The organism is Methylobacterium gossipiicola (genome assembly GCF_900113485.1).
Lineage (GTDB): Bacteria > Pseudomonadota > Alphaproteobacteria > Rhizobiales > Beijerinckiaceae > Methylobacterium > Methylobacterium gossipiicola.
Genome location: NZ_FOPM01000006.1, coordinates 114,139 through 170,196, shown reverse-complemented (window position 1 = coordinate 170,196; position 56,058 = coordinate 114,139). Strand labels below are relative to the sequence as shown.

51 protein-coding genes and 1 riboswitch (2 of these 52 cut by a window edge) are annotated in these 56,058 nt (G+C 70.0%); of the genes, 32 read left to right on the top strand and 19 right to left on the bottom strand.

Translation table 11 applies throughout. The features are described from left to right. The 8 genes from BM249_RS21845 to BM249_RS07215 form a co-directional block, all read left to right on the top strand. Positions 1 to 614 carry the final stretch of a WecB/TagA/CpsF family glycosyltransferase gene (locus BM249_RS21845; protein WP_210186989.1) on the top strand. 1,432 nt of this gene lie to the left of the window's left edge, so 614 of the gene's 2,046 nt are visible here — the last part of the coding sequence; its start codon lies off the left edge, out of view; it ends in the stop codon at positions 612 to 614. Between the two features lie 6 nt (positions 615 to 620). Beyond that, positions 621 to 2,174, top strand: a complete 1,554-nt coding sequence (locus BM249_RS07245) for a glucosamine inositolphosphorylceramide transferase family protein (protein ID WP_091970389.1) — start codon at positions 621 to 623, stop codon at positions 2,172 to 2,174. Between the two features lie 313 nt (positions 2,175 to 2,487). Continuing rightward, positions 2,488 to 3,813 carry an MFS transporter gene (locus tag BM249_RS07240; protein WP_091970387.1) on the top strand — a complete coding sequence of 442 codons (1,326 nt, stop codon included), beginning with the start codon at positions 2,488 to 2,490 and terminating at the stop codon, positions 3,811 to 3,813. A gap of 9 nt (positions 3,814 to 3,822) precedes the next feature. After that, positions 3,823 to 5,115, top strand: coding sequence for a metallophosphoesterase family protein (locus tag BM249_RS07235; protein WP_091970385.1), 1,293 nt, complete (start codon positions 3,823 to 3,825; stop codon positions 5,113 to 5,115). Between the two features lie 370 nt (positions 5,116 to 5,485). Further along, a complete protein-coding gene (locus BM249_RS07230; protein WP_091970383.1) occupies positions 5,486 to 6,751 on the top strand; it encodes an arsenic transporter in 1,266 nt (421 codons plus the stop codon). Positions 6,752 to 6,783: 32 nt separating this feature from the next. Beyond that, the gene (locus BM249_RS07225) at positions 6,784 to 7,713 is read left to right on the top strand and encodes a DMT family transporter (protein ID WP_091970381.1); all 930 of its coding nucleotides are present in this window, start codon (positions 6,784 to 6,786) and stop codon (positions 7,711 to 7,713) included. A gap of 352 nt (positions 7,714 to 8,065) precedes the next feature. Beyond that, entirely contained in the window at positions 8,066 to 8,293 is a 228-nt protein-coding gene (locus BM249_RS07220; RefSeq protein WP_091970379.1) for a hypothetical protein, read from the top strand. 24 nt (positions 8,294 to 8,317) lie between these two features. After that, the gene (locus BM249_RS07215) at positions 8,318 to 8,572 is read left to right on the top strand and encodes a BrnA antitoxin family protein (protein ID WP_091970377.1); all 255 of its coding nucleotides are present in this window, start codon (positions 8,318 to 8,320) and stop codon (positions 8,570 to 8,572) included. An 85-nt stretch (positions 8,573 to 8,657) separates the two neighbouring features. On the opposite strand, the gene BM249_RS07210 is transcribed toward BM249_RS07215, so the two are convergent. Both BM249_RS07210 and BM249_RS07205 read right to left on the bottom strand, forming a co-directional pair. Further along, complete coding sequence (locus tag BM249_RS07210; RefSeq protein ID WP_091970376.1) at positions 8,658 to 9,131, bottom strand: YaiI/YqxD family protein; 474 nt, start codon at positions 9,129 to 9,131, stop codon at positions 8,658 to 8,660. Then, complete coding sequence (locus BM249_RS07205; RefSeq protein WP_091970374.1) at positions 9,128 to 10,192, bottom strand: adenylate/guanylate cyclase domain-containing protein; 1,065 nt, start codon at positions 10,190 to 10,192, stop codon at positions 9,128 to 9,130. The genes BM249_RS07210 and BM249_RS07205 overlap by 4 nt, the downstream gene beginning before the upstream one ends. 444 nt (positions 10,193 to 10,636) lie before the next feature. Here BM249_RS07205 and BM249_RS07200 point away from each other — a divergent pair, with 444 nt between their 5' ends. Further along, on the top strand, positions 10,637 to 11,476 hold the full coding sequence (locus BM249_RS07200; RefSeq protein WP_091970372.1) for an aldo/keto reductase: 840 nt from the start codon (positions 10,637 to 10,639) through the stop codon (positions 11,474 to 11,476). A gap of 276 nt (positions 11,477 to 11,752) precedes the next feature. Here BM249_RS07200 and BM249_RS07195 read toward each other — a convergent pair whose 3' ends face one another. The 4 genes from BM249_RS07195 to BM249_RS07180 all read right to left on the bottom strand — a co-directional run bounded on the left by BM249_RS07195 (position 11,753) and on the right by BM249_RS07180 (position 17,001). Then, entirely contained in the window at positions 11,753 to 12,298 is a 546-nt protein-coding gene (locus BM249_RS07195; protein ID WP_091970370.1) for a TadE/TadG family type IV pilus assembly protein, read from the bottom strand. Positions 12,299 to 12,489: 191 nt separating this feature from the next. Then, positions 12,490 to 13,056, bottom strand: coding sequence for a TadE/TadG family type IV pilus assembly protein (locus tag BM249_RS07190; protein ID WP_091970368.1), 567 nt, complete (start codon positions 13,054 to 13,056; stop codon positions 12,490 to 12,492). A gap of 9 nt (positions 13,057 to 13,065) precedes the next feature. After that, entirely contained in the window at positions 13,066 to 14,613 is a 1,548-nt protein-coding gene (locus BM249_RS07185) for a TadE/TadG family type IV pilus assembly protein (protein ID WP_091970366.1), read from the bottom strand. Between the two features lie 195 nt (positions 14,614 to 14,808). Next, a complete protein-coding gene (locus BM249_RS07180) occupies positions 14,809 to 17,001 on the bottom strand; it encodes a transglycosylase domain-containing protein (protein WP_091970364.1) in 2,193 nt (730 codons plus the stop codon). Positions 17,002 to 17,275: 274 nt separating this feature from the next. Between BM249_RS07180 and BM249_RS07175 the strand changes: the two genes are divergently transcribed. Then, positions 17,276 to 18,142 carry a type 1 glutamine amidotransferase gene (locus tag BM249_RS07175; protein WP_091970362.1) on the top strand — a complete coding sequence of 289 codons (867 nt, stop codon included), beginning with the start codon at positions 17,276 to 17,278 and terminating at the stop codon, positions 18,140 to 18,142. A gap of 40 nt (positions 18,143 to 18,182) precedes the next feature. Here BM249_RS07175 and BM249_RS07170 read toward each other — a convergent pair whose 3' ends face one another. The 4 genes from BM249_RS07170 to BM249_RS07155 form a co-directional block, all read right to left on the bottom strand. Next, the gene (locus BM249_RS07170; RefSeq protein ID WP_425284802.1) at positions 18,183 to 19,916 is read right to left on the bottom strand and encodes a putative bifunctional diguanylate cyclase/phosphodiesterase; all 1,734 of its coding nucleotides are present in this window, start codon (positions 19,914 to 19,916) and stop codon (positions 18,183 to 18,185) included. A gap of 299 nt (positions 19,917 to 20,215) precedes the next feature. Further along, on the bottom strand, positions 20,216 to 21,298 hold the full coding sequence (locus BM249_RS07165) for an acyltransferase family protein (protein WP_091970359.1): 1,083 nt from the start codon (positions 21,296 to 21,298) through the stop codon (positions 20,216 to 20,218). Positions 21,299 to 21,421: 123 nt separating this feature from the next. Further along, positions 21,422 to 21,796: a restriction endonuclease gene (locus tag BM249_RS07160; RefSeq protein WP_091970357.1), complete on the bottom strand. Its 375-nt coding sequence runs from the start codon at positions 21,794 to 21,796 to the stop codon at positions 21,422 to 21,424. 10 nt (positions 21,797 to 21,806) lie between these two features. Further along, a complete protein-coding gene (locus BM249_RS07155) occupies positions 21,807 to 22,634 on the bottom strand; it encodes an alpha/beta hydrolase (RefSeq protein WP_091970355.1) in 828 nt (275 codons plus the stop codon). A 197-nt stretch (positions 22,635 to 22,831) separates the two neighbouring features. Between BM249_RS07155 and BM249_RS07150 the strand changes: the two genes are divergently transcribed. Then, positions 22,832 to 23,596, top strand: coding sequence for a site-2 protease family protein (locus BM249_RS07150; protein WP_091970353.1), 765 nt, complete (start codon positions 22,832 to 22,834; stop codon positions 23,594 to 23,596). Between the two features lie 68 nt (positions 23,597 to 23,664). Beyond that, positions 23,665 to 23,919, top strand: a complete 255-nt coding sequence (locus BM249_RS07145) for a hypothetical protein (protein WP_091970351.1) — start codon at positions 23,665 to 23,667, stop codon at positions 23,917 to 23,919. 79 nt (positions 23,920 to 23,998) lie between these two features. Here the strand turns inward: BM249_RS07145 and BM249_RS07140 are convergent, their stop codons facing one another. After that, on the bottom strand, positions 23,999 to 24,676 hold the full coding sequence (locus tag BM249_RS07140) for a BA14K family protein (RefSeq protein ID WP_091970349.1): 678 nt from the start codon (positions 24,674 to 24,676) through the stop codon (positions 23,999 to 24,001). A gap of 206 nt (positions 24,677 to 24,882) precedes the next feature. Then, positions 24,883 to 24,991, top strand: a riboswitch (TPP riboswitch). A gap of 76 nt (positions 24,992 to 25,067) precedes the next feature. On the opposite strand from BM249_RS07140, the gene thiC reads away from it, so the two are divergent. The 5 genes from thiC (at position 25,068) to BM249_RS07115 (ending at position 30,408) form a co-directional block, all read left to right on the top strand. Next, positions 25,068 to 26,960, top strand: a complete 1,893-nt coding sequence (gene thiC / locus BM249_RS07135) for a phosphomethylpyrimidine synthase ThiC (RefSeq protein ID WP_091970347.1) — start codon at positions 25,068 to 25,070, stop codon at positions 26,958 to 26,960. Positions 26,961 to 27,090: 130 nt separating this feature from the next. Beyond that, positions 27,091 to 28,227, top strand: a complete 1,137-nt coding sequence (locus BM249_RS07130) for a GGDEF domain-containing protein (RefSeq protein WP_091970345.1) — start codon at positions 27,091 to 27,093, stop codon at positions 28,225 to 28,227. A 20-nt stretch (positions 28,228 to 28,247) separates the two neighbouring features. Further along, positions 28,248 to 29,009 (top strand): DUF429 domain-containing protein, encoded by a 762-nt coding sequence (locus BM249_RS07125; protein ID WP_244528631.1) that lies wholly within the window; start codon positions 28,248 to 28,250, stop codon positions 29,007 to 29,009. A 183-nt stretch (positions 29,010 to 29,192) separates the two neighbouring features. Then, positions 29,193 to 29,705: an NUDIX domain-containing protein gene (locus tag BM249_RS07120; protein ID WP_244528636.1), complete on the top strand. Its 513-nt coding sequence runs from the start codon at positions 29,193 to 29,195 to the stop codon at positions 29,703 to 29,705. A 7-nt stretch (positions 29,706 to 29,712) separates the two neighbouring features. Beyond that, positions 29,713 to 30,408 carry a carbonic anhydrase gene (locus BM249_RS07115; protein WP_244528630.1) on the top strand — a complete coding sequence of 232 codons (696 nt, stop codon included), beginning with the start codon at positions 29,713 to 29,715 and terminating at the stop codon, positions 30,406 to 30,408. Positions 30,409 to 30,761: 353 nt separating this feature from the next. Here BM249_RS07115 and BM249_RS07110 read toward each other — a convergent pair whose 3' ends face one another. After that, on the bottom strand, positions 30,762 to 31,457 hold the full coding sequence (locus tag BM249_RS07110) for a DUF4142 domain-containing protein (protein WP_091970341.1): 696 nt from the start codon (positions 31,455 to 31,457) through the stop codon (positions 30,762 to 30,764). 188 nt (positions 31,458 to 31,645) lie between these two features. Here BM249_RS07110 and BM249_RS07105 point away from each other — a divergent pair, with 188 nt between their 5' ends. The 6 genes from BM249_RS07105 to BM249_RS07080 all read left to right on the top strand — a co-directional run bounded on the left by BM249_RS07105 (position 31,646) and on the right by BM249_RS07080 (position 36,743). Then, on the top strand, positions 31,646 to 32,713 hold the full coding sequence (locus BM249_RS07105; RefSeq protein WP_244528629.1) for an acyltransferase family protein: 1,068 nt from the start codon (positions 31,646 to 31,648) through the stop codon (positions 32,711 to 32,713). A gap of 119 nt (positions 32,714 to 32,832) precedes the next feature. Further along, positions 32,833 to 33,693: a universal stress protein gene (locus BM249_RS07100; RefSeq protein WP_091970339.1), complete on the top strand. Its 861-nt coding sequence runs from the start codon at positions 32,833 to 32,835 to the stop codon at positions 33,691 to 33,693. A 196-nt stretch (positions 33,694 to 33,889) separates the two neighbouring features. Beyond that, positions 33,890 to 34,501 carry a hypothetical protein gene (locus BM249_RS07095; RefSeq protein WP_091970338.1) on the top strand — a complete coding sequence of 204 codons (612 nt, stop codon included), beginning with the start codon at positions 33,890 to 33,892 and terminating at the stop codon, positions 34,499 to 34,501. Between the two features lie 48 nt (positions 34,502 to 34,549). Then, on the top strand, positions 34,550 to 35,149 hold the full coding sequence (locus tag BM249_RS07090; RefSeq protein WP_091970337.1) for a hypothetical protein: 600 nt from the start codon (positions 34,550 to 34,552) through the stop codon (positions 35,147 to 35,149). A 177-nt stretch (positions 35,150 to 35,326) separates the two neighbouring features. Next, positions 35,327 to 35,962 (top strand): cytochrome b/b6 domain-containing protein, encoded by a 636-nt coding sequence (locus BM249_RS07085; RefSeq protein ID WP_177232346.1) that lies wholly within the window; start codon positions 35,327 to 35,329, stop codon positions 35,960 to 35,962. Between the two features lies 1 nt (position 35,963). Further along, positions 35,964 to 36,743 (top strand): molybdopterin-dependent oxidoreductase, encoded by a 780-nt coding sequence (locus BM249_RS07080; RefSeq protein ID WP_091970335.1) that lies wholly within the window; start codon positions 35,964 to 35,966, stop codon positions 36,741 to 36,743. 191 nt (positions 36,744 to 36,934) lie between these two features. On the opposite strand, the gene BM249_RS07075 is transcribed toward BM249_RS07080, so the two are convergent. Further along, positions 36,935 to 37,894 (bottom strand): DMT family transporter, encoded by a 960-nt coding sequence (locus tag BM249_RS07075; protein ID WP_091970523.1) that lies wholly within the window; start codon positions 37,892 to 37,894, stop codon positions 36,935 to 36,937. Positions 37,895 to 38,275: 381 nt separating this feature from the next. Here BM249_RS07075 and BM249_RS07070 point away from each other — a divergent pair, with 381 nt between their 5' ends. From BM249_RS07070 to BM249_RS07055, 4 genes are all read left to right on the top strand, one after another. After that, positions 38,276 to 38,698, top strand: a complete 423-nt coding sequence (locus BM249_RS07070) for an HIT domain-containing protein (RefSeq protein ID WP_091970333.1) — start codon at positions 38,276 to 38,278, stop codon at positions 38,696 to 38,698. A 1-nt stretch (position 38,699) separates the two neighbouring features. Then, a complete protein-coding gene (nudC, locus tag BM249_RS07065; protein WP_091970331.1) occupies positions 38,700 to 39,596 on the top strand; it encodes an NAD(+) diphosphatase in 897 nt (298 codons plus the stop codon). A gap of 163 nt (positions 39,597 to 39,759) precedes the next feature. After that, the gene (locus tag BM249_RS07060) at positions 39,760 to 40,158 is read left to right on the top strand and encodes a DUF3775 domain-containing protein (RefSeq protein WP_091970329.1); all 399 of its coding nucleotides are present in this window, start codon (positions 39,760 to 39,762) and stop codon (positions 40,156 to 40,158) included. 186 nt (positions 40,159 to 40,344) lie between these two features. Next, entirely contained in the window at positions 40,345 to 40,995 is a 651-nt protein-coding gene (locus BM249_RS07055; RefSeq protein WP_091970328.1) for a transglutaminase-like cysteine peptidase, read from the top strand. 12 nt (positions 40,996 to 41,007) lie between these two features. Here the strand turns inward: BM249_RS07055 and BM249_RS07050 are convergent, their stop codons facing one another. Then, on the bottom strand, positions 41,008 to 41,328 hold the full coding sequence (locus BM249_RS07050; RefSeq protein WP_091970326.1) for a DMT family transporter: 321 nt from the start codon (positions 41,326 to 41,328) through the stop codon (positions 41,008 to 41,010). 192 nt (positions 41,329 to 41,520) lie between these two features. Here BM249_RS07050 and BM249_RS07045 point away from each other — a divergent pair, with 192 nt between their 5' ends. Continuing rightward, the gene (locus tag BM249_RS07045; protein WP_091970324.1) at positions 41,521 to 41,847 is read left to right on the top strand and encodes a hypothetical protein; all 327 of its coding nucleotides are present in this window, start codon (positions 41,521 to 41,523) and stop codon (positions 41,845 to 41,847) included. A 299-nt stretch (positions 41,848 to 42,146) separates the two neighbouring features. Here the strand turns inward: BM249_RS07045 and BM249_RS07040 are convergent, their stop codons facing one another. The 4 genes from BM249_RS07040 to BM249_RS07025 form a co-directional block, all read right to left on the bottom strand. After that, on the bottom strand, positions 42,147 to 44,225 hold the full coding sequence (locus BM249_RS07040) for a putative bifunctional diguanylate cyclase/phosphodiesterase (protein ID WP_091970322.1): 2,079 nt from the start codon (positions 44,223 to 44,225) through the stop codon (positions 42,147 to 42,149). A gap of 245 nt (positions 44,226 to 44,470) precedes the next feature. Further along, positions 44,471 to 45,595: an ABC transporter permease gene (locus BM249_RS07035; protein ID WP_091970320.1), complete on the bottom strand. Its 1,125-nt coding sequence runs from the start codon at positions 45,593 to 45,595 to the stop codon at positions 44,471 to 44,473. A 427-nt stretch (positions 45,596 to 46,022) separates the two neighbouring features. Next, complete coding sequence (locus BM249_RS07030; RefSeq protein ID WP_244528628.1) at positions 46,023 to 46,463, bottom strand: DUF4112 domain-containing protein; 441 nt, start codon at positions 46,461 to 46,463, stop codon at positions 46,023 to 46,025. Between the two features lie 96 nt (positions 46,464 to 46,559). Next, entirely contained in the window at positions 46,560 to 47,714 is a 1,155-nt protein-coding gene (locus BM249_RS07025) for an aminotransferase (protein ID WP_091970316.1), read from the bottom strand. A gap of 316 nt (positions 47,715 to 48,030) precedes the next feature. Here BM249_RS07025 and BM249_RS21575 point away from each other — a divergent pair, with 316 nt between their 5' ends. From BM249_RS21575 to BM249_RS07015, 3 genes are all read left to right on the top strand, one after another. Beyond that, a complete protein-coding gene (locus BM249_RS21575) occupies positions 48,031 to 48,171 on the top strand; it encodes a hypothetical protein (RefSeq protein WP_177232345.1) in 141 nt (46 codons plus the stop codon). A gap of 228 nt (positions 48,172 to 48,399) precedes the next feature. Continuing rightward, positions 48,400 to 49,809, top strand: a complete 1,410-nt coding sequence (locus BM249_RS07020; protein WP_091970314.1) for an MdtA/MuxA family multidrug efflux RND transporter periplasmic adaptor subunit — start codon at positions 48,400 to 48,402, stop codon at positions 49,807 to 49,809. Between the two features lie 91 nt (positions 49,810 to 49,900). Further along, positions 49,901 to 53,020 carry an MdtB/MuxB family multidrug efflux RND transporter permease subunit gene (locus BM249_RS07015; RefSeq protein ID WP_091970312.1) on the top strand — a complete coding sequence of 1,040 codons (3,120 nt, stop codon included), beginning with the start codon at positions 49,901 to 49,903 and terminating at the stop codon, positions 53,018 to 53,020. 194 nt (positions 53,021 to 53,214) lie between these two features. On the opposite strand, the gene BM249_RS07010 is transcribed toward BM249_RS07015, so the two are convergent. Further along, entirely contained in the window at positions 53,215 to 53,556 is a 342-nt protein-coding gene (locus BM249_RS07010; RefSeq protein WP_091970311.1) for an endonuclease domain-containing protein, read from the bottom strand. 350 nt (positions 53,557 to 53,906) lie between these two features. Between BM249_RS07010 and BM249_RS07005 the strand changes: the two genes are divergently transcribed. After that, a protein-coding gene (locus BM249_RS07005) for an efflux RND transporter permease subunit (RefSeq protein ID WP_091970309.1) crosses the window boundary here: on the top strand, positions 53,907 to 56,058 show its 5' portion. The gene runs 1,166 nt beyond the window's last position; 2,152 of the gene's 3,318 nt are visible here — the first part of the coding sequence; it begins with the start codon at positions 53,907 to 53,909; its stop codon lies beyond the right edge, outside the window.

Genomic DNA, 56,058 nt, shown 5'->3' with positions numbered 1-56,058 from the left:
TCTCGGCCCGGCCCTTCGTCTGCGACGACGGCGTGTTCCGCCTCGTCTTCGCCGGGCGCCTCGACGCCTTCAAGGACCCGTCGCTGATGTTCGCGACGGTGGCGGCCCTGCGCGCCCGCCTCGGCGGCAAGGTCGCGTTCCACTATGTCGGGGCGAGCGACCCGACGCGGTTCCCCGAATTCGCCGCGATCGAAGACCTCACCGTGCGGCACGGTTTCCAGGACGCGGCCGGTGTCGCCCGGATCATGGCCTTGTGCCATGCCGGCATCCTCACCTCGTTCTTCGAGGGCATGCCGTGCTTCCTCCTCGAAGGGCTCGCCAGCGGGCGGCCGTTCGGCGCGATCCGCCTGCCGCAATTCGACGGGTTGATCGAGGCCGGCACCAGCGGCTTCCTGGTCGAGCGGGCCGACAGCCAGCACGCTTCGGCCGAGGCCCTGGCGGACGGCTTCGCGGCGTTGTGGGACGCGATCCGCCACGGCCGCCTCGATCCGCGGGCGATCCACGCCAAGACGGCGCCCTACGCGGTGACGGCCCAGATGAGCCGCCTGTTCGCGCATCACCGCACGGTCCAGGGCCACGCCATGGCGGTGATCCCCGTGGCGTCCCCGGCCTGACCCGGCATGCGGGATGGATCGACGCCGTCGCGGATCGGCCTACGCCTCGACGGACGTCGCCCGCGCCGCTGGCACCTGCGCCTCCTCGAGGCCCTGGCCCGGCAGCCCGGGCGCAGCCTCTCGGTCGGGCGCGCCCCCGGTCCGGGCGGGCTGCCGGCCAATGCTGACCTCCTGTTCGCCATGGAGGCCCGTCTGCGGCGCCTGCCCGGCGACGGCCCGGCCGCGTCCGTGCCCCCGTCGGCCCTGGCCGCCTATCCCGATCTCGCGCCCACGGGCCTCGTCCTCGACCTCTGCGGCGATGTCGCTCCCGCGCCGGGGCGCCGGGTCTGGCGGCTGACCTTCGACGGGGCCTGCGGCGAGGCCGGGCTGCTCGCCGCCTTGCTCGCCGGGCGCGCGCCCGTCGCCGCCCTGATGGAGGGGGATCGGGTCGTCGCCGCCGGGCGCCTGGGGACCGAATCCCTCACGGTGCGGCGGATGGCGTTCGAGGACGGTTTGATCCGCACCGTCGATCTGATCCGCGCGGCCCTGGCCGGCGATGAGGCCGGTGCGCCCCGCCTGTCCGCCGACGCGTGTCCGCCCCCCGCCGCCGCCGGCCTGTCCGTCGCCGCCGTCGGCGCCCGTGGGGTCCAGATGCTCGCCCGCATGGTGGCGGCGCGCCTGCATTGCCTGGGGTACCGGACGCCGCATTGGCGGGTCGGCTGGCGCCCCCTCGCGGGGCCGGACGTCGTCGATCTCCGTCGCCTGCCCCGGGGCTGGCGCGACCTGCCGGACGACGGCCTTCGGTTCTACGCCGATCCGTTCCCCATCGAACACGATGGACGCACGATCCTGTTCGTGGAGGAATATCCCCACGCCACCGGGCGGGGCCTCATCTCGGCCGTGGCCTTCGGGCCGGACGGCCCCGAGGGCGTGCCGGTGCCGGTGCTGGAGGCGCCCCACCACCTCTCCTACCCGTTCGTGTTCGAACGCGACGGCGCCCACTGGATGATCCCCGAGAGCGGCGGCGCCGGCACCGTCGATCTCTACCGCGCCACGGCGTTTCCGGGGGGCTGGGTCAAGGTCGCGACCCTCGTCGCGGGCGTGACCGCGAGCGACGCCACCCTCCTCGAACGGGACGGCCGCTGGTGGCTGTTCGCCACCGTGCGCGACCGCGACCCCGAGGCCCCCGAGCGGGCGGCGCAGGGCGCCTATTCCGATGCCCTGCACCTGTGGTCGGCCCCCGATTTCCGAGGGCCGTGGACGCCGCATCGGCGCAATCCCGTCCTCGTCGATTTCGCCGCCGCCCGCCCGGCCGGCCGCATCGTCGCCCGGGGCGGCGCCCTCATCCGCCCGGTCCAGGATTGCAGGCGGGGCTACGGCGAGGCCCTGTCGCTCGCCCGCATCGACCGCCTCGACGACGACGGCTACGCCCAGACCGTGGAGACCACCCTGCGGGCCGGCCCGACCTTTCCGGGCTCCCGCCTCCACACCCTGAACCGGACGGGTGCATTCGAGTTCATCGACGGATCGGGATCGGCGCCGCGCCATTGGCCGCGGAGGCGTCGCGCGCGGACCGGTTGATCTGTTCGCCTCGTTCGAGCGTGTCGGAGGGGCGATCGCCGTTGCGTCCCTCCCGCATGGGCCGTGAGCGGGGAGCTTGCCGACTGCCGCGTCGGCGTGGAGCGGGGCGGCGGCCCTCATGTCGTGAAACGCTCCGGCGGGACACGGCCGAACGGGTACCCACGAAGCACACGCGAATTTAATCCACGTTGTACGGAACCGGCCTGTCGACCCGGCGATTTCCGGTCGCTGAACGAACTCTGGTTGCGCGCCGGAGCGCGTTCACGATCCGCGATCATCTTGCGACGTCGGCGACGTCAGGAAGGGCTCATCCGTGTCCGAGGCGAACACCTCCGGCGGCGCCGTCGCGCGCGCGCCCTCCGCCCGCACCCTGCGCGGCCTCGACGCCCTCAACTTCTTCCTCGCTGACGTCCGCGACGGCCTGGGGCCTTATCTCGCCATCTACCTCATCGCCGTGCGCGGGCCGGACCAGGGTTGGAACGAGGCCACCACCGGCCTGATCATGACCATCGCGGGCATCGCCGGCCTCATCGCCCAAACGCCGGCCGGTGCCCTCATCGACCGCACGAACCGCAAGCGCGCCGTGGTGATCGCCGGCGCCATCGCGGTGACGCTGAGCTGCCTCGTGCTGCCGTTCATCTCGAACTTCTACCTCGTGGCCGCCACCCAGTCCGTGGCCGGCATCGCCGGGGCGATCTTCCCGCCGGCGCTCGCCGCCATCACGCTGGGCGTCGTCGGCCCGAAGATGTTCGCCAAGCGCATCGGCCGCAACGAGGGCTTCAACCACGCCGGAAACGCCGTCTCGGCGGCCATCGCCGGAGGCACGGCCTATTTCTTCGGCCCCATCGTGGTGTTCTGGCTCATGGCGATCCTCGCCGCGTGCAGCATCGGCGCCATGCTGATGGTGCCGGCCGACGCCATCGACGACGACCTCGCGCGCGGCCTCGACGAGACCGAGTCGCAGGCCAAGGCCAAGGGCGGCGAGGAGCCCTCGGGCTTCTCCGTGCTGCTGAAGAACAAGTACCTCGTGATCTTCGCCGTGCTGGCCGCCCTGTTCCACCTCTCCAACGCGGCGATGCTGACCTCCGTCGGCCAGCTCCTCACCAAGCTCTCGGGCAAGGACAACGCCACCTCGCTCATCGCCATCTGCATCGTGGCGGCCCAACTCGTGATGGTGCCGGTGGCGGTGTTCGTCGGCGCCAAGGCCGACGCCATCGGGCGCAAGCCCATCTTCCTCGCCGCCTTCGGGGTGCTCGCCGTACGCGGCGTGCTCTACACGCTCTCCGACAACCCGTTCTACCTCGTGGGCGTGCAACTCCTCGACGGCATCGGGGCGGGGATCTACGGCGCCCTGTTCCCCCTCGTGGTCGCCGACCTGACCCGCGGCACCGGCCGGTTCAACGTCGCGCAGGGGGCGGTGGCCACGGCGCAGGGGCTCGGGGCCGCCCTGTCGGCGACGCTCGCCGGCGTCATCATCGTCTCGGCGGGCTATTCCACCGCCTTCCTATCGCTGGCCGCCATCGCGGGCCTCGGATTCGCCCTCTACCTCTTCGTGATGCCGGAGACCTACGGCTACGAGCCCGGCCGCAACGACGCCACCGGCGGGGGCGCCGCGCCCCTGCCGGCCGCGGCGGTCTGAGGCCGGGCCATGGCACCGATGCCCGACCCCCTGGTGTTCCTGCATGTCGGCGACCTGCACCTGACGAAGCCGGAGGCGCGCAACGCCGGGGACTTTCGGGAAATCCTCCGGCAGATCGACGGCATCGCGCCGAAGACCGCCTTCGACTTCGTCTACCTGCCGGGCGACCTCGCGGAAGACGGCTGCGCCGCGCAGTACCGGATTCTCACGGATGCCCTCGCGGCGCATCCTCACCTGCCCGTGCGCCTGATTCCGGGCGACCACGACCGCCAGTTCGGACGGATGGATGACTTTCGGGCGTTCTATGCCGATCTCGCGGCCTCTCGGACGGTTCCGGCGCCCACGGAATGGGACCTCGACCGGCCGCCCGAGCACGTGGCGCCGGACGCCGAGGTTTGGCCCGTCGAGACGGTTCCGCACTATTGCGCCTGCGAGGACATCCGGGGCGTGCGCTGCCTGTTCGTCGATATCGTCAGCCCCGGCTACGGCCGGAAGGGCATCGGCCTCGATTTTCGCCTCGGACGCGAACAGACCCTCTGGCTGAACGAGCGCATCGGCGAAGCGGTGGACGAAAAGATCCCCGTCGCGGTGTTCATGCACGCCTATCCGGACGACCTGCGCGAGCCCGACGAACGCCTCGACATCGGCGGCCTGTTCTTCGAGGCGGGTGTGCGCCTCGTGGAGATGGGCCACACGCACTACAACGAACTCGCGCATGACGGACATACATTGTATGCCGCCGCCCGTTCCGTGGGCCAGAACGAGGACGGCTCCGTCGGCTATGCCGTGGCGGCCCTCGACGGCCCGGTGACGAGCTGGCGCTTCAAGGCCCTCGACCGGGCCTGGCCGTTCGTCCTCATCACCAGCCCGGCCGACCGGCGCGTGGCGACCCGCCCCGCCACGGCGGAGAACACCGGCCTGGAACGGGACGCGCAGGGCCGCATCCGGGTTCGTGCCGTGGTGCTGTCGGATGTCGATCCGCGCTACGTCCATGCCCGGGCCGGGACCGGCGCATGGCACCGCATGACCCGCGTATCCGACCGGGTCTACGAGGTGTGGCTGCCCTGGCCCAGGGAGGCCCGCACGATCCAGGTCGAGGCCGTGCATCCGGATTGGACCGGCCACGGCCCGGATTTCGTCGACACCGACGTCATCGCGCCCGTGACCGAATTCGACGGGCCGGATGTCGTGGCCCTGATCCCGGACAAGCCCGGCAGCGACGTACCGAATATCGGCGCCTGGACTCAGAAGGGCGTGCGCGGCGACCAGCTCGGACCCAATCGAAACGGGCGGAAATGGTGAGGGGTGGGTGGGCGCGGGGCTCGGTTGATCACCCCGGATCGACGAGGCGTGACAGGCTCCCTCTCCCCGAAGGAGAGGATTGGGGTGAGGTGTGCGATCTTTTCAGACATGGACCACACCTCACCCTGTCCAAGGGAGGGAACCCACGTTGCCTGCGAAACAGGGAATGCCGGGCGCCTTTCGGAGGCGAGGTCTTGGCGTGATCCTGACTGACGCGTCGGGACTTCCGCAGATCCATCAGGACAGAGTGTAACGCGCCGACTCTCCTTGTCGGAGGCGAAGGAGACCGGCCCACCCGTTCGATCCTGCGGGATTGGGCGCCGGGAAAGACCACACGACGCGCCCGCCGGGCGCTGGGGGAGATCGAGACGTGATCGCTGGACTGACACCCAACCTCGCCACCTGGGGGATCGCCGCGCTCGCGACCCTCGGGGTCATCACCCGGCCCTTCTCCTGGCCGGAGGCCGTGTGGGCGGTGCTGGGCGCCGTCGCCCTCGTGCTGTTCGGCCTGATGCCCGCCGGGACCGCTTGGGAAGGCGTCCTCAAGGGCACGGACGTCTACTTGTTCCTCGTCGGCATGATGCTGATGTCGGAGGTGGCCCGCAAGGAAGGGCTGTTCGACTGGTTGGCCGGCATCGCCGTGCGCGCCGCCAAGGGCTCGGCCACCCGGTTGTTCACCCTGATCTACGGGGTGGGCACCGTCGTCACGGTGTTCCTCTCGAACGACGCCTGCGCGGTGGTGCTGACGCCCGCCGTCTACGCCGCCACCAAGGCCGCCAAGGTCGAGAACCCGCTGCCGTACCTCTTCATCTGCGCCTTCATCGCCAACGCGGCGAGCTTCGTGCTGCCGATCTCGAATCCGGCCAACCTCGTGGTGTTCGCCGAGCACATGCCGCCCCTGACCCGGTGGCTCGCCATGTTCGCCCTGCCGTCGGTGCTGGCGATCCTCGCCACCTACGCGGTCCTGCGCCTGACCCAGAACGCCACCCTGCGCGGGCAGCAGGTCGCCACCGATGTCGAGGCGGTCTCCCTGTCGCGCACGGGCCTCATCGCCGGGCTGGGCATCGTCGCCACGGGCGGCGTCCTCATCGGCGCCTCGGCGCTCGGCCGCGACCTCGGCCTGCCGACCTTCGCGGCCGGCGGCCTCACCACCCTCGCGGTGCTGCTGATGAAGCGCGGCGGCCTCGTGGAGGTGGTCAAAGACGTGTCGTGGTCGGTGCTGCCCCTCGTGGCCGGCCTGTTCGTGCTGGTCGAGGCCCTGGAAACCACGGGGGTGCTCGCGATGATCGCCGACGCCCTAAAGCGCGCCGCCGCCGCGTCCCCCGTCGAGACCGCCTGGGGGGCCGGCACCCTGGTGGCTTTGTTGTGCAACCTCGTGAACAACCTGCCGGCCGGGCTCATCGCCGGGGCGGCCGTGCAGACCGCCCACGTGCCCGACACGGTCGCGGGCGCGGTGCTCATCGGCGTCGATATCGGCCCGAACCTCTCCGTCACGGGCTCCCTCGCCACCATCCTGTGGCTCAACGCCATCCGGCGCGAGGGCCAGGATGTCGGCTTCTGGCGCTTCCTCAAGCTCGGCCTCCTGGTGATGCCGCCGGCCCTGATCCTCGCGCTGGCCGGCCTGCTCCTCGTCTGATCCCGACTCTCCCGCACCCCACGAGGCACCCCGTGAGCCCCGCCCTCCTGTATCCCTTCATCCTCGTCGCCGGTGCCCTGCAGGCCCTCGGCAACTCCATGAACGCGCAGCTGCGCGGCAAGCTGGTGAACCCGTGGCTCGCCGCTTGCGTGTCGTTCCTGCCCATCGTGTTCGTGTTCGCCACCCTGTTCCTGGTGATGCCGACGCCGCTGCCGACCCTGGACACTTTGAGCAAGATGCCCTGGTACGCACCGCTCGGCGGCGTCGCCGGAGCGGTGGCGGTGTTCGGCGGCCTCGCCTTCATCGACAAGGTCGGGGCCGGCCCGTTCAACGGCCTGACCCTTACCGCCAACATCCTGGCGTCGCTGGCCATGGACGCGTTCGGGTTGTTCGGGCTCCAGGGCGGCGGGTTCAAGGTCATGCCGTGGCTCGGCGGCCTGCTCATGGCGGTCGGCGTCGTGTTCATCGCCCGCACCACGGCCGACAAGGGCGGGGAGAAGGACGAGGGACACGGCCTCAACCCGAAGCTGCTCTACCCGTTCATCGTGGTGGCGGGCATCCTCCAGGCGGTGGGCGTGGTCTGGAACTCGCAGCTGCGCGGCGCCCTGGTGAATCCGTGGCTCGCCGCCATGGTGTCGTTCCTGCCCGTCGTCTTCGTGTTCGTCCTCGTGTTCCTGCTGCGGCCGAAACCCCTCCCGACCCGTCAGGATGTCGAGGGCGTGCGTTGGTGGATGCCGCTCGCCGGCATCACCGGCGCCGTGGCGGTGTTCGGCGGCCTGCTGTTCGTCGACAAGGTCGGGGCGGGCGCCTTCAACGGCCTGCTCATCACGGCGAACCTCCTCACCTCCGTCGCCCTCGACCATTTCGGCTGGGTCGGCATGAAGCAGGTCAAGGCCGGCGCGGCGCGGCTCGGCGGCGCCGCCCTCATGGTCGCGGGGATCGTCCTCATCTCGGTGTTCTGACACCCGGATCGCGGCGGGCGGGACGAGCGGTCCCGGCCGCCGCGCGCGGGAAGACCGAGAAAACGGTCGATCGCGTGCTGTTTCCACGGGATGACGTACGAAGACGTGCGGATCGACACCGGAGTGATTGGCCTTTTCCGCCCGCGCTATGCTACATGGGAAACATCCCGCCTGAAGCCGATCCGCGCGAAGGTGTGTGGACCAGCCTTTTCCGCCGCCCGACCGCCGCCTGAGCGGCCATCCGGTGCGTGTCGTGCCACCCATCGGTCGCCGAACCGCGCGAGCCCACCTCGCCCGGGTTCACCCGACGATGTTGCGTGTGATGACGGGAGGGGCCGAGGATAGGAACGCAATGAGCGACGAGACCGACGCCCGGACCCGATCCGAAGAGCGTGCCGAGCGTGCCGAGCGCATGGCCAAGGAAGGCGCGGAGGCCATGGCCGAGCATCTCGCCGCCGTCAAAGCCGTGGACGAGCGCACCGTGCGCCTGCGCGCCCTGCGGCTGGCCAAGGAGGCCGCCGACGCGGAGGCCGCCGCCGCAGCCGCCGCAGCGGCCCCGCCGAAGCGCAAGCGGTCGTAACCGTAGGGTCCGGAGAACATCGCCATGGCATTCGAGCGTTCCCGCCGCCCGAGCGACCCCCGTCAGGCGGCGGAAGCCGCCTTCAAGGCCGCGACCACGAAACCCGCGCCGGCGTCCCGCCCCGCCGCCCCGGCTCCGCAGGCCGCCCCCGCCGTGCCGGGCGCCCGAGAGATGGTGTCCCTGCGCCTCGACCGGGCCGTGCTGGAGCATTTCCAGAAGGACGGTCCCGGCTGGCAGGACCGCGTCAACGCCGCCCTGAAGGCCGCCGTCGGCCTGTAAGGCTCTGGCTCGGCAGAACCGCCCCGTCCCTGGCGCAGGCGGCGCCAGCGGAAGGCGACCCGGGACCCGCGAGACAGTCGCCGGATCACCCGAACCCATTGCGTTTCAACCGCATCACCGTCCGGTCGAGGGCGCCGAGATAGGCCGAGCGGTCGCGGGCCGAGAACGGTTTCGGGCCGCCCGTGACGGCGCCGGCCTCGCGTAGCTCCTGCATGAGGTTGCGGGTGGCCAGCGCCATCCCGACGGAATTCTCGCTGAACGGTTTGCCCGTGGGGGCGAGAGCCTCGGCCCCCGCCTTCACGCAGCGGGCGGCGAGCGGCACGTCGGCGGTGATCACGATGGCGCCCGGCCGCGCCCGCTCGGCGATCCAATCGTCGGCGGCGTCGAACTTGTCGCTCACCACCACGCGCTCGATCCACGGCTCGCGTGGAACCTGCAGGAACGTGTTGGCGACCACCACCACGGGGAGGCCGTAGCGCGCCGCCACCCGGTAGGTCTCGTCCTTCACCGGGCAGGCATCGGCGTCGATATAGACGATGATCCTCGGGGTCTCGCTCATCGGGCCGCCGCGCGCCGGGGGAGGGGGACCGGTCCGGCCGAGGCGTCGGCCCGCTCCAGGGTGGAGACGCTGAGGGGCTGGCCGCGCCCGCGCAGGGCGTGTGCCCCGAGCGACCGGGCGACGATGCCGGGCGGCAGGTGCGGCAGGCGGGCGAGGAGATCGTCCGAGACGAGGATTTCGGTGCCGAGCGGCCGGCACAGGGATTCGATCCGGGACGTCACGTTCACGGCGTCGCCGAAATACGCGATCTTGTGGCGGTCGACGCCCACTTCCGCCGTCACCACCGAGCCGCCGTGCAGAGCCGCGCGCAGGCGCGGCACCGTGCCGAACCGCGCCCGCCACGCATCGGCCTCGGCCTCGATGCGGTCCATGACGTCGAACACGCAGGCGACGCAGCGCGCGTCCTTGAGGCCGCGTGCCATGGGCCAGGTGATCATCGCCATGTCGCCGATGTAATCGTCCGTGGAGCCGGCATTCCGGCGCACGGGTTCGGCCATGGCGGCGAACACCGCGCCGAGATACGCCTGGGCCTTCAGGTCGCCGTGGGTCTCCGCGAAGGCGGTGGACCCCACGACGTCCAGGAACAGGAAGATGCGCTCCTCACGCACGGGGCGGTGATAGCGCCCGACGAGGAAATTCACGAACACCTCGCCGCCGATGAGGTCGCGCATGCGGATCACGAAGACGAGGAGCGCCGAGACCGCCAGGGAATAGGCGAGCACCCGGGGCGTGATCTTGACGGCGTGGGCGAGGTCGTCGTCCGTGAGCCCGAGCGCCCAGACCACGAGGCCGCCCAGGGCGATGCCGGCCGCGATCATGAGCACGTAGGCGAATTCGGCGGCCGGCACGTAGAGCTTGGCCGGCATCCGCCGCATCCGCGCCTGGAGACCGCCGAGGATCATGCCCCGGTCGAAGGCCAGGGTGGTGATGCCCACCGACACGCCGTAGGCGAGGCCGGCGAGCGGCGTCGCGCCCCCGACGAACAGGACGTTGTAGAGCAGGCCCGCCCCGCCGCAGGCGACGAGGATGAGGATCCAGAACCAGCGGTGCTGCGGCAGCATCAGGCGTGGGCCCCGTTCAGGACGAGAGCCGTCAGTCGCCACACCGGATGGCCGGTTGGGTGGACCGAAGCGTCGGGTCGAAGCGCAACAGGCTCCCTCTCCTGGAAGGAGAGGGTTGGGGTGAGGTGTCGTCCATCTCCGAAGAGGTCACTCACCTCACCCTGTCCCTCTCCTTCCAGGAGAGGGGACCCGCGCCATCCTTGTGCGGCATCGAGATCATGGCCTGTGAGGAGCGGTCGAGCGCGGATCGGGAACGGAGCGGCGCTGCCCACGGGGGATCCCTCGCGATGGTGCCGGCGCCGCGCGGGCGGCGCTGTGGAAGCGGAACCGTACGCCCCTGCACACCGTCCCATGATGGCGTCAGTATGGCCGCAGCCGCGCCGGGGCGCCGAATGCCGTCCCGGCGCGTTGGAATGGGATCATTGCGGAGAAGGGCTCGGGAGCATGAGGCAACGCGCATTCGGCGCCACGGGGCGCGCGGTGTCGGTGATCGGCCAGGGCACGTGGCGCCTCGACGACGACGACCGGGCGGCGGCGCTCGCCACCCTGCGGGCGGGGCTCGAGGCCGGTCTGACCCACATCGACACCGCCGAGATGTACGGCGAGGCCGAGCCCCTGGTGGCCGAGGCCATTGCCGGGCAGCGCGAGCGGGTGTTCCTCGTCTCGAAGGTGCTGCCCTCCAACGCGTCGCGGGCCGGCACGGTGGCGGCCTGCGAGCGCTCCCTGAAGCGTCTCGGCACGGACCGCCTCGACGGCTACCTCCTGCACTGGCCGGGCTCGTACCCCCTGGAGGAGACCATCGCGGGGTTCGAGGCCCTGAAGGCGGCGGGCAAGATCCTGTCCTGGGGCCTGAGCAACTTCGACGTCGATGGCCTCGACGAAGCCCTGCGCATCGCCGGCCCCGGTGCCATCGCATGCAATCAGGTGCTGTATCACCTGGGCGAACGGGCCATCGAGCACGCCGTCGCGCCGTGGTGCCGGCGCAACGGCGTCGCCCTCGTGGCCTATTCCCCCTTCGGCAGCGGCGATTTTCCCGACCCCGAGAGCCGGGGCGGGCGGGTGTTGGGGGAGATCGCCGAGGCCCATGGCACCAGCCCGTACGGCGTGGCGCTCGCCTTCCTCACCCGTCACGAAGGCGTCTTCGCCATCCCGAAGACGGCTCGCCCGGAGCGGGCCCGCGCCAACGCGGCGGCGGGGGACCTCGTCCTCGCCGCCGCCGAGATCGCCCGCCTCGACGCGGCCTTCCCGCGCGGCCCGCGCCCGCGTCATCTCCCGATGCTGTGAGGGGAGCGACTGTTCAGGGGTTGAGCACTTTTGCATGGTCACGAAGATGACGAACCCTCGGTCCCTTCCCACTGCGGAGCTCTCGTAAGATTCAACGGATCGGCGACGAGCGCGACAGGTCCCCTTTCCTTCCAGGGGAGGGGCCCGCGCGATCGAGTTGGTACGACATGCTTGCTTTGGCCGAAGCGGCAGCCATGTCGGTGGAAAACCCACGCCCTCCTCACGGGGATGGCCTCCCGAAGCGAGGGGCTGTCGCGATCCATCGACCTCTCGTCCTCAACTCGCCGGGCACGCCCGTCCGCCGGGCAGGATCGTCTCGATGGCGGCGGGGCCGGTGCCACGCATGGGCCAGGTCACCTGCTTGGTGAAGGTGAGGGCCTTGAGGGCGGGGAAGAGGTTGAAGATCGGCACGTAGGTGTAGGTGGTCTCGACCATGACGTAGCGCGCGCCCGCCACCGCCTCGGAATCCGGCGGTGGCCCGAGGAGGCTGCCGACGGCGCGGGGGGCGGCGTTGCGGGCCACGCTGGAGCAGACCTTCGCCACCGTGCCGGTGCCCTCCGGGTAGACCCCCACGGCCGTGAGGACGATGCCGGCGCCCGTCAGATCGGTGGGGAACGTCACCGCCGACCCGGCCGCGAACACGTCGTCGGCGTTCGGCATCCCGCCGCGCGCGATGAGGTCGGCCATGGCCCGGCCGGAGCGGAGCAGCCGCTGGCTCGTGCCGTAGGCGCGGGGAAACTCGATGCTGCCCATGAGGATGAGGAGCATCATCGGCGCCATCAGGGCGAATTCGAGGGCTGCGAGGCCGTCCGCGTTCTCCATCCATCGTCTCAGACGGCGGCGCTCTACGCGATTGGCCGGGATCGGCTTCTTTCCGAAAGCCGGTTCCCAGCTTTCGGATCGATGCTCTCGTGCTGTGACGCAATCACTTCGTTCCTGCGCCAGAGCACGAGGCTTTTGTTTTGGCATCAATTTTTCCAGATACGGCTGAAGCCTCCGTCTGGATCGATGCACTAGCATCGGCCCGCCGCGTAGGGCTCGGCGCGGAACACCGCCGTGGCGACGAGGAGCTGGCCGCCCGATCCGAGCTTGCGGGGCGACAGGTCGAGGAGGGGGAAGAACCGCGGCACCGTCACGGCGGCGCGCACGGTCACCACGTCGTTGCCGGCGGGGCATTGGAACCGGGTGCCGAAGCCCGCCGCCAGGGCCTTGGCGTTCGCGTCGTAGGGGTCGGACAGGGCGGTGGCCGAGAACGTCTGGGCGGTGGTGACCTCGACCTTCACGGCCGCGCAGTCGAACAGGGCCGGGCCGTCGCACAGGGCGGCGCGGAACCGCGTGGCGGGGTCCGAACCGTCGGCCTTTTCCTGAAAGGCGCCGGTGAACACGGTGCGGCCGGCCCGGTCCACCCCGGTATCGAGGGTCTGCTGCGCCAGGGTGAGGAGCCCGGCCTCGAACACCGCGCTGAGGATCATGAAGAACGGCGGCAGGACCATGCCGAACTCCACGGCCGCCGAGCCCTCCCGCGCCGCGCGGAACCGGGTGAGGCGGAGGAAGAGCGCAGCGCAAAGGCCTGCCGGCATGAGACTCTCCTATCGGGCGATCCTGAGCTCGCCGATCCGGGCGCCGATGGCCCGGAACGCGGTGGTGAGGTCGGCGGAATCGGTAAGGTCGAAGGACATGGACGGGCTCGTGGCGCAGGTCCGCAGCACGCCGCCGCCGCCATCCGCGACCTCGACCCGCACGGTGAAGATCTGGATGCCGGCGGCCTTCATGGCGGTGCAGAGCGTCGCGAGGCGCCCGTCGAGGGCGGCCGTCCGGGCTCCTGGATCCGACGACACCGTGCCGACGCGGTTGGCCCAGATGTAACCGAGGCCGGAATAGAACGAGCCATTGCTCGAGAGGGTGTTGGAGATCTGGTTCTGACCGTCGGTCATCAGCACCACGTACTTGCGCACGGTGGCGTCGGCGGCGTCGGCGCCCCGCACCAGGGGACCGCTCGGCGAGAGGGCGTGCCAGCCCCAGACGAGCCCGAGGGGAATGTTGGTGTCGCCGCTCACCGTCATGGCCCCGATCGCGCCCGTCAGCGTCGCCTTCGAGGTGGTGAGCGGCGTGATCGGCTGGAGTTCGCAGCCGGCATTGGGGCCGTAGAGATAGCCGTTGGGGCCGCCGGAGCGGTCGGTCTTCGAGACCTTGAAGGCGGTGCCGTACTTCGCGACCTGGCCCTGGCGGATCCGGTTGTCGAGAACCAGGAGGCCGCCGAGAAGCGGATAATCGTTGAGGTAGTCGTTGACGGCGTTGACGTCGTAATCCGACTCGTCGGGGGCGAAATACGGCACGAACAGCGTGTCGGGCACCGCCGCCGAGGCCGGCGTGTCGGACACGTCGTAGGGCATCGGCCGCGCCTCGACGCAGCCGCCCCAGGGCACCCCGAGCTTGCCGAACAGGGCGAGGCGATTCGCCTTCTGGGCGAAGATCTGGGAGTGGATCGAACTGAGACCGTCGCGGTCGATGAAGGGGGCGCCCGCATGCGCGGGGCCGACATTCACCGTCATGGAGAACGGCACCACGGCGATCTTCAGGGCGTTGGGCCGGGCCGGATCGGCCTCCCCGAACAGGCCCGTCACCAGATCCGTCGCCGCCGCCTTGAGGTTCGCGAGCTTCGTGCCCCGCATGGAGCCGGTGTTGTCGAGGACGAGGGCGATCTCGAGGTTGCCCGACCCCCGCCGGGCGGTGCCGGAGACGGTCAGCGGCAGGCCGGTGAAGCCGGCGATCCGCGTCAGGGTGGTGGGCGTCGTGCCCGTCACCGTCACGGTGATGCTGTCGCCCGTCCGGTCCGTCGCGATGGCGAGATCCGCGGACTGGCTCCGGTTCAGGGCGGCGGTGACCTGCTTCGTCGCCCTGTCGCGCAGGACCGCGTCCGTGGTCGCGGGCGGGAGTTTCGCCAGGGACAGGACCGTCGCGTCGACGGCGTTCTGGGCTTGCTGGCGCAGGTTGGCGTTGGCGCCGTAATCGATCGCCATGCCCGCCAGCATCATCATCGGGATCAGCGCGAGGGCGAAGATCACCACGATCGCGCCGGTTCGGTCGCCGGACAGGCGGCGGAAAGCCCGGAGGGAACGGTTGCAAAACTCGCTCATAAAGCGAGGTTCGAGGTCAAATCTTAAGAAATGGTTCGCGTCCGCTCCTCGCACGGAGGCGGAGGCTCCTCCGGTGCGATCGCGTGGGGGGAGCCCGTGATACCGGTCCCTGGACGGGCGTGACGTGGGGGGCCCTCGCGTCGAGCGAGACCGTTTCCGGCGCCCGCGCCGATCCGACGTGATCGCCGCCCGCTTCTACTCTCCGACGCCGAACAGCTTCTCCATGAAGTTGCGGTCGTCCTTGCGCGGGGCGGGGCGCGCGGGGGCCGCCGTCGCCACGCGCGGGGCCGGTTGCGGCTCGCCGAGGAGGGCGCCGAGCACGCCGCCCGTGGGGGCGGAGGGTTCGGTGGCGGGCGCGGGGGCTGCGGGGCGGTTGCGCCAGGATTTGGCGCCGGGCAGCATCACCGGGGTCTGCCCCTTCAGGGCCGTGGTCATGTAGGCTTTCCAGATCTCGCCCGGCAGGTTGCCGCCCGAGACCTTCTTCGTGGATTCGCCGTCGTCGTTACCGAGCCAGACGCCCGTGACCAGGGTCGCCGAGAAGCCGACGAACCAGGCATCGCGGAAATCCTGGCTGGTGCCGGTCTTGCCGGCGAGATCCCAGCCCGGGATGTCGGCCTTGCGGGCGGTGCCAGACACGAAGGTCTCGTGCATCATGGCGTTCATCATCGCGTCGGCGTTGGCGTCCATCACCCGGCCGAGGCCGCCCTCCTTGCGCTTGTAGAGCGGCTTGCCGTCGCCGGTCTTGATGCTGGCGATGACGTACGGGATCACCCCCGTCCCGCCATTGGCGAAGGCGGCGTAGGCGCCGACCAGTTCGAGGGGCGTCACCTCCGAGGTGCCGAGCGCGATGGAGCCGTTGGCCTGGAGCGGCGAGGAGATGCCGAGGCGTTGCGCCGTCTGCACCACGGTCTTCGGCCCCACCTCCTGGCCGAGGCGCACCGCCACGGTGTTGAGGGAGTGGGCCAGCGCGTCGCGCAGGGTCACGGGGCCGCGATAGTCGCGCGAATAGTTCTCCGGGTTCCAGCCCTTGATGTTGATGGGCGCGTCGTCCCGCACGGTGTCGGGGGTGAGGCCGTGCTCCACGGCCGCGAGGTAGACGAACGGCTTGAACGCCGAGCCCGGCTGGCGTTTCGCCGTCGTGGCGCGGTTGAACTGGCTCTGCCCGTAGTCGCGCCCGCCCACCAGGGCCCGAATCGCCCCGTCCGGCCGCATCGACACCACCGCGCCCTGGGCGACGTTGAACTTCGCGCCCTTCTGATTCAGCTCGTCCACGAGGGCCTTCTCGGCCGCCGCCTGGAGGCCGGTATCGACGGTGGTGGAGATGACGATGTCGGCGTCGAATTTCGGCAGGAAGTCGTCGAGGACGTCCATGACGAGGTCGGCGACGTAGTTGGCCGAGCCGCCGCCGCGGGTGCCCGCCGGCCGGGCCGGTTGGGCGAGCGCCACTTTCACGTCGGCGGGTTTGGCGAAGCCGAGCTCCTCCATGGCGGCGAGCACCTGGGCGGCGCGGGCCTGGGCGGCGGGCAGGTTGCGGTTCGGCGCCAGACGCGACGGCGCCTGGACGAGGCCGCCGAGCATGGCCGCCTCGGCGAGCGTGACGGCCTTGGCGGGCTTGCCAAAATAGCGCTGGGCCGCCGCCTCGACGCCGTAGGCGCCGGCGCCGAAATACACCCGGTTGAGGTAAAGTTCGAGGATCTCGTCCTTGGTGTATTTGTGCTCCAGCCACAGGGCCAGGATCGCCTCCTGGATTTTTCGTGAGGCCGAGCGTTCCGGGGTGAGGAACAGGTTCTTGGCGAGCTGCTGCGTCAGGGTCGAGCCGCCCTGGGCCACGCCGCGCCGGGTGAGGTTCTGGCCGATGGCGCGCAGGATGCCCACGGGATCGACGCCGAAATGGCCGTAGAACCGCCGGTCCTCGATGGCCACGAAGGCGCGGGGCAGGTAGGGCGGCAACTCCTTGATGCCGACGACGCGGCCACCGGTCTCGCCACGATTCGCCAGGAGCGAGCCGTCGCTCGCGAGAATCGCGATGTTGGGCGGGCGTTTGGGCACCGCCAGCTGGTCGATGGGGGGCAGCTGCGAGGCGTGGTAGGCCACGAGCCCCGCGACCCCGATGAAGGCCCACAGGCCGAGCACCACCCCGGCATAGACGAAGCGCCCGAGGAGCGAACGCCGCCGGGGCTTTCGCCCCCGCGCGCGCGCGGGGGCCAGGGGGCGCTCCGGGGGCTCCGCGCGCCGGCCCTTGGTCTCGGTTGCCCGTCGTGCCACGCCGCCCCCCGCGCGATCGGCCCGCGACAGGCGCAGGTCGAGGTCGGCCGGATTCGCGGCGCGCCCTTCGGGCACGTCGAAGTTCGGCTCACCCCGTCCGTCGCGTCCGCGTCCCTTCGCCATGCGTCCTGTCGTGTTTCAGAGCATCCCCCCAATGGGACGGGTCTGGTTCCGCACGGTAAATACGGCGGGTTTAAGGGTCTCTTAGCGCGGCCGGGCTTGGCGAGCCCGTGCCGGGGGGGGGGGGCCAACCCCTGCCGGGGGCTTGGCCAACCCATGCCGGGGGCTTAGCCGCCCCCTGTTGAGGCAGGCGTGCGGCGACGCGCCCTCGGAACGGCCGCGTTCGCCCCGCCGTTCATCCGGGCGGTTTCGCTCCGCCTCCCTTCAGGACACACCGATGCTGAATATCCTCGTCGCCGACGGCAACGACCGTTCGGGACGTGCCGACCATGTGGCGGCCACGGGACAGACCTCGGCCGAAGCCTATGCGACGATCCTGCGCACCCTCGCGGAGGCGCAGGGCGGCCCGTCCTGCACCTGCACGCTCGTCAGCCCGGCCGATGCCGATACCGCCCTGCCGCCGGGGCACGATCTCTCGGCCTATGCCGGCCTCGTCGTCACCGGTTCGGCCCTCAAGATCGGCGATGGGGCGCCGGAAGTGACCCGCCAGATCGCCCTCATGCGCGCGGCCCTCGCCGCCGGCCTGCCGGTGTTCGGTTCGTGCTGGGGGATGCAAGTCGCGGCCGTCGCCTGCGGCGGCACCGCCGGGCCGAACCCGAAGGGCGGCGAGTACGGATTCGCCCGGGGCCTCGCGGCGACGGAGGCGGGCGCCCGCCACCCCCTGCTGGCCGGGCGCCCCGCCCGCTTCGATGCGCCGGCCGTGCACGGCGACGCGGTGCTGACCCTGCCCGACCACGCCGAGCTCCTCGCCGACAACGCCTGCTCGATCCAGGCCATCGTCATCGGGCACGGGCCGGGCACGTTCTGGGGCACCCAGTACCACCCCGAACTCGACCTCGACGTCCTGGCCGCCATGCTGCGCACGAGCGCGTCCGACGTGGTGGATTCGGGCCAATGCGCCGATGAGGCGGCGGTGGAGTCCTTCGCCGCGGACCTCGCCCGCCTGCACGCCGACGGGACGGGCCACCCCGATCTTCTGGCGCGCCACGGCATCGACGCTCAGATCGTGGACGACGCCAACCGCCGCCGCGAGATCGGGAATTTTCTGGCGCGTCTCGCGGTGCCGCGCGCCGTGGCGGCCTGAAGTCGGTTCGCGGATGGTGGGTGGGACCGTCCGGAGCCGTTCAGGCCGCTTCCGTCCGGGGATGCGCGCCGTCGAACAGGGCATCGATGTCCCGCGCGGGGCACGGATGACTGAACAGGTAGCCCTGCATCTCGTCGGCGCCCTCGGCCAGGACCGCTTTGCGCTGACCTTCGGTTTCGATGCCCTCCACGAGGGTCGTCATGTTGAGGCTTTGGCCGAGACCGATGATCGCCCGGATGATCGCGGCGGCTTCCGGCTTCTCGCCGATCTCGCGGACGAACGAGCGGTCGATCTTGATCTTGTCGAAGGGGAAGCTGCGCAGGTAGCTGATGCTCGAGTAACCGGTGCCGAAATCGTCCATGGCGATGCGGACGCCGGAGGCCCGCAGGGCGTGCAGGGTCTTCAGATTCGCGTCCGTCTCCTCGAGGAGCACGCTCTCGGTGATTTCGAGTTCGAGGCGTCGCGGATCGACGGCGTTCTCGGCGAGAGCCGAGACCACCATCGTGGCGAAGGTGCGCTGGCGCAGTTGATGCGGCGACACGTTGACGGCGACGCGGACATGGCCGGGCCATCGCGCGGCATCCCGGCAGGCCTGGCGCAGCACCCATTCGCCCAGGGGCACGATGAGGCCGGTCTCCTCGGCGATCGGGATGAAGACGGCCGGGCTGACGAGGCCGCGTTCGGGATGCCGCCACCGCGCCAGGGCTTCGAGGCCGACGATGTCGTTGCTGCCGAGATCGACCAGGGGCTGGTAGAACACCTCGAACTGGCCGTTCGTCAGGGCGTCCCGGAGTTCCCGCTCCAGGGTGAGGCGGGCCCGCGCGCGGGCGTCCATCTGCGCCTCGAACACGCGCGACGTGCCGCGCCCATCCGATTTCGATTGGTGGAGGGCGAGGTCGGCGTTCTGCAGGAGTGCCGCGACATCGCCGTCACCGGACAGGGCGATCCCGACGCTCATGCCGATTTCGAGCCGGGAGCCGTCGATGTCGTAGGGGGCGCTCACGGCCGTGATCAGCCGCCGGGCCAAGGCTTCGGCATCCGCCAGGGTCTCGACGGGGTGGAGGACGACGAACTCGTCACCGCCCATGCGCGCCACGGTGGCGCGCCTCGGAACGTGCCGCTGCAGCCGCTGCGCGACGCATTGCAGGAGGGTGTCGCCCATCGCGTAGCCGAACCCGTCGTTGACGGGCTTGAACCGGTCGAGATCGAGACACAGCACGGCGAGGATCTGACCCGGCCCCAGCTGCGCCAGCAGGGTGGCGCCGATCTCGTGCAGCGCCACCCGGTTCGGCAGATCGGTCAGGGCGTCGTGCCGCGCCATGTAGGTGATGCGCTCCTCGTTGCGGCGGCGCTCGGTCACGTCCTCGAAGGTCGCCACCCAACCGCCGCCGCTCATGGCCCGGTGGGTCGCCGAAACCGTTCGCCCATCCGCGAGTTCCCGCAGGATGGATGTCGCCTGCCCCTGCACGAGGGAGATCCGGGTCCCTTCGCTGAGGTTGTCGACGGTGAAGCCCGGCGCGTAGCGCCCGAGGGCGACGAGGGTCTCGAGGATCTGCCGCTGGAACATGCCGACCCAGAGCTGATCGGCCGCGAGCCCGAAGATCTCCAGATAGCGTTTGTTCCAGACGAGGAGATGTCCCTCCGCATCGAACATGCACAGACCCTGGCTCATGTTCTCCAAGGCCGCATCGAAGCGCCGGTTCTGTTCGATGAGCTGGTCGCTAAATGGGGACGAAGACCCGGTTTCTTCGGTGGGGCGATGACGCGGCCCCACCGATGCGCCCGATCGGTCGGAGGCTCCGCCGAGAGACGTGGAAAAATCCGCCCTGCCGAAGGTGCCCCACTGCCATGTGTGTCGAAGAGGAGGTGGGAGCATGGACAGACCAAGTCCGCGATTGAATGTCTTTAGGTTAGATATCGTCTAGCGGAAAAACAATTAAGATTTTTCTTGCCGAATAGAAAGGCAAATTGCCCATGCATGCATCAGGCAATTTGCGCAATTCATCGCTCGGTCGATGCGTCGGTGCCTTCGCGCGGCCCCCACTCCGAGGCGCTCGATCCCGCCCCGGCGGGTCAGGCGCCGCGCAGCATCGGCCGGACAGGCGCGCGGTCGCCGACGATGTGGAACGCCGCCGGGCGCCGGAACAGGAAGGCGAGGGGCGTGTGGCGCACGGCCCGTTCCAGGGCGAGCGGCACGAGGATCGCCGTCAGCGTCACCACGAGGCTCGCCCAGCCGACATCGGGGATCGCCCCGGTCTTGACGAGAACGGTCCGGGTGACCGCCATGGGCAGGAAGAACGCGAGGTAGATGGCGATGGAGCGCTGCCCGCAGGCGCGCAGGGCCGCCGTCACCGGGCCGCCGGCGCGGGTGAGGAGCGCGGCGCCCGCCACGATGGCCATGGCGCCCGCGCCGCCGAGGGCGAGGCCGAGGCCGGGCAGGCTCGCGAGCGTCGGGTAGGCGGCGTAGCCCGAGGGGGTGAAGGCCATGACGCCCTCCAGCACGGCCCAGGCCGCGAGGCCGGCGAGCGCCGCGCGCGGATGCGCCCGCACGGCGGTGGCGAAGGCGAAGATCCGCTCGGCGAACAGGTAGCCGACGACGAACCAGACGTAGCGGGCGCAGAACTCCTCGAGGAGGTAGATCTCCGTCCGGATCGGCAACACCTGCAGCAGGGCGGCGCCCCCGAGGAGCAGCGGCCACGGCGCCCGGCGCAGGAGCTTCGTCACCACGGAGAACACCGCCAGCAGGTAGATGAACCACAGGCTCGAATACGGCTCGACCAGGGCGAGGACGAGGTGATGCGCGAAGGCGCCGGGGCCGGCCCCGCCCGTGATGGCGCCGTACTTCGTCGCCGACTGGATCACCACCCAGAGGAAATAGAAGTAGGCGAAATGCACCACCCGGCGGTCGGCGAACAGGCGCCAGTCCCGGTCGATCACCCGGCCGAGGAACAGGCCGGACAGGAGGAAGAAATCCGGGATGCGGAACGGCTTGGCGAAGGCCACGACGTGATGGAGGAAGCCTTCGTGCCCGAAGCCGGCCTCCGCCATGGCCTCGCCGGTGCCGAGGGTGGAATGCATCATCACCACGAGGACGATGCAGAGCCCCTTGGCGACGTCGACCCAGGCGAGCCGCGCCCCATTCGCCGTGTCCCCCATGCCCCGCACTCCCTCGCTGGTTCGGGCGGACTGTCGGGACGAAGTCGTAAAGGCCGCGATACCGGATCGCGGAGGGATCGGATCGTGACGAATCCTTCGTGAAACCGAGGACGTCGGCGGCGGTCAGGACGGGTCCCGCCGGCTCGTCCGGCGGGTGCGCGTCATCCGGGTCGCGGTGTGGAAATCGTCGGGCTTGGTCCGCACCCAGTCGAGGAAGCGGGCCATCTCGGGGTCGTCGCGCAGGGCCTGGGTGTCGGCGAGGCGCCGGGCGATCTCGGCCTCGCTGAAACGGGCGTGAATCGCCGAGTGGCAGATCTGGTGCAGGCGCACGGTGCCGGCCTTGGCGCCGCCCTTTAGCTTCGGCGTGAGGTGATGCAGGCTCGATTTGGCGCCGGGCGGAATCGGCCGCTCGCACAGGGGGCAGATCGCCGGCGCGGGTGCCAGGGGGCCGTGGGTGCTGGGGTCGTCTTCGCGCCAGCGCCGGTCGCGTCGTCCCATGGAGAGCCTTTCAGGGGGTGGCGAGGGCGGCCGAGCGGCAGGCGGGCGTGAACAGGGCGCCGGCCTCGGCGTCGCGGGCGCCGAGGATCGAGACATGATCGCCCGGGATGATCTCCAGGCGCGCGCGGGAGCCGGCCAGGGCCGCGAGGCGGCGGGCGAAGTCCACCGGAATCACCCCGTCCTCCGTGCCATGCACCACCAGGACCGGGCCGGTGCTCCCCGCGATGCGCCGGTCGGATCGGTAGGTGTCCCGAAGGAACAGGCGCGGCATCATGGGATAGCGCCAGCCGACGAGGTGATGGAGGGAGTCGAACGGCGCCTCGAGATAGAGGCCGAGATGCGGGCGCTCGGCCGCCACGGCCACGGCCACGGCTGCCCCGAGGGAATGGCCATGCAGCAGGACCGGCGCGCCGGGCGCCCGTTCGGCGATGGCGGCATGGGCCGCGCGACCGTCGCGGAGGAGGCCGTCTTCGCTCGGGCTGCCCGTCGAGCCCGGATAGCCGCGATACGCCATGGCGAGGACGCCCCAGCCCGCCGCCGCCCACGGGCCCCCGGTAAAGCGCGCGGCCCCGGCTTCGGGGATCGAGGCGTTGCCGTGGAAGCTCAGCACCACGCCGCAGCCGGGCTCCGGTGGGCGCCAGAACGCCAGGAGGCGTTCTCCGTCCGCCGTCGCCACGGCAATCGTCGCGGTGCCGGCCGGGGCGATGCGCCGTGCCTCCAGCCGCCTCGAAAAGAAGGCGCCGGGATAGATGAGGTGGCGCTGGAACGTCGCGAGCAGGCCGACGGCGACGGCGTAGAGGCCGAGCCCCCAGGCGAGGAGAATGAGAACGAGGCGCATGGGGCCCTGATGCGGCGGCGTGGCCGGGTTGCGACGTCGAGCCCACGGCTGTGCTTGACGCCGGCCCTGAGGTAGGGGTGAACGGGCGCGTGTCATCAGCGATGTTGCGTCGCGCCGCGCCCTCCTCGGGCGGAGGCGGTCGGTTCCGGCACCGCGCGGCCTCCTCGCACCCTCGTCCTCCAACACCCGAACCCGAGATGCAGCAGACCATGTCGCGAGGCACCACGGGCGGGCCGGAACCGAGCGTCGGCGCGAATTTCCTCGTTCTCCTCCTCCTCGTCAGCAGCCTCGGCTTCGGCCTCGGCGCCGGTTTCGTCGCGGGATCGGGCGCCGCCTTCGCGTTCGTGATGGCGGGCTGGGTCCTCGGCCTGTGCCTGCACGAATTCGGCCATGCCTTCGTGGCGCGGCGGGCGGGGGGCGAGGCGTCCGGCGCCTTGAGCCTCGATCCCCTGCGCTTCGCCCATCCCGTGGTGACGGTGGTGCTGCCCCTGCTGTTCACGGTTCTGGGCGGCATCGGCTTTCCGGGCGGGGCGATGCCCCTGGAATCGGAGGGCCTGCGCGACCGCGCGGGCGCCCTCGCCGTGGCTTTGGGCGGCCCCGCCATGACGCTCCTGTGCCTCGTCGTCCTGACGCTGCTGTACCATCTGGCGAACGTCGATTCGGGGCCCCTGCGCGCCGTGCTGGCGGTGTCGGTCCTGTTCCAGGGCATGGCCCTCGTCCTCAGCCTCGTCCCGGTTCCGGGCCTCGACGGCTATCGGGCCGTACGGCCGTGGCTGCCGCCGTCGTGGCGGGCCGTGGGGGATGTCGGCGCTCAACAGGCCGGTTTCGTGCTGCTGGTGCTGTTCCTGGTCTCGGGCGCGTTCAGCCGCGTGCTGTTCCGCGCGAGCCTCGGGATCACGGCCGCCGCCGGGATCGACCCCGGCGACGTGGTCGCGGGCTACCGTCTCATTCGTCTGTGGTGAGGAAACCCGCCCCGGTTTCGTGGTAGGAGCCGCCCGTCCGGTGGCGAGCCCGCCCGGTGGAGACCGCCATGGCCCTGAAGACGACGTTCCTGGTCCAGACCTTCGTGATCAAGCGCAAGCGCCTCGTGCCCGGCGATCGTGAACTCGCCCCGACGGAGAGCGGCGCCTTGAAGAAGGCCGAGGCCATGGCCGGGCGCATGCCCGGCACCGCCGCCATCAAGGTGGTGGCCGACGACGAGACCGGCGAACTCGAGAGCGCCACGATCCTCGGCCGGTTCGGCGAGATCCCGGACGATTTCGCCGAGAGTCTGCAGGGCGGCTGATTCGACCCGGCGCCCCAACGGGAAGGACCCCGGCGCATCCGCCGGGGCCCCTCGATCGTTCAGGAGGCTCGATCACGCCTCACGGCTGCGGGCAGGCGTGCCGGCGGCCGTCATTGCCGAGATAGGTGCCCGAGCGCTGGTCGTAGGACCGGAAGCGCCGGATGCAGTAGGCGACGTCGTCCCCCTGGGGAGCGAGACCGGTCTCGACGCCGTAGGCCGCCGGGGCGTAACCGCCGCCGTAGGCGCCATAGCCACCGCCGTAATAGGCCGGGGCGTAGCCGCCGCCATAGTAATCGTCCCCGTAGAAGCCGCTGCCGAGGCCGTAGCCGATGCCAGCTCCGGCGAGGCCCAGGCCGACGCCGAGGCCGAGGCCGCCATAGCCGCGCCGGTGGCCGTAGCCGTATCGGTTCCCGGCGAAGCCGCCGCGATAGCCGCCCCGGTGGAACCCACCGCGATAGCCGCCCCGGTAGCCGCCGAGGGCCGCGCCGCCGCCGAACCCCACCGCCGTGGCGCCGCCAAAGCGCCCCCCGCCGAGGCCGCCGCGAAAGCCGCCGCCCGCGAGGCCGCCGCGGAAGCCGCTTCCACCTAGGCCGCCCCGGAATCCGCCACCCGCCAAGCCGCCGCGAAAACCGCCACCGCCGAATCCGCCGCCGATATGGCCGCCGCCGCCCCGGAAGCCGCCACGGGCATCGGCCGAAGCCGGCATCAGCATGAGGGTGCCGACCACGGCCGCCGATGCGAGAAGAAATCGATTCATGTTTGTCGTCCCGTTCGATGAGGAAGTCTTGCTGATCGAACGCGAGCCCGGAGGTGAAGGTTCATCGTGAACCCCTCGGTGCGTCGTCTCGTCTTTTCCAAGGGCGGACTTTGCTTTGGCCTCTTGGACCCCGGATGAGATTGCCGGTTCCAACGTGCGGGCGGCGGGATGACGATTGACAAACCGGCCGTCACGCACGAGGCTGGAATGATTCCGAGGGGGGCTCCGAGACCGGGAGCTGAGATTGGGCGCGCCGCCCTGACCCTTGAACCTGATCCGGTTCGTACCGGCGGAGGGACGGGAATTCTTTTGCGCCACGCCCCCGCGTGATGCCCCAGCCTCAAGCCGTTTCGACGAATCGGGCCGCCTCCAACGCCAGGAGTTCGCCGCGATGAACAAGCCCGTCCTACCGCAGAACCTTCCCCACGGTTCCCCCCAGGCGGTGACCACCGGCCCGATCATGGGCTCGCGCAAGGTCTACGCGGCGGTGGCCGGGCATCCCGATATCCGCGTGCCGTTCCGCGAGGTGATGCTCAGTGATCCGAAGGAGGCGCCGGTGCGGGTCTACGATCCGTCGGGACCCTACACGCAGACGGATGCGGCCATCGACCTCAATGCCGGTCTGCCGCTCGTGCGCGAGCCGTGGATCGCCAAGCGCGGCTACGCCACGGTGACGCCCCGCGCCGTGAAGCCCGAGGACAACGGCTTCGTGCCGGAGGACAAGCTCGTGGCGCCGTGTCCGGCGACCCGCGAGATCCGCAAGGCGGCGCCGGGCCAGATGGTGACGCAGTACGAGTTCGCCCGCGCCGGAATCATCACCGAAGAGATGATCTACGTCGCCAACCGCGAGAACCTCGCCCGCGAGGCCATGCTGGAGGGGGCGGAAGCCGCCCTCAAGGATGGCAACAGCTTCGGCGCGTCGCTGCCCGCCTTCATCACCCCTGAATTCGTTCGCGACGAGGTGGCGCGGGGCCGGGCCATCATCCCGGCCAACATCAACCACCCTGAAGTCGAGCCCATGGCCATCGGGCGTAATTTTCTCGTGAAAATTAACGCTAACATCGGAAATTCCGCCGTGACCTCATCGGCGGCCGAGGAGGTGGAAAAGCTCGTCTGGGCGACCCGCTGGGGCGCCGACACGGTGATGGACCTCTCCACGGGCCGCAACATCCACAACATCCGCTCGTGGATCGTGCGCAACTCGCCCGTCCCCATCGGCACGGTGCCGATCTATCAGGCCCTGGAGAAGGTCGGCGGCGATCCGCTCAAGCTCGATTGGGAGGTGTTCAAGGACACGCTCATCGAGCAGGCCGAGCAGGGCATCGACTACTTCACCATCCATGCGGGCGTGCGCCTCGCCCATGTGCCGCTCACCGCGCGCCGCACCACCGGCATCGTCTCCCGCGGCGGCTCGATCATGGCGCGGTGGTGCCTCGCCGGGCACCGCGAATCGTTCCTCTACGAGCGGTTCGACGAGATCTGCGACATCATGCGGGCCTACGACGTCTCGTTCTCCCTGGGCGACGGCCTGCGCCCCGGCTCCATCGCGGATGCCAACGACGCGGCCCAGTTCGCCGAATTGGAGACGCTCGGCGAACTCACCAAGATCGCCTGGGACAAGGGCTGCCAGACCATGATCGAAGGCCCCGGCCATGTGCCGATGCACAAGATCAAGGTGAACATGGAAAAGCAGCTGGAGGAGTGCGGCGAGGCGCCGTTCTACACCCTCGGACCGCTGACCACCGATATCGCGCCGGGCTACGACCACATCACGTCGGGCATCGGCGCGGCCATGATCGGCTGGTTCGGCTGCGCCATGCTCTGCTACGTCACGCCCAAGGAGCATCTGGGGCTCCCGAACCGCGACGACGTGAAGGCCGGCGTCATCACCTATAAGATCGCGGCCCATGCCGCCGATCTCGCCAAGGGCCACCCGGCGGCGCAGCTGCGCGACGATGCTCTCAGCCGCGCCCGGTTCGATTTCCGCTGGGAGGACCAGTTCAATCTCTCCCTCGATCCGGACACGGCCCGCGCCTACCACGACGAGACCCTGCCGAAGGACGCCCACAAGGTCGCCCATTTCTGCTCCATGTGCGGCCCCAAATTCTGCTCCATGAAGATCACGCAGGATCTGCGCGCCGAGGTTCTGGCCATGGAGGCGGCGGGGCAGGTGCTCGGCGAGGCGGCCCCCCTCACCGAGGCCGAGCGCGCCGCCGGCATGGCGGCGAAATCCGCCGAGTTCCAGGCCGAGGGGGGTAAGCTCTACGTGGAGGCGGCGGAATAGAAGGCCGTTTCCAGAGAGATGTAACAAAAGGCGTCGAGAATGGGTAACTGTGTCTCGGAGCAAACCGTTTAGGTCTTGAGGTGTACTGTCCGGGGATCACGTCCAACGTGGGCCCTGGACAGCTCCGATCATGTATCCCCCGCCTCTAAACCCTGCTCTGCGCTGGATCGCGGAGATCGGCGCAGATCTTCCAGAGGCGGTTCAACGGCGCCTCCGCTCCGGCTTCTACACCTCCGTCGTCCCCCTCGTGGTCGGAAGTTTCAACACGACCGCCGTGGCCCTGGTCGCCTTCCTGCGTTCGGGGCATCCCGCCTTCGCGGCCATTGCCCTCGCGGATCTTCTCCTGCTCGGCCTGCGCGTCAGGCTGTTGCGATCCGTGAACACGTCATCCGGTCCGATCTTCGCGACGGGCCTGCTCTGGGCCGCCCTGCACGGCCTCATGATCGCCCTCGTGGTCACGTCGGCGGATGTCGCGATGTCCATCGTCGCCCTGGCCTCGGGGCTCGGAGCGGCCGGCGGCATCATCGGCCGGAACTTCGCGGCGCCGCGTTACGCCATGGCGCAGGTGCTGCTCATCGATCTCGGCTACAAGATCAGCTTCTGCTTGGGCAACCCCGAATTCCTGCCCTTGATCCTGCTCCAGACGGCCATCTTCATTCTCATGAATCGCGCGATCCTGAAGCAGCAGCGGACCTTCGCCATCCAGGCGATCCTGGGGGAGGCCGAGAGTCGCCGCCAATCCGTCACCGATCCCCTGACGGGCCTGCTCAATCGCCGCGGCCTGGAAGACGCCTTCGAGGCCCGCGACGGCACGACCCGGAACCGCGTGTTGTTCTACCTCGACCTCGATGGCTTCAAGCAGGTCAACGACCGCCTCGGTCACGCCGTCGGCGACGCGTTGCTATGCGATGTCGGCCGCCGCCTGTGCGAGACGGTGGGGCCGGACGAGACCATCTGCCGCCTCGGAGGCGACGAGTTCCTGCTGCTCACCGGTCCCCGCGACGACAGGGAAGCCGGTCGGCACGCCGCGCGGATCATTACCGCCATCGCCGCCCCCTATCACATCGATGCCAGCGTCTATGCGCGGATCGGCGTCAGCATCGGCATCGCGCGGGAGAACGCGGCAGGGGACGGCAGCCTCGCCGAGCTCATGCAGCGGGCCGACAAGGCCCTGTATGCCGCCAAGACCGCCGGCCGGGGATGCTACATCCTGCATGGCGCCGATGCGGCCGCGAGCCCGGCCGATCGGATCGGGCACGCGGCCTGACGGGCGCCACGGAGGTCCGTGTGGCTCTTCCCCCGCCGGCGGGGCATCCTCCCGAGGGCTCGCCCTGGATCGCCGGCCTCGACGGCTGTCGCGGGGCCTGGGCCGGGGTGCTGCTCAACCGGGACGATGGGCGGTTCCGCACCGCCCGGTTCGCCACCGTGGCCGAATGCCTCGACGCGCCGGAAGCCCCTTCCGTCATCGGCATCGATATCCCCATCGGGTTGCCCGACCGGGTGGAGGGGGGCGGGCGCGTCGCCGACCGGGCGGCGCGCGCCTATCTGGGCAAGGCCCGCGCCAGCGTGTTCCCGATGCCGCCGCGCGCCGCCGTCTACGCCCCGGATTACGAGGCCGCCAAGGCCCTTTCGCGGGCCGGCAGTGACCCGCCCTTCGCCCCCTCGATCCAGGCCTGGAACATCTTTCGCGGTGTCCGGGCGGTCGATGGGCTGCTGCGGGCGCGGGCCGACGCGCGGGCGCGCCTCCACGAGGTCCACCCCGAACTCGCCTTCCGCCACCTCAACGGCGACGCCGCGCTTGCGGCCGGCAAGAAGACGGCGGCAGGCCAGGCCGAGCGTCGGGCGCTCCTTCGCGCCGCCGGATTGCCCGCCGACCTCGTCGCCGCCCGGCCCGCCGGGATCGGGATCGACGACCATCTCGATGCCCTTGCGGCCTTGATCGTGGCCCGCGACCGCGCGCGCGGCCGGGCGGTGCCGCTGCCCGATCCACCGGGGCGTGACGGGTTCGGGCTTCCCATCGCCATCTGGATGCCGGGTTGCGTGCTCTAAGGCACTGGTCGGGCCGCGTTTTGTTGCTAGATCAGCATTCGGTCGAGGCGATAGACGGTCCGCCCGAAGACGAAGGTACCGTCGCAACGGAATAAAATATATTTTCGCGATGATGGATTACGGACAATACTTCAGGTCGGGCGCGTGACGGACGGCGTGTCCGATCCCGGTTCCGAGGGAAACGTGCCCGTGCGGGACGTTGCCCGGGGCCTCGTCTTCGATCCGGCCGGGCGCCTCCTCCTCATCGCCTACGAGGCAGTCCGGCCCATCGACCCGGCCGATCCCGAGGCGCGAACCTTCTGGTTCATGCCCGGCGGTGGCCTGGAGCCCGGCGAGGGCCATGTCGCGGCCTGCCGGCGTGAACTCGAAGAGGAGATCGGCGTTGCCGATGCGCCCATCGGGCCGCTGGTCGCGGTCTGTGACGGCCCCTTTCACCTGTTCCGGACACCGCGCTTCGCCCGCGAACGTTACTTCGTGGTGCGGCTGCCCGACGACCGGATCGATACCCGGCGCCTCGCCGAGACGGAGGACAACCCCGTCCTCGGCACGCGCTGGTGGACCCCCGACGAACTCGCGGCGACCTCCGAGCGCATCGAGCCGGCGGGCCTGGCCGCCCTCGTCCGCACCCTCGCGGACGGCACCCTTCCCGAAACGCCCGTCACCCTGACGTGGCACCCAACCGCACAGAAAGGCTGAGACAGACATGACCATGCAGCAGGCCCCTACGTTCCCCGAGGCGCTGAAGGACGGCTACCGCGCGTTCCGCGAGGGTCGCCTGCCCGACGAGGCCAAGCGTTACGCCAAGCTCGCCAAGGGCCAGTCCCCCGAAGTCCTGCTCATCGGTTGTTGCGACAGCCGCGTCTCGCCCGAGGTGATCTTCGACGCGAGCCCCGGCGAGCTGTTCGTGGTCCGCAACGTCGCCAACATCGTGCCCCCGTGCGAGCAGGGCGGCGAGTATCACGGCACTTCGGCGGCCATCGAGTTCGCCGTGGAGGGCTTGCAGGTCAAGCATATCGTGGTGATGGGCCACGCCACCTGCGGCGGCATCAAGGCCTTCGCCAACCCGCCGGCTCCCCTCTCGCAGGGCGACTTCATCGGCAAGTGGGTGTCCCTCGTGGCGCCGGCGGCCGACCGGGTGAAGCAGGACCGCGAGGCGCCCGACTACCTCACCCATCTCGAATACGCGATGGTGGCCCAGAGCCTCGACAACCTCCTGACCTTCCCGTTCATCCGCAAGCGCGTCGAGGCGGGCGAACTGCAGCTGCACGGCGCCCATTTCGGCATCGAGCGCGGCGAACTCTACGTGCGCGACCCCGAGACCGGCGAGTTCAAGCCCGCCGTGGATTCCGACGGTCAGGCGATCCGTCCGAGCGCGCTGATCAACTGCAACGACGCATGAGAGCGATGGCCGGTCGGGCGCCCTCGGGGACCTGACCGACCATCGGTCGGATTGACCGCCGCCGCGGAGACATCGACGGGGCTTCGTTTCCGAAGGGGAGCGGAGCCCCGTTCGCGTTGGACGATGGCAAGTGCGGAGAGCGCCGCGTCTCGAGCAGACCGGCTGTGCGCGATCCCCTCTCCCGGTAAGCGGGGCGAGGGATGCGCACAGGTGAAGCGATTCAACGAACAGACAGGGGAGTCGTAGTCGCTAACCCACCACCCAACCCCCAAACGAAAAAGGATGCCGAGCTTTCGCTCGACATCCCCAAAGGGCCGTCCGGGCCTGACGCCCGAACGTTTCCCGTTTGCCGTTCAGCGGGCGCCGGGCAGGCGCTGGGCCATCTGGTAATGGTGCTCCAGAACCGGCAGGGCCTGCTGGGCGTGGGCGCGCAGGGCCGGGTTCGGGCCGCTGGCGGCGTAGGACTGGTACATGGGGAGCGCCATCTGATGCGCCTGGACCTGCATCGAGCCGTAGAGACGGTCGAAGCGCGGGCCCGCCGGGGTCTGGGCCAGTTCGGCGAGCATCGCCTGCTGCTGCGGGTTCGGCTGGACCAGGGTGGTGCCGGCGGTGGTGTCGACGTCGCCGATCATCGCGCCGGTGGCCGCGCCGCGCCGGGCGCCGTTGCCGAGGCCCTCGAGGCCGCCCACGGGACCGCCGCTGAGGGTGCCGCCGACGACGCCGGCCGCTGCGCCCGTGGCCGCGCCGACGGCGCTGCCGGCGACGGCGAGGGGGGCGGTGACGAGGCCGCCGAGGCCATCGTTACGGGCCATCACGTTGCGCTCGCCGCCCGCCAGGGCGACGTTGGCGGCGCGGTGGTCGCGCAGGGCCTCGCGGGCGTAACGCACGACCTGCGGGTTGCGGCTCTTCTGCAGGGCGATCTGGCTCGACTGCACCTCGAAGGCGTTGGACTGCATGGCGGCGAGGCGGAAATCGCCAATGTCCTGCGCGAAGGCCGGGGTGGCGAGGGCCGTGGCGACGGCCGTCATGGCAACGAACTTGTTGATCATCGGTATCCTCAGTATGCCTGCGGAAACATGCGAGGGCTGACCTCGGAGCAAGTGTGCTCGGGCGGGTCCGTCATCCTCGGGTTCGGCGGAACAACGGGGGAAGACCTATTCTGTTCCAACCCGATTTCGCCGAACAACACACTTTCGTTCGTCAGTCTCGGCCCGGCGTTTCACCAGGACGGGGCGGCATGAAACTCTGGGCGATCCAGGGTCTACGGGCCTTCGCGGCCCTCCTCATCGTGATCCATCACGGGCAGGCCGAGGTGGCGGCCCTGGCGGACCGCGCCGGGCTCGCCTTCGCGCCCGTGACGGGGCTGCCGTGGCCGGCCGGGGTCGACGTGTTCTTCGTCATCTCCGGCTTCATCATCGTGCACGCGAGCGCGCCGCTCTATGGCCGGGCCGGCGGCCGGGCGCGCTTCCTCGCCCACCGGGTCGCCCGCCTCGTGCCCCTCTACTGGCTCGTCACCACCCTCTACCTCGCCCTGGCTCTGGCCGTGCCGGCCCTCCTCAACGGCGCGGGTGCCCCGACGCCCGGGACCGTCGCCGCCGCGTTCCTGTTCTGGCCCGTCGCGCGGCCGGACGGCGCGGTCCAGCCCCTCTACGGCCTCGGCTGGACCCTGAATTGCGAGATGTTCTTCTACGCCGTTTTCGCCCTCGGCCTCGGCTGGGGCCGGGGGCGGGCGGTGGCCTGGACGGGTGCGGTCCTCGCCGGCCTCGTCGCCCTGGCCTGGGCGGTGCCGAACCCGCCGACGCCCCTCGGGTTCTGGGGCAGTCCCATCGTCCTCGAATTCGCCCTCGGGGCGGGCTTGGGCCTCGCCCGCGCGCGGGGCCTGCGCCTGTCCCTCGCGCCCCGCCTCGCCCTGGCGGCGGCGGGTTTGTTCAGCCTCGCGGGGGCGGGCGAACCGGCCCCCCCGTGGCGGCCCCTGGCCTATGGCGGGCCGGCCCTTCTCCTCGTGGCCGCCGCCGCCCTCGGACGGGAGACCGAGGGGCGCGGGAACAGGATCACGGGTGCCGTCGTCGCCCTCGGAGATGCGTCCTACGCCCTGTATCTCGTCCACCCCTTCGTCCTGCGCGCCGGCCGCGAGATCGTCCTGCGCCTTGGGCTCGTGCCGGTGCTCGGCCCGTGGGGCGCGCTCGCCCTCATGCTCGTCCTGTCGGTGGTGGCCGCCCTCGCCGTGGCCCGCTTCGTCGAGGCGCCGCTCACCCGTGCCGCCCGTCGCGTCCTCGACCCCGCGACGGCTCGCGCGCCGGCCTGACCCCCGAGGGGCGCCCGTCCTGTGGGAGCGGCTCCGGCCGCAGTTTGCCGCCGGGCCAAATCGTTCTAGCCTCGCCCAAATTCGCGCCAGCGAAGGCAAAGCTGCGAAGGCCCGCCGCCATGAAGACGCTCCTCGTTCCCGTCGCCCTGCACGACAGCCTGCCCTCGGTGTTCGAAACGGCGATCCTCGCCGCCCGCCGCTTCGGCAGCCTCGTCGAGGGCGTGTCCCTGCGCCCTGCGCTTGCCGAATACGTTCCCGTCGACATGGTCGGCGGCATGACCTGGCTGCGCGACGAGGAGGCGGACAAGGCCGAGGCCGAGGCGGCGGGTGAGCGCTTTCTCACCTTCATGCGCGAGGCCGGCGTGCCGCTGGCCGCCGACGGGCCGTGCACCCCGGCGAATGTCGCGGCCGCCGGCCCGCGCTACCGCTGGCGCCCCGACGTGCCGGCGGGCGACGCCTTCCTCGGTCAGCACGCCCGCCTGTTCACCGCCACCGTGGTGGGGCGCCCCGGCACGGGGGAGGGCGCGCCGCGCATGACCACCTTCGAGACGGCCCTGTTCGAGTCCGGGCGGCCGATCCTCCTCGCCCCGCCCATCGCCCCCGCGACGCTCGGCGAGGCGGTTCTCATCGCCTGGAACGGCTCCACCGAGACGGCGCGGGCCGTCGCCTTCGCCATGCCGTTCCTGCGCCAGGCCCAGCGCATCCGGGTGGTCAGCGTCGAGGGCGGCACCGTGCCGGGGCCGAGCGCCGAGGACCTCGCCACGGCGCTGGCCTGCGAGGGCATCGCCGCCGATCACCGCGCCTTCTCGGCCGGGCGGCGCACCCCCGGCGAGGTGTTTCTCGCCGAGGCCGACGCCTTCGGCTGCGACCTCCTCATCAAGGGCGCCTACACCCAGAGCCGCCTGCGCCAGATGATCTTCGGCGGCCCGACGAGCCATCTCCTCGCCCATGCGACGATCCCCATGCTGATGGCGCACTGACCCGGCACCGCCGGTCTCCCAACTTAAGAGAAATCATTGAACGCGGCGGCCTTCCCCGGGGGACGGGCCGCGCTACCTGGGGCATACGCCGCTCGACCGACCAAGACGATGATCTGATCGCGGGCAATTGATTTGCGCGCGATCTAGTTCTTGGGCAGGGTCGTGACGGATCAGTTCCCGCCCGCAAGGACCTTCGATGATCAGAACCGCCCGCGCCGCCGCGCTCGCCGTCGCCTGCCTCGGCTTCGCCGCGAGTTGGCCCGCCCAGGCCGAGGCGCCCGTGAAGCGCATTCGCGGCACCATCGCGTCCGTCGACGGCAACACCGTTTCGATCAAGCCGCGCACGGGTGAGGCCGTCACGGTCCGCCTCGGCGACGGGGTCCGCGTCGCCGGCGCGAGTGCCGCCAAGCTCACGGACATCCAGCCCGACAGCTACATCGGCACCGCCGCGACGCCCCAGCCCGACGGCACCCTGAAGGCCCTCGAGGTCGCGGTGTTCGCCCCCAGTATGCGCGGCACCGGCGACGGCCACTACCCGTGGGATCTCGAGAAGGAGAACACCATGACCAACGGTGCCGTCGGCGCCGTGACCGGCACCACCAACCGCACCGTCACGGTGACGTATGCCGGCGGCCAGAAGACCATCACGGTGCCGGACGACGTGCCGGTGGTGGCCCTCGCCCCCGCCGATGCCAGCCTGATCAAGCCGGGCGCCCGCGTCGTCGCCTTCACCCGCGCCGATGCCTCCGGCACGGCGGTCGCCGACCGCCTGGTGGTCGGCCAGAACGGCACCGTGCCGCCGATGTAGCGGCCGGGCAAACCTGCGCAACCTCGACCACACACAGGAGAGAACGCCATGATGAAGAGCCTGCTCACCGGCCTCGCCCTCACCCTCACGGTGGCCGCCACCGCCGCCCGCGCCGACGACATCGTGCGCTATCGCGGCACCATCGAGAAGGTCGACGGCTCGACCCTCACGGTGAAGCCGCGCACGGGCGATCCCGTCACCGTGACGTTCTCGGGCGACACCAAGATCCTGTCGGCCAGCACCGGCAAGCTCGCCGACATCAAGTCGGAGAGCTACATCGGCACCGCCGCCATCCCGCAGCCCGACGGCACCCAGAAGGCCCTGCAGGTGACGGTGTTCTCCTCCTCCCTGCGCGGCACGGCGGACGGCCACTATCCGTGGGATCTCGGCGCCAACTCCACCATGACCAACGGCGCCGTCGGCACCCTGTCGGGCACGGACGGCCGCACCATGCTGGTCAAGTACCAGGGCGGCGAGAAGAAGGTCGTGGTGCCGGAGGACGTGCCCGTGACCCTGGTCGATCCCGGCGAGAAGAGCATCGTGGTCCCGGGCGCCAAGATCGTCGCCTTCACCAAGAAGGGCGCCGACGGCACCCTCACGGCCCCCATCCTCATCGTCGGCCGCAACGGCACCGTGCCGTCGATGTGAGGTAAGCCTGACCCCGCGTCTTCGCGAGCGTTCGATCTCTCGGGACAGACGCGGGTCCCCTCTCCTGGAAGGAGAGGGGGCACGTTGTGCCTTACGACGTCAGTCGCGGGCTTCTTGTCGTACGCTCGTCCCCCTCGGCGAAGGCGTGCGCCGCCCAAACCAACAGGCCGAGCCCCCATGACCCTGATCCCCGAGCCCCCCGCCCGTGTCGTGGTCATCCACCCCCTGGTGGTGCGCCTCACCCACTGGATCAACGCCGTGGCGGTGTTCTGCATGCTGTTTTCCGGCTGGGCGATCTACAACGCCTCGCCGTTCTTCCCCCTGACGTTTCCGAAATGGGCGACGCTCGGGGGCTGGCTCGGCGGGGCCATCGCCTGGCACTTCGCCGCCATGTGGCTGTTTGCCGTCAACGGCCTCGTCTATGTGGTCTACGGCCTCGTCAGCCGGCACGTCCCCCGCACGTTCTTTCCCTTGAGCCCAGGCGCCGTGTGGCGCGACGCGAAGGCGGCGCTCACCTTGCGACTCGCCCATCGCCTGGGCGAATACAACGCCGTGCAGCGCCTCGCCTACGTCGTGGCCTTCCTCCTCGGCGCCCTGCTCCTCGCCTCCGGCCTCGCTTTGTGGAAGCCGGTGCAGCTTCAGGGGCTCGCCGCCCTGTTCGGCGGCTACGAGGGCGCGCGCCGCGTCCACTTCCTCGCCATGGCGGGCCTCGTCGGCTTCATCGTCCTGCACCTCGCTCTGGTGCTGGTGGTGCCCAGCACCCTGAAGGCGATGATCACCGGCCGCGCCCGCGTATCGCCTTCGGAGACGTGACATGACCCGCGATCCCGAAACCGCCGCCCGCCTCAAGGCCCTGCGGGCCGACCTGCAGCCGGAACTGGTCAGGCTCGAACGCCGGGCGCTCCTGCGCTCCGGCCTGTCCCTCGGCGCCCTGACGCTGCTCACGGGCTGCGACCTCTCCACGGGCTCCAACGGCACCCTCGCCGACCGGATGCTGTGGGCGATGTCGCGGTTCAACGACCGGGTCCAAGGCTGGCTGTTCGATCCGACGAAACTGGCGCCGACCTATCCGGCCTCGATGATCGACACGCCGTTCCGCTTCAACGCCTACTATCCGCCGGACAACATCCCGGAGGTCGAGGGCGCCGACTGGAAGCTCGAAGTCTCGGGCCTCGTCGCCGACAAGACCCCCTGGACCCTCGAAAAGCTCCGCGCCCTGCCGCAGGAAAGCCAGATCACCCGCCACGTCTGCATCGAGGGCTGGAGCCAGATCGGCCAGTGGAGCGGCGTGCCGCTCAAAACCTTCCTCGAACGGGTCGGCGCCGATCTCACGGCCAAATATGTCGGCTTCAAATGCGCCGACCGCTATTACGGCAGCCTCGACATGCCGAGCGCCCTCCACCCTCAGACGGTGCTGGCCCTCGATTTCGCGGGGAAAGAACTCTCGCCGGAATACGGCTATCCGTTGCGCGTGCGCGTGCCGACGAAGCTCGGGTTCAAGAGCCCGAAATACATCGGCAGCGTGTTCGTGACCAATGATTATCCCGGTGGGTATTGGGAGGATCAGGGGTACAATTGGTTTAGTGGGATTTAGGGGGCGCTGTTGGGAGCGTTCGATTGGGTTGGGGAGCAGACTCCGGCTCTTCGACCAAGAACCGATGCCCCGTATTCCGCCTGGAACGATCAATCCCGGCTGAGGGTCTCTCAAGGAACTCCCGCTGCACCGTCGTCTTCAGGGCGAGATCCGCGCAAGGGCGGGCGTTTTGTGAGGTAATCCAAGCCGCTTTAGATGTCCCGACCTTGATGGACGTGGGGCTCAAGGCGTCGCTTCAGCGGGTTGAAGGGCCAGAGGCGACCATCGATGGCCACGAGTCCGCACCCGATCAGCGCCATGCCGATGAAGTGCTGAGGATCGAGGCGTTCGTTCAGTACCAATGCTCCCAGCAGGATGGTCGACACGGGAATGAGGAAGGTGACGAGGAGGAGGTTCGTCGCCCCTGCCGTCGCCACGATGCGGAAGTACAGCACATAGGCGAGCGCCGTAGACAAAGCCGCGATACCCGAGATCGCGCCCCACACCGATGCAGGCGGCACGGGCAGAGTCCAGGGCCGATCCACCACAAGAGCGACGGGCAGAAGCAGGAATGTGGATGCCGTTACCTGACCTGCAGCCGTCGTGAGCGGCGGAAGACCCATACCTTTGAAGCGCCGTCCGTAAATCCCCGCACAGGCGTAGGACAGGGCTGCGCCAAGTACGGCAACCTGCGCCAGAACGTTGGTTCCGAGGCCCGCGAGTACCGTAGGCCCAACCATGACGACGACCCCCCCGAGGCCGATGAGCACTCCCGCGAGCCGATGGCCGGTCATCTTCTCGTCGAAGGTGAAGACGTGGGCAGCACCGACCGTGAAGAGGGGCGTGGTCGCATTCAGAATGGCTGCGAGCCCTGAGGCGATATGGGTTTGGCCCCACACGATGAGGCAGAACGGCACGGCGTTGTTGAGGACACCCATGGCGAGGAAGGCAGTCCAGGCCCTGGATCCACGCGGCATCCTGAGCCCCGACAGAGGGACGATGGTATTCAGGATCAACGCCGCGAGCCCAACGCGCAGGACCACCAGGGTGAATGGCGGCAAGGCAGAGAGCGCGACATGCGTGAAGAAGAATGATCCACCCCAAAGCACCGAAAGGCTCAGCAGCATCGCCCATTCCGGCGCGGACATCGTGCGGTTCATGGCAGGCAGCATGACGGACCTCTCGCTGGTCGATACCGTTTCCGGATGATCCATTCGGTCCCTGGTGAGCGCGGGTCCGCTCTCCTGAAAGGAGAGGGAGCCCGTCGCGTCTCGCTCATCCGAGGCAATCACGCAGAAACCGTATGAGCCGCTCTTTTAAGGCTCCGCCTGGGTGAGGTGCGTCCCGATTCTTGCTATCAAATCCTCCTTTCGCTGACCCCCCGACCCGATTGATGACCTTCGGCTCATCCGTCTCGAAGCAGACGTTCCCAGGGGCGGCGTGGGGGCGTTTGGGGACTCGCGCTTCCCAACCGACAGAACGGGCTTCCGGCCCCGCCTGAAGGGCCGCCGCCATCTCGCATCACCCCCCATTTCGCCCTACATCGCTCCCCCATGAGCACCGCCCCCGACTTCACCCTCGACCCCCGCCTCGCCGCCGACACCGTGCATGTGGGCGACCTCGCCCTGTGCCGCGTGCTGCTCATGGACGACGCCCGGTTTCCCTGGCTGATTCTGGTGCCGCGCCGGGAGGGCTTGAGCGAGATCACCGATCTCACCCCCGAGGATGCGAAAATCCTCATGGACGAGATGCGCCTCGCCACGGGCGTGATGCTGGCGCTCGCCAAGCCCGACAAGGTCAACGTCGCGGCCCTCGGCAACGTCGTGCCCCAGCTCCATGTCCACGTCATCGGCCGGTTCCTTTCGGATCCCGCCTGGCCGCGCCCGGTCTGGGGGGTGGGCGAGGCGAAGCCCTATCCGCACCATGCCCGCGCCCAGATGGTGGAGCGAATCGGCGCCCTGTTCGCGGCGGCCTGACGTGACGGACCCCCTCGACGGCCTCGGCTACATCCACAACCGCCTCGTGCGCCATTCCGCCGAGAGCACGGCTGCGGTGCCGCCGCTCACCGAGCCGGGCGCCCGCCTCGTGGTGCTCGCGGGCGACCGGGTGGTGACCGGCGACGGCTCGGCCCTCCTCGATCCCGCGCGCATCGCCGTGGACGGCACGCCGCTGTTCCTCGGCCGCCTCGACGGCGCCCCGGTCTTCGCCGCCGCCCTGCCGCCGGAGCGGGCGGAAGGGTTCGAGGCCGACCCGGATTTCGCGACCAACGACCTGCGCGGCCTCGCCGCCGAGGGCGGGGTGGCCGCCCACGAACTCGGGCTCCTCGCCACGGCGAAATCCCTGCTGTCCTGGCACGCCCGCCACGGCTTCTGCGCCCAGTGCGGCGCCCCGACCGTGCCGGCCGCCGGCGGCTACCGGCGCGATTGCGCCGCCTGCGACACCCACCACTTCCCCCGCACCGATCCCGTCGTGATCATGCTGATCACCCGGGGCGAAAGCTGCCTGCTCGGCCGCTCGCCCCGGTTCAAGGAAACGATGTATTCCTGCCTCGCCGGCTTCCTCGAACCCGGCGAGACCATCGAGGCCGCCGTGCGCCGCGAGACCTTCGAGGAGGTCGGGCTCACCATCGGCGCCGTGCGGTATCACGCCTCGCAGCCCTGGCCGTTCCCCGCCTCCCTGATGATCGGCTGCGTCGCGCAAGCCCTCGACGAGGCCATCACCCTCGACGCGCAGGAACTCGTCGACGCCCGCTGGCTCACCCGCGCCGATGTCGCGGCGATGATCGCCGGCACCCACCCCGAGGGGCTGACGGTGCCCCCGCCCATGGCCATCGCCCACACCCTCCTGCGCGCCTTCGTGGAGGGCCGGGCCTGAGTGTGTTTCACACAACGCCCGCTGCTCCATCGGGCTCGGACCGAGAACCGTGCGGGACCGGGAGTTCCGTGAGGCACGCGGAACGGGCGAACCGTTGCGGCCGTCGGGGGTTGTGCCTGCTGAAGGCCGCCGCGTCGGGCGGCTGAGCGCATGGGACACGTTCATGGACATCGCCGTCGACACCGTCACCGAGATCATCCTGCGCCTGCGCGCCATCGAGGTGAAGGAAGGGCCGACGGACCCGGATTCCGGTTCGAACGCCATCGACGACGGCGCCACCGACGTGCTCACCTCCGGGACCGACGACGCCACCGAGGAGGAGGTCCGGGCGATGATCGGCGCGCTGAACGACGACGAGCGCGCCGACCTCCTGGCCCTCGTCTATGTCGGGCGCGGCGACATGGAGGCCGAGGAATGGCGCGACGCCGTGCGCTTCGCCCGCGAGCGCGAATCCGTCGGTGAGGGCGCCGCCCGCGAACTCCTCGGCACCCCCAACGCCGCCGATCTCCTCTCCGAGGGCCTGGCCAATCTCGGCATCACCCCGGACCTGCCGCAGGCTTGAGCCGACCGCGACATCCGCGGGATCCGACGCCTCGCCGCTCGCCCGGCGGGGCGTCGTCGTGTTCGGGCCACCCGCCGCGCCGACTCGGCTATCCACACCGTTAACCTTTTCTTAACCCTGCGATTGCCGTGGCCCGGACGGCGTGAGACGTTTCGTTAACGAAAGATTAACGGGACGGACCGGGCCATGCGGACCTCAGTTTCGACGTTCTCGACGACGGCCCGGCGCCTCGGGCGCCTGATCGGTCTGCTCGGGGTCCTGGGGGCGCCCGGCGCGGCCCAGGCCCAGACCTTCGCGTCCCTGCCCGTCACCCCGAGCCTGCTGATCGCCGGTTCGGCCGCCCGGCCCATCGCCGCCTGGGTGACGTTCTGCGAGGGCTATCCCCGGGAATGCGCCGTGGACCGCACCGAGCCCGCCAGCATCGCGCTCACCCCGGCCGTGTGGTCGACCATCCTGGCGGTGAATGCCCGCGTGAACCGGTCCGTGCGGTCGGTGACCGACATGGACCACCGCCGCGTCCCCGACCATTGGGATCTCGCCGAGGACGGCTCGGGCGACTGCGAGGATTTCCAGCTCCTCAAGCGCAAGCTGCTGGCCGAAGCCGGGCTGCCGCGCCGGGCCATGCGGATGACCGTGGTCATCGACGAGAAGGGCGAGGGCCACGCCGTGCTCACCCTCGTCACCGACCGGGGCGACTTCATCCTCGACAACAAGACCAGCACCGTCCACGGCTGGCGCCAGACCGGCTACACCTTCATCAAGCGCGAGAGCCAGGACGTGCAGGCCTGGGTGTCGCTGGGCCGCGCCGCCTCGCCGGCCACCACCGCGAACCGCTGAACCGCCGCGTTCTCACGCGGAGCTCGCGAGCTTCATGGTCACGAGGCCGGAGACGATGAGCCCGGCCGCGACGATGCGGGCGGGGCTCGCCTCCTCGCCGAGCGCCACGATGCCGAGCACGAAGGCGCCCACGGCGCCGATGCCCGTCCAGATCGTGTAGGCGGTGCCGAGGGGCAGGGTCCGCATGGACAGGGCGAGGAGCCCGACGCTGCCCAGCATGGTCACGGCCATGATCGCCGTCGGCCAGGGCCGCGTGAAGCCCTGGGACAGCTTCATGGCGTAGGACCAGGCGACCTCGAGGAGGCCCGCGGCGACGAGACAGATCCAGGCCATGGCGCCCTCCGTTCCGGGCCGTCCCGGTCCCGTGATGCACGGGGCCCGGCGCGGCCTCGCCGGCTGTCTTGCGGTGGGTGGGACCGGATGGCAACCGGCCTGTCCCGAAATGGGACGGATCCGCGCGGGTGGTTCTTCAAGCCCTGTTAAACACCTTCGGGCGAGGGTTTCCCCATGGGGGAACCACCGACGATGACGATCCGTGCCGGCGCCGCGTGCGCGCTCCTCCTCACCCTGGCCTGCGGATATCCCGGCTTCGCCCGGGCCGGTGAGGCCGCCGATCTCCACGCCGCCTGGCGGGGATGCCTACAGCGCAGCTTCGCCGCGCAGGCGGCCCAGACCTCCCGCGCCGACGCCGTTGAGGCGTCCCTGCGCGCTTGCCGGACCCGTGAGGCGGCCTACCTCGCCGCCCTCTCGACCTCGCCGCTCCTCGACGACGAGGACGTCGCCCGCGCCCGGCCCGCCCTCATCCAGAAGGCCAAGGGCTGGCTCCTCGCGGGCGCCGCCCGTCCGCTCTAGAGTATCGGCCCGAAAGGCGGGAACCGGATTTCGGGCCGATGCGGCCCAATAGCTTGAGAGCGTCGTCCTGGATCTGATATCCAGGACGACGCTCTCGTGCTGTGACGCAATCACTTCGTTCATGCGCCAGAGCACGAGGCTTTTGCATCAATTTTCCCAGACACGGCTGAAGCCTCCGTCTGGATCGATGCCCTCGGGCCGGTGCCCATCCGGGTTCGAAGGTTCGGCCCTTCGCCGATCCGGGGCAAGGCCCCGGAGAGTGTCGGGCGGCCCATCCCCGACATCGTGGGATCGGGCCGTCATGCGCTGCGCGGGTTCGCGCGCGCCTCGCGGGGTTCCCGGATCGCGCGGGTGCGGATGAGGGCCGCCAGGGCGGCCGGCGGCAGGGCCTTGCCGTAGAGATAGCCTTGGCCCTCGTGGCAGCCCATCTCCCGCAGGATCGCTTCCTGCCCCTCGGTCTCGATCCCTTCGGCGATGACGTCGAGACCGAAGCTCTGGGCCATGAGCAGGATGGCGCGGATGATCTGGGCGTCGTGACGGTCGTTGAGGACGTCGCGCACGAAGCTGCGGTCGATCTTGAGCCGGGTGAGGGGAAAGCGTTTGAGGGACGCGAGGGAGGCGTAGCCCGTGCCGAAATCGTCGAACGCCACGGCAACGCCCTCGGCGTGCAGGGCATGGATCGATTCGAGGGTCGCGTCGTCGGCCTGGAGGGCGATGCGCTCGGTGACTTCGATCTCGAAATCCGAGGGCGCCATCCGGTAGCGGGCGAGGGCGTTGCGCACGTCCCGCGTCAGGGTGCCGGCCCGCAACTGGGCGGCGAAGAGGTTGACGGCGATCCGGATCGGCGGGAGGCCCGCCGCCCGCCACTGCGCCGCCTGCCGGCAGGTCTCCTCGATGATCCAGCCGCCGATATCGGCGGCCATGGGATGGGCTTCGAGGGTCGACAGGAACATGCCCGGCAGCAGCAGGCCGCGCGTGGGGTGCCGCCAGCGCAGCAGGGCCTCGGCGCCGACGATCTGCCCCGTGGCGAAGGCCACCTGCGGTTGGTAGTGCATCACCAGTTCGCCCGCCGCCAGGGCGCGGCCGATTTCATCGTGCAGGGTCCGTCGGGCGATCACCGCGCTGCGCATGGCCGGTTCGAACAGGCGGATGCCGCGCCGTCCCTCGTTCTTGGCCTGATAGAGGGCGAGATCCGCGTCGGTGATCAGCGTGTTCGCATCCGTCCCCGGATGGGTGCCGATGGCGAGGCCGAGGCAGAGGCCGACCCGGAAGGTGTGGCCGACGACCTCGAACGTCTCTTCGAAGGCGTCGACGACCCGCCGCGCCAGGGCCGTGGCCCGGATCGGATCGCCGCAGGCGGGGACGAGGAGTGCGAACCGCTCACCGCTGAGGCGCGCCACGGTGGCGACCGCCGCGCAATGGGCCGACAGGCGCGCCGCGACGGCCCGCAGCAGGGCGTCGCCGGTGGCATGGCCGAAGCCGTCATGCACGTCCTTGAAGTTGTCGAGGTCGAGCTTGATCACCGTCGCGGGCCCCTCCGCCAGGGCGGCCGCGACGCATTCGAGGAACCGTGCCCGGTTGGCGAGGCCCGTGAGACTGTCGAAATGGGCCATCCGCACGAGTTGCGCGTCACGGATACGCCATTCGGAGATGTCGCGCATGGTGGCGCCGACGCCGATCCGGCCGTTCTCCCGCCAGACCGACAGGGAGAATTCGATGGGAAACGCCGTGCCGTCGCGGTGGAGGCCGACGAGTTCGTAGGCGTGGCCGAGGGCCGTCGCGTCGAGGTCGTTCGCCAGCTTGGCGAAGGTCTCGCGGTAACTGGCCTGGAGCGAGGCGGGGAACAGGAAATCGAAGGTCCGGCCGATCATCGCCTCGGGTTCGTAGCCGAACAGCGTCCCGGCGGCCTGGTTGACGAACGTGATGGTGCCTTCGGCATCCGCCGTCATCAGGGCGTAGACCGCCGCCTCCGCGAAGCCGCGCACGAACTCGTCCGTCCGCGTCCGCGCCGCCTGATCGAGCTTTTCGGCGGCGAGCTCGGCGAAGGCCGCGAGTTGCGCGGTCTGCGTCGCGTCGAGGGCGAGACGCGGCCGCTCGTCCCCGACCCAGAGTTCGCCGAGGCGGTTTCCGTCGGCCCCCATCAGGGCGGCACAGGCGTGGAAGCCGTCCGCCGCCACGCCCGGCATCCGCCCGTCGAGGCCATGGGCGGCCCGCACCGTCCGGGTCTGCCCGGTTCCGAGGGAGAGCCACGCCATGGGCAGCCCGAGGCAGGCGGCGGCAAGGGCCGTGATCCGCGCGAGACTGGACTCGACGCCCGTCGTTTGAACCGGGCTGGCCTCGGACGGGCACCGGATGTCCTGTGGGGCGCTGAGGGGCATGGCGGAGGGAGGTCCGGCGGGGATTTTGTCACATTCGACAGTTACAAGCGGAGCTTAGAGAATCGTTTCCTGGCGCTCCATTTCTCGATCGATCCCGTGGCTTGTCCCGGTTCGCGTCGTGAAGGCCCGGGGTCTCGGCGGCGTTCGATCGAGAAAGATCGGATGGCGAAGCTCGCGCGGCGCGCGAGGGCTACCGAATTCCGGCCTGCCGAAGGATGCGACCGGCGCCGGGATGATCCGGGCGATCAGCCGAACGATTTTCGTGGATCGAAGGCGTCGCGCACTGCCTCGCCGGCGAAGACGAGGAGGCTCAGCATCGTCGCCACCACGATGAAGCCCGTGAGCCCGAGCCACGGCGCCTGGATGTTCTCCTTGCCCTGGGCGAGGAGTTCGCCCAGCGACGCCGAGCCCGGCGGCAGGCCGAATCCGAGGAAGTCGAGGGACGTCAGGGTGCCGATGGAGCCGTTGAGGATGAACGGTAGGAAGGTAAGCGTCGCCACCATGGCGTTGGGCAGGAGGTGGCGGCTCATGATGCGGACGTTGGAGAGGCCGAGCGCCCGGGCGGCGCGGACATACTCGAAGTTGCGCGCCCGCAGGAACTCGGCCCGCACCACGCCCACCAGGGACACCCACGAGAACAGCAGCAGGATGCCGAGCAGCACGAAGAAGCCCGGTTCGATGAAGGCCGAGATGATGATGATGAGGTAGAGGGTGGGGATGCCGCTCCAGACCTCGATGAAGCGCTGGAGCGCGAGGTCGACCCAGCCGCCGAAATAGCCCTGCACCGCCCCGGCGATCACGCCGATCACCGAGGAGATCAGCGCCAGGATGAGGCCGAACAGCACCGAGATGCGAAAGCCGTAGATGATCCGCGCCAGCACGTCGCGGGTGGTGTTGTCGGTGCCGAGCCAGTGCATTTCGAGGTCGGCGCAGGGTTTGCCCGCCGCCGCGCACTGCGCCTCCGTCAGCATCCAGGTCGGCGGGGAGGGCGACGGCGTCGGCAGCCCGTCGATGATGGTGTCGTAGGAATACGGGATCGGCGGCCAGATCGCCCAGCCGTGTTCGGCGATCTCCTGGCGCGTCTCGGCCGAGCGGTAGTTCGGTTTCGCGTAGAAGCCGCCGAACTTCTCGTCAGGGTAGTCGATGAGGACGGGAAACAGGATCTCGCCCTTGTAGGAGACGACGAGGGGCTTGTCGTTGGCGATCACCTCCGCGAACAGGCTCGTGCCGAACAGGCCGGCGAAGATCAGGAAGGACCAGAAGCCGAGGCGGTTGCGGCGGAAGTTCGAGAGCCGCCGCCGCCACAGGGGCGAGAGCCAGCCGGTGCGGGCCGGGGCCGGGGCCTCGCCGAAGGTCGCGATCCGGTTCATCGGCGGCCCCGTGCGGTGGGTGCTGGTGTCATGCGGCATCCGTTGGCGGGGGCGGGCGCGGTGCGGCGGCTCCCCCGGGGCTTGGGCAGGGTTATGGCGAAAGGGGTGCGGGGTCGAACGCGGGGCGAGCGCGCTTCGCCGCTTCCCACAACCGCTTTCGAGAGCCGCGACGAGATGGCATCGACCGCGACGGGCTCCCTCTCCTGAAAGGAGAGGGTTGGGGTGAGGTGTGGTCCGTCTCCGGAAAGGTCGCACACCTTACCCTGTCCCTCTCCTTTCAGGAGAGGGGACCCGCGCCATGTCGAAATCCGGCAGAACCTCCCATGGGGCAGGAGGCACGCGCCTGCGTGCGCCCCATCGAAGCGGCGAGCCCGATCTTTCGGCGACACCACATCGTCAACGCAGCAGCAAACGGCCGGCGCGCGCCTCAGCCGTCGATCCGCACCGCCGTGCCGTCGATCTCGCCCGGTCGTAAGCCCCCGGTCTTTTCCAGGTGCCGGCGCAGCAGGGCGACGTTGCGGCGGTTGGCCTTGAAGACGGCGTCGAACAGGTCGCCGGCGAGCGGCACCACGCCGAGCGCCCCGTCGATCACCACGTTGGCCATCATCCGGGCGACCAGCCAGCGCGGGGCGCCGAGTCGGCGCGCCTCGTTGACCACGTAGGAGGCGATGAGCATGCCGGCGACATCGCCGATGATCGGCACGAGGCCCACGACGGCATCCATGCCGACGCGGCGGTTGATCCCCGGAATCAGGAAGGCCGAGTCCATGAGGTGCGCGAGGGCTTCGAGACGCAGGAGCGTCGCCTCGCGGTCGTCGGCCCGGGGCCGGAACGGCGTCGCCGCGCCGGGGCCTCGGGTGAAAGGCATTGTCGGGTCCGGGCGAAGGCGCTGCGTGCTCATGCGGAGAAATGTGGACCCGGCTCCCCCCGGCCGCAAGCCGCCCCCACGGCGCGCCGCGAGGCATCACGCCGCCGTCCGGGCGACGTCGCCGAGGCGGTCGAGGGCGGCGTCGAGGGTCGCGTCGGATTTGGCGAAGCACAGGCGCACGATGTGGCGCACGGGGTCGGCATCGTAGAAGGCGCTGACGGGGATCGCCGCGACGCCGTGGCGCCGCACCAGGGCGTCGCAGAACGCGACGTCGTCGGAAAAGCCCAGGGCCGCGATGTCGATGTTGAGGAAGTAGGTCCCGGCCGACGGCAGCACCGTGAAGCCGCGCGCGGCGAGGCCGGCGCTCAGGCGGTCGCGCGAGCGGGCGAAGCGGGTCCGCATGGCGGTGAAATAATCGTCGTCCTTGGCGAGCCCGTACGCCACGGCCGTCTGCAGGCAGGGCGGGGTGGTGAAGGTGAGGAACTGGTGGGCTTGCGCCACCGCCTTCAGGAGCGGGGCCGCCGCCATGACGAAGCCGACCTTCCAGCCCGTCAGCCCGAAGATCTTGCCGGCCGAGCCGATCTTCACCGTGCGGTCCCGCATCCCCGGCAGGGCCATCAGGGGGCAATGCGTGGCGCCATCGAACACGATGTGCTCCCACACCTCGTCGCACACGGCGACGACGTCGTGGCGGGTGCAGAACCGGGCCAGCAGGCTCAGGTTCTCGCGGCCGAACACCGTGGCGCTGGGGTTGAGCGGGTTGTTCAGCACCACGAGCTTCGTGCGGTCGGAGAACACGGCCGCGAGGGCCTCTTCCTCCAACTGGAAATGCGGCGGCGCGAGGTTGACGATGCGGGGCACGCCGCCGGCCTGGCGCACCAGGGGCAGGTAGGCGTCGTAGAGGGGCGCGAACAGCACCACCTCGTCGCCCGGCGCGATGAGGCCGATGAGGGCGGCGGCCAGGGCCTCCGTGGCGCCCGAGGTCACCATCACCTCGGTCTGCGGATCGAGGGCGAGATCCTGGTGATGCCGGTAATGCGCCGCGACGGCGGCGCGTAAGGACGGCAGCCCCATCATCGGCGGATATTGGTTGTCGCCGTCGAGCACGGCCTCCGCCGCCTTGCGCCGCACGTCCTCCGGCCCCGGATCGTCCGGAAAGCCCTGGCCGAGGTTGATCGCCCCGAGGTCGCGGGCGAGGCCCGACATCACGGTGAAGATGGTCGTCGGCAGGTTCGCGAGGACGGGGTTCATGGTTTCGGTGGGTGACGGCGGACGGGCCGGATGCGTAACACGGGGGCTCCACGGGGCGAAATGTGCGGCCCCGCACGCGGGCGCCGGGACGCCCCTCCCTTTCGACTGACGAATGTTGACATTCATCACCCGTGATCTACCTTCTCGTCATGGCCGGAGCGGCGGCGGCTCCTGCGGGACTACGCCCCCTCGTCTCACGAGGGCGGCCGACGCTCCGGTCATGGTTCAGAAGTTCCCGATCATGAGAAAGGCCGTCGCCCCCCTCGACGGCCTTTTTTCGTGCCGCCATCGTGGGGCTGTGGCAGGACGAAGCGCCATGCGAACCCGGACCTGCCTCCTCCTCGCCGTCGCCACGGCCCTTCTCGGCCTCGGCCTGCGCCGCCTTATGCCGGTGGCGCCCGTGGACGCGGAATACCGCGCCGTGGTCCGGGCCTACGATCCCGCCCTGCGGCCCTGATCCTCCGTCCGCGCTCGGCGCAGCAACACGGGGGAAACGCGGATGCCGTACTGGCGACGCATTGGACCGCCAGAGAGGCGCCATGCCGCGCGACCACGAGAGTTCGAGGAGCCCCACCCCCGTCCGCCCGGGTGCGACGATGCCCCGAACTGGCCGGCGGCGCGGCGCGATCCACATCGGGACGACGCCGTTTCGCCAGGGCCCCGCGCCCGATGACGCCGGGACACCATGAACGAGAACTCCCCGATCCGCACCGAGACCGCGCGGGACTACGCCGCTCCGGCCGAGACGCAGGCGCCCGCCGCGCGGCGGGGACGCGGCTGGCTGTGGCTCGTCCTGCTGCTGCTCCTCGCGGGCGGCGGATACTATGGCTACCGCACGCATTACGCGCCCAAATCCGAGGGCACGACGGAGGCGTCCGGCGCCCGCAAGGGCGGCCGGGGCGCCGGACGCCACGGCGAGCCGGCCCAGGCCGTGGGCATCGCCACCGTCACCTCCGGCGACGTGCCCATCGTGCTGGCCGGTCTCGGCACGGTGACGCCGCTGGATACCGTCACGGTGCGCTCGCAGATCAGCGGCTACCTCATGGAGGTCGGCTTCCGCGAGGGCCAGACCGTGAAGAAGGGCGACTTCCTCGCCCAGATCGACTCGCGGATCTACGAGGCGCAGCTCGCCCAGTACCAGGGCCAGCTCATGCGCGATCAGGCGCAACTGCAGAATTCGAAGCTCGATCTCGCTCGCTTCCAGCGCCTGTCCCAGCAGGATTCCATCGCCAAGCAGAACGTCGACACGCAAGCCGCCCTGGTGAAGCAGAACGAGGGCACGGTGGCGGCCGATCAGGCTCTGGTCGATCAGCAGAAGCTCAACATCGCCTATACCCGCATCGTCTCGCCCGTGGACGGCCGCGTCGGCCTGCGCCAGATCGATCAGGGCAACTACATCACGGCCGCCTCGACGGCCCTCGTGGTGGTGACGCGCCTGCACCCGATCTCGGTGGTGTTCACCCTGCCCGAAGACGACGTCGCCAAGGTGATGCGCCGCCTGCGCGCCGGCGCCAAGCTCACCGTCTCGGCCTACGACCGCGGCGACACCAAGGTGCTGGCCACCGGCACGCTCGAGACCGTGGACAACCAGATCGACACCACCACCGGCACGGTGAAGCTGCGCGCCCTGTTCGACAACACCGACGACGCCCTGTTCCCGAACCAGTTCGTCAACGCCAAGCTCGTCGTCGACACCGTGCGCGACGCGCCCATCGTTCCCACCGCCGCGATCCTGCGCGGCACGCCCGGCACCTACGTCTACCTCCTGCAGGGCGACGACAAGGTCGTGGTCCGTCCCATCACGCTCGGCGAGGCGGATGGGAGCCGCACGGCGGTGACGGCGGGGCTCAGTGTCGGCGACCGCGTGGTGGTCGACGGCACCGACCGTCTTCGCGATGGCGCGAGCGTGCGGGTGACCGAGGGCGGAACTCCTTCGCCGGGGGCGGCGGGGCCGAAGCCCGAAGGCGCCAAAGCGGAAGCCGCCAAACCCGAAAGCGCCAGACCCGAAGACGCCAAGGCCGAGGCTGCGAAGGCCGACGCCGTCGCCCCCGAGGGCCAGAAGCGCGAACGCCGCCGGCGCCCGGCCGCGCCATGAGCACGGCCGTCGCTTCACCGCTGGGGATCGTGGGCGAGCCCCCGTTTCCTTCTGGCGCTCTCGAGGATCGCGCAGGCGGCGCGGGCACCCCATGAACCCCTCCCGCCTGTTCATCCTGCGCCCCGTCGCCACCACGCTGTTCATGCTGGCGATCCTCATGGTGGGGATGGTGTCGTACCTGAACCTGCCCGTCTCGGCCCTGCCGTCGGTGGATTACCCGACGATCCAGATCCAGACGTTCTATCCCGGCGCCAGCCCCGAGGTGATGACCTCGGCGGTCACCGCCCCGTTGGAGCGCCAGTTCGGCCAGCTCGCCAACCTGAATCAGATGACGTCGCAGAGTTCGGCGGGCGCCTCCGTCGTCACCCTGCAGTTCAGCCTCGATCTGCCCCTCGACATCGCCGAGCAGCAGGTCCAGGCGGCCATCAACGCCGCCGGCAATCTCCTGCCCGCCGACCTGCCGGCCCCGCCGATCTACGCCAAGGTGAACCCGGCCGACGCGCCGATCCTCACCTTCGCCCTGACCTCGAAGACCATGCCCCTCACGGAAGTGCGGGATCTCGCCGAGACGCGGCTGGCCCAGAAGATCAGCCAAGTGGCGGGCGTCGGCCTCGTCAGTACCGGCGGCGGCCAGCGCCCGGCCATCCGGGTGCGGTTCAACGCCCGTGCCATGGCGGCCTACGGCCTGAACATCGACGACCTGCGCACCACCATCACGAATCTCAACGTCAATACGCCGAAAGGCACCATCGACGGGCCGACCCAATCCTACGCCATCAACGCCAACGACCAGATCCGCGACCCGAAGGCCTACGACGACGCCATCATCGCCTACAAGAACGGCGCCCCGGTGAAGCTGTCGGACGTCGCCGACGTGGTGGCGGGTCCGGAGAACACGAAGCTCGGCGCCTGGGCCGGCGAGGTCCCGGCGGTCATCCTCAACATCCAGCGCCAGCCCGGCGCCAACGTCATCGCGACGGTGGACAAGATCAAGAAGCTGCTGCCCCAGCTTCAGGCGACCCTGCCGGCGGCCATCCAGGTCGGTCTGCTCACCGACCGCACGGTGACCATCCGGGCCTCCGTCCACGACGTGCAGGTGGAACTGGCGCTCGCCATCGGCCTCGTGGTGCTGGTGATCTTCCTGTTCCTGCGCAGCGTCTCCGCGACCCTGATCCCGAGCCTGTCGGTGCCGCTCTCCCTCGTGGGCACCCTCGCGGTGATGGACCTCTACGGGTTCTCCCTCGACAACCTCTCCCTCATGGCGCTGACCATCGCGACGGGCTTCGTCGTCGACGACGCCATCGTGGTCATCGAGAACATCGCCCGCCACGTGGAGGAGGGGGATTCGCCCTTGGAGGCCGCGCTCAAGGGCAGCCGCGAGATCGGCTTCACCATCATCTCGCTCACGGTCTCGCTCATCGCCGTCCTCATCCCGCTGCTGTTCATGGGCGACGTGGTGGGGCGCCTGTTCCACGAATTCGCCATCACGCTCGCCGCCACCATCGTGATCTCGGCGGTGGTGTCCCTCACCCTGGTGCCGATGCTGTGCGCCCGCCTCTTGAAGCACGAGCCCGCCGGCCAGCGACGCGAGGGCGTCTTCGCCCGCCTGGCGCGGGGCGCCATGGACGGGGTGATCTCAGGCTATGGCCGGATGCTGCGCGTCGTCCTGCGCCATCAGGGCCTGACGCTGCTCGCGACGCTGGCCACCGTGGCGCTGACCGCCTACCTGTTCGTGGTGATCCCCAAGGGGTTCTTCCCCGTGCAGGATACCGGCGTCGTCCAGGGCATCACCCAGGCCGACCAGACCGTGTCCTACGCCGCCATGGCGGAGCGCCAGCGCACCCTCGCGAGCCTCATCCTCAAGGATCCGGACGTGGCGAGCCTGTCGTCGTTCATCGGCGTCGACGGCCAGAACGTGACGCTCAATTCCGGCCGCTTCCTCATCAACCTCAAGCCCCACGAGGATCGGACCGCGACGGCGGCGGAGGTGATCGCGCGCATCAAGGCGGCGACGCAAGGGGTGGCGGGCATCCGCCTCTACCTGCAATCGGTGCAGGATCTCACCATCGACACGGCGGTGAGCGCGACGCAGTACCAAGTGATCCTCGAGAACCCGAACCTCACGGAGTTCGAGACCTGGGTTCCGCGCTTCGTGCGCCAGCTCTCCGCCTCGCCCCTGGTGCAGGATGTGGCGAGCGACCTCCAGGCGAGCGGGTTGGCCGCTTACGTCACCATCGACCGGGCAACCGCCGGGCGCTACGGCATCACGCCGGCCACCGTGGACAACGCCCTCTACGACGCCTTCGGCCAACGCATCGTCTCGACGATCTTCACCCAGTCGAACCAGTACCGGGTGATCCTCGAAGCCGATCCCGACCTGCACAAGACCATCGAGAGCCTCGACCACATCTACCTGCCGTCCTCGACGGCGACCTCCGGTCAGGTACCGCTCTCGGCGGTGGCTCAGGTGAGCGAGCGGCGTGCGCCGCTCCTCATCTCGCATCTCGGCCAGTTTCCGGCCACCACCGTGTCGTTCAACCTCGCCCCCGGCGCGGCTTTGGGCGACGCCGTGGCGGCCGTGGACGCGGCGGCGAAAGCCATCGACCTGCCGCCGAGTTTCCGCGTGGTGCCGCAGGGCTCGGTCTTCGCCTTCCAGTCGGCGCTGTCGAACCAGCTGTTCCTCGTCATCGCCGCGATTGTCACCGTCTACATCGTGCTGGGCGTGCTCTACGAGAGCTTCATCCACCCCATCACAATTCTCTCCACCCTGCCGTCCGCCGGCATCGGCGCCTTGCTCGGCCTGATGCTGTTCGGCCTGTCGCTGGACATCATCGCCGTCATCGGCATCGTGCTCCTCATCGGCATCGTGAAGAAGAACGCCATCATGATGATCGACTTCGCGCTCCAGGCCGAGCGCGAGGCGGGGATGAGCCCCCGCGACGCCATCTACGAGGCCTGCCTCCTACGCTTCCGCCCGATCCTGATGACGACGCTGGCCGCCCTGTTCGCCGCGGTGCCGCTCATCATGGGCACGGGGGTGGGCGCGGAACTGCGTCAGCCGCTGGGCATCGTCATCGCGGGCGGCTTGATCGTCTCCCAGGTGCTGACGCTCTTCACCACCCCGGTGATCTACCTCGCCTTCGACCGCCTGGAACGCCGCCTCACAGGCCGCCGCACGGGCGGCGCGGGCAGCGTCGAGGCGCTGTCGTGAGGAAGGCCCCCCCCTCAATCTCCGACGCATGTGGCGCGGGTCCCCACACCTCTCAGGAGAGAGACAGGGTGAGGTGTGTGACTTTTCCGGAGAGGTCACACACCTCACCCCAACCCTCTCCTTCCAGGAGAGGGGGCCGGTTGCGCTTCGCGTCGACTCTTTATTGCATTCACCTCCCACCTCGATTGGCCGCGTCACAGGTGATCGCGGCGAAGCACGGCCGCCAGGATGGTTTCGCGCACGCCGTCGAGGTTGTCGCGAAGGTCGATGTTGTTGACCCGGATCACTTGGAAGCCGGCGGCTTCGATCACGCGCGTTCGCTCTGCGTCATGTCTGAGCGCTGCGGGACTCCCGTGGGTGGCGCCATCGACCTCAACCACCAGCTTCGCTTTCAAGCAGGCGAAGTCCACGACGTACCGATCGACGGGGTGCTGCCGGCGAAACTTCCAGCCATTCAGTCGAGACCCGCGCAGACCCCTCCAAAGTGTGGCTTCCGCACCCGTCGGGGTTCGTCGCAGGAGCGTGGCGCGGCTCATCGCTCGTCCCCGTTCGCTTTCAAGCCGTGCACCATGCCGAACAGGATGGTGGCGAATCCGTCCGTGGGTCCAGACGCTGCGGTCTCACCCCATCCCATCCGGGACGCCTTCGCTGGCCACCGGCAGATCGGCACAGGGCACGACAGGCCCCCTCTCCTGGAAGGAGAGGGTTGGGGTGAGGTGTGTGACCTTTTCGGAGGGTTCGCACACCTCACCCTGTCCCTCTCCTTCCAGGAGAGGGGACCCGCGCTGCCCGCGCGAGACCCGAATCGGGGAGCCTGTAACGCGAAAGACGCCCTATTGCGTCGTTCGTGGGGCTTGTCATGCGCCGGCCCGACCGGAGACGTTGCGTGAACGTCTCCGCCCCGTTCATCCGCCGGCCCATCGCGACGATCCTGCTCACCCTCGGCGTGCTGCTGGCCGGGATCTTCGCATTCCTGAAGCTGCCCGTGGCGCCCCTGCCGCAGGTGGATTTTCCCGTGATCCTCGTGCAGGCGTCGATGCCGGGCGCCAGCCCCGACACCATGGCGACCACCGTCGCCGCGCCCCTGGAACGGCGGCTCGGGGCCATCGCGGACGTCAACGAGATGACGTCCACGAGTTCCGTGGGCTCGGTCAGGATCGTGCTGCTGTTCGGCCTCAACCGCGACATCGACGGGGCGGCCCGCGACGTCCAGGCGGCCATCAACGCCGCGCGGGCCGACCTGCCCACGGCCCTGCGCCAGAACCCCACCTACCGCAAGTTCAACCCGGCGGATTCGCCGATCCTGATCCTGGCCTTGACCTCGAACACCCTGTCGCCGGGGCAGCTCTACGATTCCGCCGCCACGATCGTGCAGCAGAAGATGTCCCAGCTGCCGGGGGTGGGCAACGTCGATATCGGCGGCGCGTCGCTCCCGGCCGTGCGGGTGGAACTCGATCCCACCGCCCTGTTCAATTACGGCATCGGCCTGGAGGGCATCCGCGCGGCCCTGGCCTCGGCCAACGCCAATTCGCCGAAAGGCGCCATCGAGACCGATACGCGCCACTACCAGCTCTATGCCAACGACCAGGGCCGGGTGGCGGCCGATTACCGTGACATCGTCGTGGCCTATCGCAACGGCGCCGCCGTGAAGCTCACGGATGTCGGCAAGGTCGAGGATTCCGTCGAGGACAAGCGCAACCTCGGCCTCGTCAACGGCAAGCCGGGCGTGATCCTGTTCATCTACAAGCAGCCCGGCTCCAACGTCGTCGACACCATCAAGGGCCTCAAGGCGGCGATTCCCCAGGTGCAGGCGGCGCTTCCGGGCGACATCGACCTCACGGTGACGGGCGACCGCAGCGCCACCATCCGGGCGTCCCTCGCCGAGACCGAGGACACCCTGCTGATCGCCGTGGGGCTGGTGATCTTCGTGGTCTACATCTTCCTGCGCTCGGGCCGCGCGACGCTCATCCCGGCGGTGGCCGTGCCGATCTCCATCGTCGGCACCTTCTCGGCGATGTACCTCCTCGATTACAGCCTCAACATCCTGTCGCTCATGGCGCTCATCATCGCCACGGGCTTCGTCGTCGACGACGCCATCGTGGTCCTGGAGAACATCCAGCGCCACATCGAGCAGGGCAAGGCGCGGGTGGAGGCGGCCCTGCTCGGTGCCCGCGAGGTCGGCTTCACCGTCATCTCCATGAGCCTGTCGCTGGTGGCGGTGTTCCTGCCGATTCTCCTCATGGGCGGCATCGTCGGGCGCCTGTTCCAGGAATTCGCCGTCACCCTGTCGCTCGCCATCCTCATCTCCCTGGTGCTGTCGCTCACCACCACGCCGATGATGTGCGCGCTCCTCCTCAAGCCCGAGACGCACGACCCGGCCCGGCGCCCGAACCTGTTCCTGCGGGGCCTCGAAGCGGGATTCGACGGGATGCTCGCCGCCTACGAGCGGACCTTGCGCGTGGCCCTGCGCCACCGCCGCCTCGTGGTGTTGAGCCTCCTCGCCACGGTGGGGCTCAACGTCTACCTCTACGTCATCGTGCCGAAGGGCTTTTTCCCCGAGCAGGATACGGGACAGATGATGGGCGGCATCCAGGCCGACCAGCGCATCTCGTTCCAGGCCATGCGCCAGAAGCTCGAACAGGCCACCGCCATCGTGCAGGCGGACCCGGCCGTGGACAGCGTCGTCGGCTTCACGGGCGGGCGGGCGACGAACTCCGCCAACGTCTTCGTGGGCCTCAAACCCAAGGGCGAGCGCGACCCCATCGATCAGGTGATGACCCGCCTGCGCCCGAAGCTGTCGCGGGTGGCGGGTGCGCGGCTCTACCTGTTCCCGCGTCAGGATCTGCGCATGGGCGGGCGCCAGAGCTTCGCCACCTACCAGTACACCCTGCAGGGCGACACGGCGGAGGAACTCTACGCCGCCGCCCCGAAGCTGCTCCAGGCCCTGCAGAAGAACCCGATCTTCACCGACGTCTCGTCGGACCAGCAGGAAGGCGGCCTCGAGAGCCGCCTCGTCATCGACCGGGCCACCGCCTTCC

Bases quoted from the DNA above. Each gene is read 5' to 3' on its own strand.
- BM249_RS07245 (WP_091970389.1), top strand. From the start codon at position 621: ATGCGGGATGGATCGACGCCGTCGCGGATCGGCCTACGCCTCGACGGA.
- BM249_RS07235 (WP_091970385.1), top strand. From the start codon at position 3,823: ATGGCACCGATGCCCGACCCCCTGGTGTTCCTGCATGTCGGCGACCTG.
- BM249_RS07220 (WP_091970379.1), top strand. From the start codon at position 8,066: ATGAGCGACGAGACCGACGCCCGGACCCGATCCGAAGAGCGTGCCGAG.
- BM249_RS07215 (WP_091970377.1), top strand. From the start codon at position 8,318: ATGGCATTCGAGCGTTCCCGCCGCCCGAGCGACCCCCGTCAGGCGGCG.
- BM249_RS07210 (WP_091970376.1), bottom strand. From the start codon at position 9,131: ATGAGCGAGACCCCGAGGATCATCGTCTATATCGACGCCGATGCCTGC.
- BM249_RS07205 (WP_091970374.1), bottom strand. From the start codon at position 10,192: ATGCTGCCGCAGCACCGCTGGTTCTGGATCCTCATCCTCGTCGCCTGC.
- BM249_RS07200 (WP_091970372.1), top strand. From the start codon at position 10,637: ATGAGGCAACGCGCATTCGGCGCCACGGGGCGCGCGGTGTCGGTGATC.
- BM249_RS07195 (WP_091970370.1), bottom strand. From the start codon at position 12,298: ATGGAGAACGCGGACGGCCTCGCAGCCCTCGAATTCGCCCTGATGGCG.
- BM249_RS07190 (WP_091970368.1), bottom strand. From the start codon at position 13,056: ATGCCGGCAGGCCTTTGCGCTGCGCTCTTCCTCCGCCTCACCCGGTTC.
- BM249_RS07185 (WP_091970366.1), bottom strand. From the start codon at position 14,613: ATGAGCGAGTTTTGCAACCGTTCCCTCCGGGCTTTCCGCCGCCTGTCC.
- BM249_RS07180 (WP_091970364.1), bottom strand. From the start codon at position 17,001: ATGGCGAAGGGACGCGGACGCGACGGACGGGGTGAGCCGAACTTCGAC.
- BM249_RS07175 (WP_091970362.1), top strand. From the start codon at position 17,276: ATGCTGAATATCCTCGTCGCCGACGGCAACGACCGTTCGGGACGTGCC.
- BM249_RS07165 (WP_091970359.1), bottom strand. From the start codon at position 21,298: ATGGGGGACACGGCGAATGGGGCGCGGCTCGCCTGGGTCGACGTCGCC.
- BM249_RS07160 (WP_091970357.1), bottom strand. From the start codon at position 21,796: ATGGGACGACGCGACCGGCGCTGGCGCGAAGACGACCCCAGCACCCAC.
- BM249_RS07155 (WP_091970355.1), bottom strand. From the start codon at position 22,634: ATGCGCCTCGTTCTCATTCTCCTCGCCTGGGGGCTCGGCCTCTACGCC.
- BM249_RS07150 (WP_091970353.1), top strand. From the start codon at position 22,832: ATGCAGCAGACCATGTCGCGAGGCACCACGGGCGGGCCGGAACCGAGC.
- BM249_RS07145 (WP_091970351.1), top strand. From the start codon at position 23,665: ATGGCCCTGAAGACGACGTTCCTGGTCCAGACCTTCGTGATCAAGCGC.
- BM249_RS07140 (WP_091970349.1), bottom strand. From the start codon at position 24,676: ATGAATCGATTTCTTCTCGCATCGGCGGCCGTGGTCGGCACCCTCATG.
- thiC (WP_091970347.1), top strand. From the start codon at position 25,068: ATGAACAAGCCCGTCCTACCGCAGAACCTTCCCCACGGTTCCCCCCAG.
- BM249_RS07130 (WP_091970345.1), top strand. From the start codon at position 27,091: ATGTATCCCCCGCCTCTAAACCCTGCTCTGCGCTGGATCGCGGAGATC.
- BM249_RS07115 (WP_244528630.1), top strand. From the start codon at position 29,713: ATGACCATGCAGCAGGCCCCTACGTTCCCCGAGGCGCTGAAGGACGGC.
- BM249_RS07110 (WP_091970341.1), bottom strand. From the start codon at position 31,457: ATGATCAACAAGTTCGTTGCCATGACGGCCGTCGCCACGGCCCTCGCC.
- BM249_RS07105 (WP_244528629.1), top strand. From the start codon at position 31,646: ATGAAACTCTGGGCGATCCAGGGTCTACGGGCCTTCGCGGCCCTCCTC.
- BM249_RS07100 (WP_091970339.1), top strand. From the start codon at position 32,833: ATGAAGACGCTCCTCGTTCCCGTCGCCCTGCACGACAGCCTGCCCTCG.
- BM249_RS07095 (WP_091970338.1), top strand. From the start codon at position 33,890: ATGATCAGAACCGCCCGCGCCGCCGCGCTCGCCGTCGCCTGCCTCGGC.
- BM249_RS07090 (WP_091970337.1), top strand. From the start codon at position 34,550: ATGATGAAGAGCCTGCTCACCGGCCTCGCCCTCACCCTCACGGTGGCC.
- BM249_RS07085 (WP_177232346.1), top strand. From the start codon at position 35,327: ATGACCCTGATCCCCGAGCCCCCCGCCCGTGTCGTGGTCATCCACCCC.
- BM249_RS07080 (WP_091970335.1), top strand. From the start codon at position 35,964: ATGACCCGCGATCCCGAAACCGCCGCCCGCCTCAAGGCCCTGCGGGCC.
- BM249_RS07075 (WP_091970523.1), bottom strand. From the start codon at position 37,894: ATGCTGCCTGCCATGAACCGCACGATGTCCGCGCCGGAATGGGCGATG.
- BM249_RS07070 (WP_091970333.1), top strand. From the start codon at position 38,276: ATGAGCACCGCCCCCGACTTCACCCTCGACCCCCGCCTCGCCGCCGAC.
- BM249_RS07060 (WP_091970329.1), top strand. From the start codon at position 39,760: ATGGACATCGCCGTCGACACCGTCACCGAGATCATCCTGCGCCTGCGC.
- BM249_RS07055 (WP_091970328.1), top strand. From the start codon at position 40,345: ATGCGGACCTCAGTTTCGACGTTCTCGACGACGGCCCGGCGCCTCGGG.
- BM249_RS07050 (WP_091970326.1), bottom strand. From the start codon at position 41,328: ATGGCCTGGATCTGTCTCGTCGCCGCGGGCCTCCTCGAGGTCGCCTGG.
- BM249_RS07045 (WP_091970324.1), top strand. From the start codon at position 41,521: ATGACGATCCGTGCCGGCGCCGCGTGCGCGCTCCTCCTCACCCTGGCC.
- BM249_RS07040 (WP_091970322.1), bottom strand. From the start codon at position 44,225: ATGCCCCTCAGCGCCCCACAGGACATCCGGTGCCCGTCCGAGGCCAGC.
- BM249_RS07035 (WP_091970320.1), bottom strand. From the start codon at position 45,595: ATGAACCGGATCGCGACCTTCGGCGAGGCCCCGGCCCCGGCCCGCACC.
- BM249_RS07030 (WP_244528628.1), bottom strand. From the start codon at position 46,463: ATGCCTTTCACCCGAGGCCCCGGCGCGGCGACGCCGTTCCGGCCCCGG.
- BM249_RS07025 (WP_091970316.1), bottom strand. From the start codon at position 47,714: ATGAACCCCGTCCTCGCGAACCTGCCGACGACCATCTTCACCGTGATG.
- BM249_RS21575 (WP_177232345.1), top strand. From the start codon at position 48,031: ATGCGAACCCGGACCTGCCTCCTCCTCGCCGTCGCCACGGCCCTTCTC.
- BM249_RS07020 (WP_091970314.1), top strand. From the start codon at position 48,400: ATGAACGAGAACTCCCCGATCCGCACCGAGACCGCGCGGGACTACGCC.
- BM249_RS07015 (WP_091970312.1), top strand. From the start codon at position 49,901: ATGAACCCCTCCCGCCTGTTCATCCTGCGCCCCGTCGCCACCACGCTG.
- BM249_RS07010 (WP_091970311.1), bottom strand. From the start codon at position 53,556: ATGAGCCGCGCCACGCTCCTGCGACGAACCCCGACGGGTGCGGAAGCC.